This is a genomic window from Pseudoalteromonas luteoviolacea DSM 6061 (assembly GCF_001625655.1).
In the GTDB taxonomy this organism is placed as follows: Bacteria; Pseudomonadota; Gammaproteobacteria; order Enterobacterales; family Alteromonadaceae; genus Pseudoalteromonas; species Pseudoalteromonas luteoviolacea.
Window position 1 is genome coordinate 1 of record NZ_AUYB01000082.1, and the last position, 57671, is coordinate 57671.

A 57671-nucleotide genomic window follows, 5' to 3' on the forward strand; every position below is an offset into this window, starting at 1 on the left:
TTCGAAAAAAGTTAAGCTTTCCGTTTGGCTTTACCCTTCACTTTGGTTTGCGATTTTCGTTGCATCCCGCCGTGTCAGTGGGTGCGCATTATAGGGAGATCCAAAATAGGATCAAGTGTTTTTTACATAAAACTTAGAAAAAGAACCTTTTCGAATAAAATAACATCAAAACAGCTCAAAACTGCACGTTCTGTAATCATATTTTAATCAAAATGACATGTTTTTTCGAAAAGGACCTTAAGTATTGTACAAATCTGAGATCTTGCAAACATTTTCTCAGCACAATAGTCATTGTGCTGAGAGTTTATTCTGACTAATAGAGAAGGCTATATAATTTACGACGATATGTAGCGGCAGTACTATCACCTTCAGGCAGTGAAGCGATAATATCTAAGAACCCTTTCTTTGCCTCACCAAAAGACAGATCCTTACTCAGTACTTTAAAGAGAGAGGCCAATGCATCTTCTTTTTTTCCCGCATCTACTTGCGCTTGAGCAAGCTGGCAAACTAATTCTAGATTGTCAGGTGCTTCTTCCACTGCTTGAGTCAATCGTTTTATTTCAGGAGACTCTTGTGCATCTTTAGCTTGCGTTAGTTTTGTCTGCAAGTTGTTAAAGTAAGCATCCTTTTGATCTTCAGGGATCGTACCTAGCAACGCTTCTGCATCATCTAATTTTTGGATTTGGATACAAATATCAGCAAAAACTAAATTTACTCTGGGATTGCCCTTTGCTACATCATAAGCTTGTTTGGCATTGGAGTAAGCGCTATTGAGATCACCATTGGATAAAGCTTGCTTAGCCTGTTCTAATAAAATTAGCTCCGGTGATGGTAAATGCTCGGTCAGTACTTTAGTGAACTCTTCTTTAGTTTTTGGACCCGCTAATACGTCAACAGGTGAACCACCTTTTAAGACAACAACAGTTGGTAAAGCTTGAAGACCAACCTGCTGCGCTAACTGTCCAGCCAATGCTTGTTGTATATCACAATCCAAAGTGGCGATTGTAATACTGCTGCTGTATTGAGTTGCCAATTCATCCAAAATTGCTGCTTGTGCGACACAATCCGGGTGCTGAGCGCTATAAAAGCTCAACAGCACAAGATGATCAGCATTAGTTGGCGCAAGCACCTGCTGGATGTTTTCTGGTGTTAATGTGATTTTATTTTCCATAACCGTGCATTCTTTATTTCAATTCTATTAGCTATATAGTGTCAGGTTTCGAGTTTACAAGCCAATTGTTATCAACTCTTTGCTTTAGCCTTGTAAGAGGTGCTTTTTCGGCGCCCCTTTCCAGCTCTCTTTTTAAATGGTTTAGGTGCTTGCACACCTTTCAACGCATTTGTATTTACTGATTGAGATATATCAATTAAATCTGATAGCTCTGACTCTAGTGGCGTCATAAACTGAGAATATGAAGTATTTTTTTGGGCGATATTTGTAAGTTGGGATTCCCATAAAGCTGTTCTATCTGGCAAAGATAAATGTACTGGGATTGTATTAATCAATCCATTACCTAATTGAGTAGATTTAATAGACTTTCCTTCACGCTGTAGGAACCCTCTCTTAAAGAGCAATTCAATAATACCAGCTCTGGTTGCTTCGGTCCCCAGCCCATCAGTCTCTTTCAGTACTTTTTTAATTTCTTTGTCCTTTACATACCTTGCGATTCCCGTCATTGCACTTAAAAGAGTTGCTTCAGTAAAATAATGTGGAGGCTGCGTGCTTTTCTCATGAACAACCCCTTCATTGCAATGCAAAGGTTCTCCAACTTCTAGTATTGGTAACTGTACCTTACTCTCAGAGTCGGCTTTTTTACTCTTAAATAACACTTTAAAGCCCATGTTAATAATTGTGTCTGCTTTAGCAATAAATCTCCCTCCTGCAATGTTTAGATATGCCTTAGTTTGCGAATATTCATATGCAGGATAAAACTGCGCCAAATACTGTCTGCAAATAAGGCTATAAACTTGCAATTCTTGATGCCCTAATTGTGCTGTTTTTAAAGACTTTTTGGTCGGTATAATAGCGTGATGTGCTTCAACTTTTTTGTCGTTCCAACATTTGCTCTTCAACGTCGTATTTGCTTCTGCAACCAACTGCTCTTCGCACCCCTTGTTATTTACCATTGCTGCCAATACATCGCTGCGTTCATAATAGTGATCATTGGGTAAATAGCGATTATCCGATCTAGGGTAAGTGATTAATTTATGTTTCTCATATAGAGATTGGCAAATATCTAGCACTTGCTTCGCAGACATTGAAAACCGTTTGTTGGCATCTATCTGTAAAGCAGACAAATTATAAGGCAGGGGTGGATTTTGTTTCTTCGGTACCTTATCTAGTTTTGTTAGCTCAGCTGGCTGGTTGGTGATTCTTCTTGCTACATTTTCTGCTAAGCCTTTAACCAACACTCTATTTTCTTCATCCATATAAGGCGTACATGCCTCACTGGGTTGCCACTTAGCCTCAAATTGCTCACCATTTGCTTTTGATATTTTCGCTGTAACTTCATAGAAAGGCTTCGAAACAAAATTCGCTATCTCTTCATCACGACGAACCACCAACCCTAAAACTGGAGTTTGCACGCGACCAATAGACAGGACACCTTGCACACCTGCTTTTTGACCAGCAAGCGTAAAAGCTCTTGTTAAGTTCATGCCGTATAACCAATCTGCACGTGCTCTTGCCAATGCAGAAATGCTCAGTGCCATAAATTCTGAATTAGACTTGGACTTACTCAGTGCCTTTTTCACCGCATTAGGGTTTAGGTCACTAATGAGTACACGTTCAATGGCGGATTTCTTGGTTTTTGAGAGTTTTGCTTCTTGTATTACTTCATCAACAAGTAGCTGACCTTCTCTATCTGGATCTCCCGCATGTACAACCACACCAGCACTTTTAATTAATCGCTTTACTGTCGCAAGCTGTTTTTTGGTTTTTGGCTTTGCTTTAAACTTCCATTCAGATGGAACAATAGGTAGGTCTTGAAAAGCCCATTTTTTATAACGAGGGTCGTAGTCTTCAGGCTCTGCTTGCTCTAACAAATGACCTATACACCAAGTGACACAATCTCCATTGCCAACTTCAATGAACCCGTCTTGCTTTTTATGAGGTTTAGGCAGCACCTCTGCAATGGCCCTGCCTAAAGATGGTTTTTCTGCAATGTAAAGCTTCATATAACTGGTTAACTGTATATATTTACAGTTATTCTAACTAACCCTGAATTATAAAGCCAGTGTCAGTTTCCGAGCTTATCTCCCTAAACCACCTATTAAGTTTTTAGGAAATTAAGCTGTTGATGTTTTTGCTCCATAAGCTGAGTCATTGTACTCGCTGCTTGTTCAACTTCATCCGCATACCCTGCCAGCTCTTTTGCGGCGTCAGCAATGCCCGTCATGTTCATGTTTACTTCCTCTGTTACCATGCTTTGCTCTTCAGCTGAAGTGGCTATTTGCGTAACTTCGTGTGAAATGTTCGATAGTTCAGAGACCAAAGAACTCATTGAAGTAGCGGCTTTTTGACATAGTGTCGTTGCATTGTGCCCTTTGCCCACTGTTTTTTCGATAATCTCTTCTGAACCTTGGATCTCATTTTGTAAATTCTCTATCAAAGTACTGATATCGTCCGTTGAGGCTTGCGTTTTTGATGCAAGTGATCTGACTTCATCAGCAACCACTGCAAACCCACGCCCCTGCTCACCAGCTCTCGCGGCTTCAATTGCAGCGTTAAGAGCAAGCAAGTTAGTCTGTTCTGCAATCGATCGGATCACATCAAGTATTTTAGATATGTCCCCGCTTCTTTCTGCAACTCGGTGGAATGCATCTTGAGCAACTGCTACCTGATCCGCTATTTCGTCAACAGTTTGTGTGGTTTGCACAATATCTTGTTCACAGCTTTGAACTGTCTTAACTGCGCTGTCTGTTGTAGCAGCCGCTTGCTCTGAAGCTCTGGCCACTTCATTCGCTGTCGCGCTTAATTCATTGATAGCCGTCACCACATTGTCAATTTCAATATGTTGATTAGACACTTTATTCTTTATATTAATAGCCGCTTCAGTAGTAACATGTGATTGCTGATAAGACTGGTGAGCCAAGGCTTTAAGATCTTCTATCATTCCTCGTAGCTTATTAGTGAAACGATTAAAGCCAGCAGCTAAAGAAATCAGTTCAGCATGATGACTAACTTCTAATTGATGGGTAAGGTCACCTTCACTTGATGCCAAATTGTCAACTCGAGATTCGATATAAGAAAGTGGGCCTGTGATAGTATTGATTAAAAACAGACTAAAACCAATCGCCACTGCAACAACAATGAGGCCTAAAAATGTCATCCAGACTCCTAAGTCATTGGCAGACTTATAAAGTTGCTCACTTATAATATAAGCAGATGCCATAACTTTTTCTTTAGGCACTTGAATCACCAATGACCAGGTGACATTCGCCATATTTACATCCACTGGGACCGATATAACAATATCATCACCCACTTCTGTATAACCGCTTCCTTTATGTAAGGCTTGTAGATTTTGCGCTAGGCGTTTATTAACAATTTCTGAAAGAGGTCTACCTAAAGAATTTGCATGATGACTGGCACCAGCGATTAGCCCAATCTCACTAAGTAATGATACTTGCGCTTTGCCGTCGTACAGTGACCGAGATAACTCTTCAACCAGTTTTTGTAAGTCAGGTAAATTTACATCAACGCCAATTAACCCAATAAACTGATTGCCATTTTGAATTGGCACCGTCAATGAAGTCATAAGCATGCTATTCCCTGGAGAAATTTCATATACATATGGTTCCATCATACAGGGCGTATTTTTATCTCTAGCGCACAGATACCACTCAGATTCTCGGATCCCAAATTCATTTCGTGTATCTATATACTTTGCATCAGCAGATTCTATTTGATGCTGAACAACACCACTTTGCTCACGAGTAAAGTACAACTCGAGAGAGCCAGCGCCAGGAGCAGAGTGAGTCGCGCCATCTGTGAACTGGCCATCTTTATCGTCGTAAGCGTTTTGTTCAAAATGACTATAAATTGAAGACACGTTATCGTTGCTAGTAATCGCACCGCGTAGCAGTGCCTCTACTTCAGTTCTTTCTAGTGGGTTATTTAAGGTTGCTTCGATTGCACCTGCAAGCGAATTTGGTATTCGATATGCCTCATTAAGAAAACCTGAAATTTGCTGACTGTAAGATTGTCCTTTTGACACTAACCCTGATCTAATTTCTTTTAAAACTAAGGTCTGTACTTGTTCACTTTGTTTTTCATTTTCCTCTTGTAAGTGAAGCCAAGTCGTCATTACGAGGATCACAATAATAGCCACGACCAAAGCTGTTACAAATAACATCAGCTTTTTTTTAATAGACATCTGCTGCATATACGACCTTATACTAATTTGAGTTTCCTACTGTGCAATGAGTTTTATCATTGGGCTTATTGCTGATTTCCAACTTTATAAAATCAAAAAATATTATATTTTAAATATTTTAAATTTATGAATTTTTTAAACTTAATTCATGAAAAGGCAATGCGCAAGAACAAAATAAACAAGAGGCGTATTTGTTTCACTGGGTTGTAGAAACAAAAAAGCTCGACCTAATGTCGAGCTTTTTGAAGAGTGCTTTAATCTTCTTCTATATTTTCTTTTCCGGTAGTTTTCTGTGTCGAATCAATCCGGTGATGAATGGCTGATTTAATGAGCATATATCCACTAATTGGGGCTGTGATCAGTAAGAAAAGAGATATTAAGATCTCTTTTAAAGTAAACCCATCACCATATTGACTAAAGTAAGCCATGGCTGCAAAGAGTAAACATGCCATTCCCAACGTAGTCGCTTTAGTTGGTCCATGCAGACGCATAAAAAAGTCTGGCATTTTAACCAAGCCAATAGAGCCCACTAATACAAGCACACCGCCCATCAAAAGCAAAATTGAAATTACAATATCCATCATTTGCCCTTACTCGATAATATCGCCGCGAAGCAGGTATTTACATACAGCTACTGTGCTCACAAAGCCCAGTAGTGCAATCAATAGTGCTGCTTCAAAATACAATGAAGTTCCCATACTCATGCCGTATAAGATGATCAGTGCAATCGTATTGATATACATGGTATCCAACGCCAAAATTCTGTCAGGTACCGATGGGCCAACAACTAAACGCCACAAGTTCAGCAATAATGCTAAACCAATCATGGCAAATACAATTAAGATGATCGTTTCTAACATTCAAAGATCTCCTTTAATGGCGCTTCATAACGTGATTTGATAGTCGCGATCAGTGCTTCTTCGTCATCTAAGTCCAAAACATGGATTAACAAGAATTTCTGACATGCTTCTTTTTCATCTCCAAGTGTTTCAGGCCATGGATAAACTTCTGCACTAACAGTACCGGGAGTTAGAGAAACGGTACTTGCCAAAATAGTTATCGGCATTGCTTCTTGCAAATCCAAAGGTACTTTAACAAAACCTGGTTTTAATTTTTTTGTAGGACCAAGTATTTTTATTGCTACTTCAATGTTTGCGGTCAAAATATCGTATAACACCAACATTAGGTGTCTCAGAGCACGAAATGGTCTCACAACAAGGGGCTGTTTCGTCCTGAATGGATGCGTTATTAAAGGGATCACTACCGCCAAAATTAACCCAAGTATGATATGCCCAAGCGCCACTGTATTGTTGAGTAACAACCACACTAAAAATAGCAGGAGGCTCCTAAAAGGAGTTGGTAGCCATTTATATTTCGCTTCTAATCTCATTTACTTACCTCCTAATACATGCTGAATTAGGCCGTAAAAGTTATGTAGTTCTACTGCTGCAAATTGCGCATAGTCGGTTATTGGGCCAGCGAAAATGACCATTAAAGGCGAGGCTGCAACAAGTAGCAATACCGCCACTACCTGCACAGGGTGTGCTTTCTCTTCAGTATTGGCTTCACCTTTACCAGTATGATGCCAAAACACAGTACTACCAGCCTTCGATACTGATACCAGTACAGCCAAGCTTGCTATCAAGTAAATTGGCCAAAACCAGTGTCCATGCGCCGATTCAAATGTCGACTTCAAAATCCAAACCTTACCAACAAAACCTGATAAAGGAGGCATTCCTATCACAGTTACCGCCGCGAAAATAAACGCCCCACCCAAAAACAAAGGTTGAGCAACCGGACGTCCCGCTGTGATTCTGTCCGCAACCTTGCCTCTTTGCCTGCTGACCAGATCGGCTATTAAAAACAGTGCGGCAGAGACGAGAGTCGAATGAACTAGGTAGTATATGGCCGCAGCGCTACTATCAATGGTCTGAGCAGCGACCAAGGCAACCAATGTACCTACAGACACAACGACTAAGTTCGCAACCATTTTTCTTAAGTCTTGACTTGCTAATACACCAATGGCACCCATTACAATCGTTGCAATCGCTAACCACCAAAGCCAATGTTGTGCCATATGACTTAATTCACCTGCCTGCTCTCCAAAGATTAAGGTGTACACACGCATCATTGAGTACACACCCACCTTGGTCATAATTGCAAACAATGCAGCAACAACTGGCATTGCCGTAGAATACGTATTTGGCAACCATAAATGAAGTGGTAAGAGCGCTCCCTTTAATGCAAAAACAACAAGTAGTAGCAATCCACCAATTTTCGCTAGATAAACATCATCCCCTTGCAACTCCATCACTCGCGTGGCCATATCTGCCATGTTGAGAGTGCCCAAGGTGCCGTATAGAATGCCAAGCGCAATCAAAAATACCGACGAGCCAACAAGGTTTAGTATGACGTATTGTAATGCTGCACGAGTATTGCGTTTATCTCCACCATGCATAAGCAGTGAATAAGAAGCAATAAGGAGTACTTCAAAGAAAACAAATAGATTGAAAGCGTCGCCCGTTAAAAATGCACCGTTTACACCTAGAATTAGGAAGTGCAATAACGGGTGGAAAAAGCTCCCCTGCTCATCATCTCCTGCACAACTGTACAGAGCACACACTAGCCCCAAAAATGAAGTCAGTGAAACTAACAAGGTCGATAATGGATCCGCCACTAGAACAATACCAAATGGCGCTGACCAATCGCCAATCGCGTACACCTGTGTACCGTGAGTTTTAACGTATGCGAGCAAACTTACAGACGCAACAGTGCTAACCAGCCCCATTAAAACAGAAACATAGCGCCTTATTTTAAGGTTTTTCCCGCATGGCGGCATCAACATTAGAATCGCCGCCAACATTGGCAATAAGACTGGTAAAGATGTTAAATGTTGACTCATGCTTTACCTTGCTCCTTTGATTGTCGAGAAACCGCTTTTGGCTTATCAGGCACGGTGCCATTTACGTGATCGTTACCCAAATCTGCACGTCCACGAATCGCCAAAATCACAACAAATGCAGTCATCGCAAAGCCAATTACAATCGCTGTTAATACCAGTGCCTGTGGCAGCGGATCCGCATAACTTTCACTGTAACCCAACACGGCCGCTTGGTTCATTGACAGCCTGCCTGATGCAAACAAAAACAAGTTCACAGCATAAGAGAGCATCGTCAATCCAAGCACGACAGGAAAAGTCCTGGCGCGCAAAATCATAAATACACCGCAGGCTACAAGTAAGCCTACGCATGAAGAATACAAAAGCTCCATTAAATATTTACCTCTTCTTTCGATGTATTCGCTGTAACCTTACCTAAACTGGCCAAGATCATCAGGGTCGCACCAACGACAGTAATGTATACACCTAAATCAAATACTAAGGCACTGGCAAGTTCAATTTCACCAATCAAAGGAATATCAAAATAATCAAACCATGTTGTTAGGAACGGTCGACCAAACACCCAACTGCCAAGCCCTGACAACAGTGCAATCGCAATACCTGACGCAATGATTTTGCGGTAGTTCAAAGTGAAGCGTTCCGCTATCCAATTAGAACCATGTGCGATGTACTGCAATATAAACGCAATGGCTGTTACTAGACCTGCAATGAAGCCACCACCAGGTAAATTGTGTCCGCGCAAAAAGATGTAAAAGGACACCAACAAGGCTAGTGGAAGTAAGCTTTGCGAAATAGATGCTAACAGTAACGGATAACGCTCTTTAGCCCAAGGTCTACCTTCTGAGTCACTACCTGGCATAAACAGTGGTAAATGAATTATCAGCTTGTATATACCCAGAGCGGCAATACCTAACACAACAATTTCACCCAATGTGTCAAAACCTCGGAAATCCACCAGAATGACATTAACCACGTTGGTGCCACCCCCGCCTGTTTTAGCATTGGCCACGAAGAAATCTGAGATAGAAGTCAATGGACGAGTGATAAGCGCGTAACAAATACTACCCACAATAACACCAATGGCAGAAGCGATGCCTAAGTCTCTTAGGGTGCGAATCGAGCTCGATTCTTTTGGTGTTTTTTGTGGTAAGAAGAACAATGCCAGCATTAACAGAATAATGGTAACCACTTCTACAGTAAGCTGAGTAAGAGCAAGATCTGGTGCAGAAAAGCGTGTGAATGCTACGGAAACCATCAGACCGACTACCGAAATCATTAAGAGCGCGACCATTCGAGTTCGGTGCCAAATTACAGTACCAATAGCACCAATCATTAATAAGCCCGCACCAATCCCATTATGAATATCTACTGGAGTTAGCTGGTTCTGCCCAACGAGTTGGCTCATTTCAAACAAAGGCCAACCTGCACTGAGTAGCACAACTATGAGCATGAGCATGAGATAGCGTTGTAGAGAACCATTTTCAATGGCACTCACTTTATTTTGACTCCATGTCACCACTGAATGCATGGTTTTCTCAAACCCTTTTTTCGCATTGATTGGTGGTAAAGAAGCTTGAAACTGGAACAAGTACCTGCGTTGTGTATAAATAAGCAAACCGCCACACACCGCTATCGCGCTCATTAACAACGGTAAATTTAGGCCATGCCAAATCGCAATGTAAAACTCAGGTGGTTCTCCACCTAAAACCGCACCAGACGCGAGCCTTAAAATACCGTCAACGACAAAGTTAGGGAACATACCAACGATCAAACACAGTGCTACCAATATCTCAATTGGTACACGCATATAGCGTGGAGCTTCATGGGGCTCTTTTGGTAGGTCAATAGGATCACCATTAAAGAATACATCATGAATGAATCTGGCCGAGTAAGCCACTGAGAAAGCCGCTGCAATCGTCGCTAAAATAGGAATTAGCCATGACATAGAACCAAGTAACTGTTGGTGAAGTGTCTCAGCAAAGAACATTTCTTTTGATAGGAAACCATTTAATAAAGGTACGCCTGCCATTGACGCCGCAGCGACCATGGCCAAGGTCGCTGTATAGGGCATAAAGCGCCACATCCCGTTGAGCTTTCGCATGTCTCGAGTACCAGTCTCATGGTCGATAATACCCGTTGCCATAAATAGAGATGCTTTAAAGGTGGCGTGGTTAATGATGTGGAAGATAGCTGCCACCGTCGCCAACTCTGTATCCAATCCAAGCAATAAAGTAATTAAACCCAAATGACTAATCGTTGAAAAAGCCAAAAGCCCTTTTAAGTCATGTTTAAATAGTGCGATATATGCACCGACTAACAAGGTCACAAGACCTGTCAATCCGACTAGAATAAACCAAATCTCAGTGCCTGCTAATGCAGGGTAGAAACGCGCTAATAGGAAGATACCAGCTTTTACCATGGTTGCAGAGTGTAAATAGGCACTCACAGGTGTTGGAGCAGCCATCGCGTGAGGCAGCCAGAAATGGAATGGGAACTGAGCCGACTTTGTAAATGCACCAAGGAGTACAAGCACCAAAGCTACTTCATATAAGTCGTGAGATTGAATTAGTTCACGACTTGCTAGAATGATATCTAAATCATAGCTACCAACAATATTGCCAAGTAATAATAAGCCAGCAAGTAGTGCTAAACCACCGCCTCCGGTGATAGCTAATGCCATCTTCGCGCCTTTTCGCGCTTCTGACTTATGCCACCAATAGCTGATTAATAAAAATGAACTGATGCTTGTGAGCTCCCAGAACACCCATAATTGCAGTACATTATTTGACATTACAATGCCAAGCATTGCTGTCATAAATAACATCAAATATGAATATAGCTTGGGCATTGAGTCATTTTCACTCAGGTAATAGCGCGCATAAAAGATGACTAGTATGCCAATCCCTAAGATCATAAATACGAATAAAAGTGCCAGACCATCCAAACGGAAAGACACATCAAGATCGAGTATAGGCACCCAATCTAGCGTTGCACGAACAGCTTCCCCAGCAAACACTGCGGGAGCTAAATCAATGGCTAGTAAGAGAGCCACAGTAGGAGCAATCAAGGTGATTGCAGTAGACTGATTGCGAGATAGCTTACCTGTGAATGCAGAGAGTAAACTACCTAACAAGGATATCAATGGTATCCAAAGCAAAGTCATAAAGAAGCCTTATATCTTCGATGCCGTTCATCACTAATAAATGCACGTTATGATTAAGTTATGGCGATCGTGTTCTGTTTATTTTTTACGTGCATTTTTATCACACATAACGTCTACCAGTTATACTTTATTAGTGTTTGACTTGTCTAGGGTTTCACATACTGGCTGTTGAAATTCTAGACAATATTAACAAACAATTCAGACTCCATTCATAAATTGAGCGCTCATTTAACCAAAGCGGGACGAGCGTTGACAAGTTGATGATGATAAATCTGATAATCACTTGGTTCCAATAAACTCTGCTCCAATGCCTTTAACCATAAACCTAAATATTGGTTTGACAAGTTAATTGCATGATATTCCATCTTTGAATGCATATGACTAGGCTTATACGAGCGCAGCTTTCCAAGTCGACATGTTTTACTGGAGTGCCAACCTTTTGGAGGGACATTGCCTACATATAAATTAGGCGCTTTTAGCCCCGGTGATGCGCAAAGCCAGCTAGCCTTTTCTACAGGTACGGGATATTCATCCTCAAAGTGAGCAAAGTGCATCAATTCGTGTACAAACAACTCAAATCCGTGCAAATGGTTTAATACCATCATTCCATGTCTGACATTTGCAAGTCCAGGTTGGTCTGACATCATGACTACATGCCGTGCTGTGAATAACTGCTGGGCATGAACAACCTGTGCCAAATTACAACGAATAAACTCCCCTTTCTCTCCATCGCACGCTACGCTGTTTCCCACATACACAGGCTCGCTAAAACAATAGGGTAAGCGGCTGGCCAATTCACTCGCTTGGAATTGTGCTTTTATTTGCTGCAGTTTAATCACAGAGTCTAACGTGCCACCAAGTAACAGGATCATATGAGGGCAGCCATTTTGTACTTGCAAGGGAGTATCTAATGTATTAATTCCAAGCTCAGAAAGTACGCGGTGATTAATCATGCTGGGATCAATACCCTGAGCCAGTTGGCCAATTGTTTGATAGGGCTCAATTGCTACGAATTGTTTAAAAATCTTCGTGATGAAGGAGTAGCGCCTTTGTTGCGAAAGTAATTCAAGCACCCTAATCTTTATCGGTTCATCCACATCCGCCCAGTGGTGCTCAATCAATAACCAAGCTTGGGTGTGCTGTTGCCGTTTAATCAACCTTAACGCCCATTCAATCGCAAAGTGTGAATAGCCTACTTGGCGCAATGACAAAGTTTGCTCGTCAGATAAGTGGCTAGATAGTTCTACAAGTTTGAGGTAATGCGTAGAGTGAGGCTTATAATGGCGACTAGATTGTTCTATTAGCCGAGTAATCTCTTCATCTTTAGACTCTGCTAAATTGAGCATAAGATGGCTGAAAGCAAATACAGCCATACTTAATGCAAAAAAACACACAATCCACTTTCGATACATGGCTTAGCTTGTTGCTTTGCCTAATAACTCTTCCCTAATTAACCTAAGCTCCAAACGTGCATATTTGTGCTCAACAAACTCATAGACATTCGTTGCCAATGTCAATCTAAAGAATTCAGCGGCTTTGGCGTTATTACCATTCGCTCTATAACGTTTTGCGATATAAAAGTAAGCCTCACACAGGCGCTCTGCATACTCTTTTTGGGATTGGACACCTTTGGAAACTTGTGCCAAAAATTGGCTTTCATCTAACTCGTTTAAATACAACTGTACCAGCTGGGTTGACCAAGATGCTTCATTTAAAGATGCGCTGTTTTCCAACAGCGTTGCTTTCGCGGCTATTGGGTCAACAGCATGCTCTGCAATATATAGCCACATCACACGGTATGCATCATCAGGTGCGTTCGCCAGAAAGCGTTTGAAATCGTCTACAGCTAATTCTGGGCGGCTACCGTAGTACAAAGCAATGCCTCGATTTAAATACGCATAGTCGTAGCTATCATCCAGCTCTAATACTGAGTCAAAACGCTCATAAGCCTCACTAAACTCCTGTCTCAGGGTATGGTGAATACCTAAAAAATTGTAAACTTCAGCCATATCAGGCTGTAGTTTTAGTGCACGATTAAAGTCAATTTGTGCGAGTTGAGCCTGTCCCAAGCTATCGTAGAGTTTCCCACGTATGTGGTACAGCTCTGCACGTTGTGCGCGTGTTAGCTCTTGGCTATTTAGCAGTTCACTATATCTCGCAATTTCGATTTGCGTACGAGGATTCGCCTGAAGTGGCTCAGTGAAAGGAATTGGAAGTACAGATTCGGCTACCTGATGCTGTGTACTCTGACAACCCATTAAGCTTAGTCCTAGCAAAGGTATTAGTAAAAATCTCAAGATATTTCCCTCATTGGGCTAGAAAGTACGTGTCTAGGGCCATTAAAGCACAAAAAAAGGGGCCATTCAGCCCCTTTTAACGAAACATATTGTTTCTTTACAAATTATTACTCACCTTTAGGTGCTTGCTCTGCCGCTGGCTCAGAAGGCTCTAGCGCTTCTTTGATGCTCAGGCGAACACGACCTTGGCGGTCAACTTCAAGTACTTTAACTTTAACTTCTTGACCAACTTTAAGGTGGTCAGAAACATTGTTAACGCGCTCTTTGCTGATTTGAGAAATGTGAACAAGGCCATCTTTGCCTGGAAGTACGTTCACAAATGCACCAAAATCTACGATGCGAGCAACTTTACCGTTGTAGATTGTGCCCACTTCTAGTTCAGCTGTCAGTGCTTCGATGCGTGAAATCGCTTCTTTTGCACTGTTACCATTGGTTGCAGCAATCTTAACTGTACCGTCATCTTCGATTTCGATAGTTGTGTCAGTTTCTTCAGTTAGCTGACGGATTGTTGCACCACCTTTACCGATTACGTCTGCAATCTTCTTCGGTGGGATGTTCATAGTGTAAATACGTGGCGCGAATTCAGATAGCTCTTGTGAAGGCGCAGCAATTGCTTGGTCCATTACACTAAGAATGTGCATACGTGCAGCTTTAGCTTGGCGTAGTGCGATCTGCATGATTTCTTTAGTGATACCTTCAATCTTGATATCCATTTGAAGTGCAGTTACACCCGCGCTACTACCCGCTACTTTAAAGTCCATGTCACCTAAGTGATCTTCATCACCAAGAATGTCTGAAAGAACAACGAAGTCTTCGCCTTCTTTAACTAGACCCATCGCGATACCCGCAACAGATGCTTTAACAGGTACACCTGCATCCATTAGTGCCAATGAAGTACCACATACAGATGCCATTGAAGATGAACCGTTTGACTCAGTAATTTCAGATACAACACGTACTGAGTATGGGAATTCTTCTAGGCTTGGCATTACAGCTTGAACACCGCGCTTAGCTAGGTTACCGTGGCCGATTTCACGACGCTTTGGTGAACCGATGAAGCCTGTTTCACCCACACAGAACGGAGGGAAGTTGTAGTGAAGCATAAAGTGATGCTTGTGAGTACCCACTAAGTCATCCATCATTTGTGCGTCACGCTCAGTACCTAAAGTTGCAGTAACTAGAGCCTGAGTTTCACCACGAGTGAAGATTGCTGAACCGTGAGTACGCGGAAGTACACCTGTCATTACATCTAGTGCACGAACCATGTCTGGTTCACGACCATCGATACGCTTTTCGCCCGAGATGATGCGACCACGAACAATTTTCTTCTCTAGTGAGCTGAATAGTTTACCCACTTCTTGCTCATCTAATTCTTCGCCTTCAGCAAGCTCAGCTGTTAGCTTCTCTAAAACTTCTGCTTTAGCTTCAGAAAGAGAGTCTTTACGCGCTACTTTGTCAGTAATACGGTATGCATCGCCAACTTTTTGCTCTGCAATTGCTGCAACTTTGTCAGCTAATGCAACATTTTTCTCAGGAGCAGTCCACTCCCAATCAGGCTTGCCAGCTTCTGCTTTGAATTCTTCAATCGCTTTGATGATTGCTTGAGACTGGTCGTGACCATATACAACCGCGCCTAACATTTCTTCTTCAGTTAGGATTTCAGCTTCTGACTCAACCATTAGTACTGCATTTTCAGTACCTGCTACCACAAGGTCTAGCTTACTTTCAGCTAATTCCGTTACAGTCGGGTTTAGTACGTATTGACCATTGATGTAACCAACACGCGCTGCACCGATAGGACCATTGAATGGAACACCAGAAATTGCGAGTGCTGCAGAAGTACCGATCAACGCAACCATATCAGGCTGAATTTCAGGGTCTGATGAAACCACTGTCGCGATAACTTGAACTTCATTCACAAAACCGTCTGGGAATAGTGGACGAATTGGACGGTCAATTAGACGCGCTGTCAGTGTTTCTGAATCAGAAGGACGACCTTCACGCTTCAAGAAACCACCTGGGATACGACCCGCTGCGTACATTTTTTCTTGGTAGTTAACTGTAAGAGGGAAGAAGTCCTGACCAGGCGCTGCTTCACGCTTACCAACAACAGTCACTAGTACTGATGTGTCACCGATGCTTGCTAAAACCGCACCGTCAGCCTGACGAGCGATTGCACCTGTTTCCAGAGTCACTGTATGTTGACCAAGTTGGAACTCTTTAATTATTGCTTGCACAAAATATTCCTTAATAAATATATTAAAACGCCAACAACAACCAATTACAGTCTTAAATAGAACAACCAAAAACCTTGGTACTCATATAGATCTACTTAAGCACTACAATTGGCAGAAGTATCGGCGTTTGCCTAGCACAATGCTAGAACGAGGGTAAGTATACTGCTAGTACACGCACAAAAAAAGGGGCGAAGTCGCCCCTTTTTTATTGTCGGATAAAAATCCAACAATTCATCAAATTCTTAGCGACGTAGGCCAAGCTCTTTGATCAACGCAGCGTAACGCTCAACGTTCTTACCTTTAAGGTAGTCAAGAAGTTTACGGCGTTGGCTAACTTTACGTAGTAGACCGCGACGAGAGTGGAAATCGTGTTTGTGGTCAGCAAAGTGGCCTTGTAGTTTGTTGATATCAGCAGTTAATAGTGCTACTTGTACTTCAGGTGAACCAGTGTCGCCTTCTACACGTGCAAATTTAGCTACGATTTCTGCTTTTTCTTTGTTGCTTAGTGACATAATAAACTCCAAATTACATAAATTTAATGCTTCAGCCGATCACTAATTCAGCCAAAGCGACAAAGCGGCGGCATTGTATCAGTAATTAACGCCGCTGACAAAACTATTGTGCACTTGATAATGCACGTTTGGCTTTTAGGTGGCCATGTTTATTACGTTCACCTATGCCGATAAAGTGATCTTCAGCCATCACTTTAATAACACCTTCAGGTACTTCGCCGACAACAACTGTTTGGCCATGGCTAAAGGCAACACCTTGCTCTTTAGTCAAAGTAATCGTTGGTAAGTCAACTAGCGCGGTGTCCATCGGCAACAATAGCTCATCGATGTAAGTAGAAGGTTCGATCTCTTCTTCTTTAGCTTGCTGTAACTTCGCTTCCAACTCTTCAATCGTCACCATCTTACTAGATGGATAATGACCCACTTCACTGCGATGAAGCATAATCACATGTGCACCGCAGCCAAGCTTTTCGCCCAAATCGTCAACGATTGTCCGTATATATGTACCTTTTGACACATGGACCGTCATCTGAATTTGTTGTGATTCAGTATCATATTCATCAAGGGTAATACTGTATACATTGATTTTTCTGCATTTACGAGGCACTTCAATGCCTTCTCGAGCATACTTATACAATGGTTGACCTTGATATTTCAGAGCCGAATACATAGATGGGTATTGATCCGATTCGCCGTGGAAAGCATCTACGGCTTGTTCTAACTGAGATTGAGTAATCTCTACAGGACGAGTTTCCACAATCTCACCATCTGAATCAGAGGTGGTTGTCCTCTCGCCTAACTGAGCTCGAACAACATAGGTTTTATCGGTATCTAACAAAAATTGAGTAAATTTGGTCGCCTCACCAAAGCATATAGGTAACATACCTGTAGCCAGAGGATCTAATGCGCCCGTATGGCCAGCTTTCTGCGCGAAGTAAATACCTTTAGCTTGTTGCAAAGCCTTATTAGAGGATATGCCTTGAGGCTTATGTAATAGCACAATGCCATCCACTGGACGGCCTTTACTACGACGCGCCATTACTCGTCACCATCCTCTACTGAATTTGCATCATCACCGCGCTTTTCTTTATCAGTACGGATCACCTCATCAACTAAGTTTGAAATGCGCATACCTTCCATCAAAGAATTATCTAGCACAAATTTCAACTCAGGCATAATACGAGCACGAATTCGTTTACCGAGCAAAGAGCGTATATAGCCCGTTGCATCATTCAATATAGCTAGATTCTGTTTCGTATCATCTTCACTTTTACTGCTCAGGACAGTAACAAAAACTTTCGCATAAGATAAGTCACGCGACACTTCAACAGCCGATACCGTCACCATGCCCAATCTCGGGTCTTTTATCTCACGCTGTAAAATCACAGCAATTTCTTTTTGTATTTGCTGTGCAACTCTATCGGTACGAGAAAATTCTCTCATTGTCACCACTTTTAATAAGCTATTGATTTTTATGTTATAAAAATCTAAAAAACACAAACACAAATGGGGGCAATCGCCCCCATTTCAAGGTTTAAACCCTGTTAAATTTACAGTGAACGCTGTACTTCAACAGTTTCAAATACCTCTATCTGATCGCCAACTTTAACGTCATTGTAGTTCTTAACACCGATACCACATTCCATACCGTTACGAACTTCTTGAACGTCATCTTTAAAGCGACGAAGTGACTCAAGTTCACCTTCGTAGATTACAACGTTCTCGCGAAGTACACGGATTGGTGCGCTACGTTTAACGATACCTTCTGTAACCATACAACCAGCTACTGCACCAATCTTAGGTGACTTAAACACGTCACGAACTTCAGCAAGACCAATAATCTCTTGCTTGAATTCTGGCGCAAGCATACCTGCCATTGCTTGTTTAACTTCTTCAATCAAGTCATAGATTACGCTGTAGTAACGAAGATCTAAGTTTTCAGCTTCAATCACTTTACGTGCAGATGCATCAGCACGAACGTTGAAACCTACAATGATTGCGTTTGAAGCAGCTGCAAGTGTAGCGTCTGTTTCAGTGATACCACCAACACCACTACCTACGATCTTAACTTTAACTTCATCAGTAGATAGTTTAGTCAACGAGTCTGAAATCGCTTCAATTGAACCTTGTACGTCCGCTTTAAGAACAACATTAACTTCAGAGATATCACCTTCAGTCATGTTTGTGAACATGTTCTCAAGTTTCGCTTTTTGCTGACGCGCAAGCTTCACTTCACGGAATTTACCTTGACGGTATAACGCAACTTCACGTGCCTTACGCTCGTCTTTAACTACAGTTGCTTCATCACCAGCAGCAGGTACACCAGAAAGACCTAAGATCTCTACTGGAATAGATGGACCAGCTTCTGTGATTTCTTTACCATTTTCGTCTCTCATCGCACGTACACGGCCGTACTCAAGACCACAAAGTACAATGTTACCTTGCTCTAGCGTACCAGCTTGTACAAGTACTGTTGCAACTGGACCACGGCCTTTATCTAGACGTGATTCAATAACAACACCTTGCGCCATGCCTTTTTCTGGTGCAGTCAGCTCTAGTAGCTCAGCTTGCATCAGGATAGCTTCAAGCAGGTCATCAATACCTAGGCCTGTTTTCGCAGAAATATGAACAAACTGCGTATCACCGCCCCACTCTTCTGGAATAACATCCAGTTGAGCTAGCTCATTTTTAACGCGGTCTGGGTCAATACCCTCTTTATCCATTTTGTTTACTGCGATAATAAGCGGTACTTCTGCTGCTTTAGCGTGCTGTACAGCTTCTTTAGTCTGAGGCATTACACCATCGTCCGCTGCAACCACAAGTACTACGATATCTGTCGCTTTCGCACCACGAGCACGCATCGATGTAAATGCCGCGTGTCCAGGAGTATCAAGGAAAGTGATCATGTTGCCGTCAGTTTCAACGTGGTAAGCACCAATGTGCTGTGTAATACCACCGGCTTCACCATCTGCAACCTTCGCTTTACGGATATAGTCAAGTGTTGACGTCTTACCATGGTCAACGTGACCCATTACAGTAACAACTGGCGCACGTGGACCAACACTTTCAGTGTCACCACGATCACTTAGTACTTTTTCTTCAAGTTCATTTTCTTTAACAATGATAACCTTGTGACCCATTTCCTCTGCTACATATTGTGCAGTCTCTTGGTCAATAACTTGGTTGATAGTTACCATTTCGCCAAGCTTCATCAGTGTTTTAACAACTTCAGCACCTTTCACAGCCATGCGCGATGCAAGCTCTGATACAGTAATTGTTTCACTGATACGCACTTCTTGCTTAACCTCTGCTGCTGGCTTTTGGAAGCCATGCTGAAGTGAAGTTGGTGCTTTAAGCTTGCCTTTTTTACCACGTGGCTGCTGAGTATTCGCCTCTTTAGCCTGTGGCTTTTTCTTCTTCTTGCGACGTGCACTCTTTTCTTCACGTGCATCAGACTCGTCTTCAGCTTCACGTGCAAATGTAGACGTCGTCATGTGGTGGTCAGCTGAAGCTTCGCGACGTTTACGCTCTTCTTCTTCTGCTTTCCAACGTGCTTCATTTTCTTCTGCTAGACGGCGAGCTTCTTCAGCTTGACGATTTGCTTCTTCCTCAGCTTTCTTTAAGGCTGCTGCTTCTGCTTCTGTACGAAGACGTTCTGCTTCGATTTTCTCTTGCTCTTGTTGGGCGCTATCCACTTCTATACTCTGCTGTTCTTTCGCTTGACGTTCTGCTTCTGCTTTACGTTTGGCTTCTTCTTTAGCTTTGCGCTCAGCTTCCTCTTTGGCTTTTCGCTCTGCCTCCTGTTGGGCGTTGCGTTCAGCTTCTTCTTTCGCTTTTTGCTCAGCTTCTTGTTGAGCTTTCAATTCTGCTTCTTTGCGCGCAGCTTCCTCTGCAGCTAAGCGTTCTTGCTCTTTTTGCTGCTCGATTGCGCTCTTTTTAACGTAAGTGCGCTTTTTACGTACTTCTACCTGAACCGATTTAGCTTTACCAGTAGAACCAGTAACACTTAGGGTACTCTTGCTTTTACGCTGAAGAGTCATACGTTCAGGACCATCAGAACCTGTGCCACCATGTTGCTTGCTCAAATGATCAAGTAACTGGGCTTTTTCAGATTCACTGACCTGATCGCCTTTGGCTTTGGAGATCCCTGCATCTGTTAACTGCTGTAGTAATTTATCAACAGTTGTACCAATGTTCTCGGCTAGTTTCTCTATGCTCACGTCTGCCATATTATGCGTTACCTCCTGTTAATAAACTACTCTTCACTAAACCAGCAAATATTACGTGCAGCCATAATAAAGTCGCCCGCTTGCTGTTCAGATAATTCAGTGATCTCAACTAATTCGTCGATACCTTGCTCTGCTAAATCTTCTAAGGTAATTACGCCTCTGCTTGCCATAACAAACGCTAAATGACGGTCTAAGCCTTCTAGGTCTAGTAAGTCTTGTGCAGGTTCAGCACCTTCTAAAGTCTCTTCATCACGTAACGCTTTTGTCGTTAGTGCATCTTTGGCACGCTTACGCAGCTCTTCAACAGTCTCTTCATCAAGACCTTGAATTTCTAAGAATTCCGCCACTGGTACGTAAGCAACTTCTTCAAGCGTTGAGAAACCTTCATTGATCAGGAACTGAGCAAAGTCATCATCAATATCTAAGTTATCGGTGAATAAGCTAATTAGCTTGTCAGACTCTTCTGCGTTTTTACGCTCCATGTCTTCAACAGTCATCACGTTTAATTCCCAGCCAGTCAATTGACTCGCCAATCGAACATTTTGACCGTTACGACCGATAGCCTGAGCTAAGTTGTCAGCTTCTACCGCAATTTCCATTGTGCGTGAATCTTCATCCATCACAATTGATGCAACCTCTGCAGGTGCCATTGCATTGATAACGAATTGTGCAGGATTGTCGTCATATAATACTATATCAACGCGCTCTCCGCCTAATTCCGTAGAAACCGCCTGTACACGTGCACCACGCATACCAACACACGCACCTACTGGATCGATACGCTTGTCATTTGACTTAACCGCGATTTTTGCACGAGAACCCGGATCACGAGCTGCACCTCTTAGTTCAATCATCTCTTCGCCAATTTCAGGCACTTCGATTCTGAACAGTTCCATTAGCATCTCAGGCTTAGAACGTGTCACAAATAATTGTGCACCGCGCGCTTCAGGCTTAACTTCATACAATAAACCACGAACACGGTCACCAGGTCTGAAGCTTTCGCGTGGTAACATATCTTCGCGATAAATAACCGCTTCAGCATTATTACCTAAGTCAATAACTACCGTGTCACGTGAAGCTTTTTTCACTACACCAGTAACCAATTCACCTTTTTGGTCTTTATATGCATCAACAACTAGTGCTCTTTCAGCTTCACGTACCTTTTGTACGATTACTTGTTTTGCCATTTGTGTTGTAATGCGGTCAAATTGAATTGATTCAATTTGTTCTTCTACATAATCACCAAGCTGTAAATCTGGTTCTTCAACCTGTGCAGCTTCAATGGTAATTTCAGAATATGGGTTTTCAAGTGAACCATCTTCTAAAGGTTCAGCAACCTGCCAACGACGGAAAGTATCATATTCGCCTGTTTTTCTATCGATAGAAACACGAACTTCAATTTCGCCATCATGCTTTTTCTTTGTTGCAGTCGCCAGTGCGAACTCTAACGCTTCAAAAATTTTCTCTCTTGGGACTGCTTTTTCATTGGATACAGCTTCTGCAACCAACAAGATCTCTTTTGCCATAGGTTTTGCCTCGCTTGCCCTGGTCCTTCGCACTCAATCTTAAAATTTGGCGATGATGTTAGCTCTCTCAACATTGCTGAGCATAATGTGGTGCTCTAACCCGTCGACTGTTAGCGTGATCATATCGCCATTAACTGCTACTAGGTCACCTTTAAAATTGCGGCGACCATCTTGTGGAAGCTTAGTACGTAAACGTACTTCTTCACCTTGCGCTTCCTCATAATGAGCTTGTTTGAATAATGGTCTATCAACACCTGGTGAAGACACTTCTAAGTTATATTCATTTGTAATGGGATCTTCTACATCCAAAATAGCACTCACCTGACGGCTCACTTCCGCGCAATCATCAACATTAATGCCATTTTCGTGTTCAATATAAACCCTAAGTGTAGAATGACGTCCAGCTTGTACAAACTCTAGACCGCGCAGCTCATAACCACAGGCTTCAACAGCCGGCTCTAGCATAACGGTTAAATCTTGCTCGAGTTTTGACACAAATTACCTCCATACAAACAAAAAAAGGGCTTATAGCCCCATCAATTCAGCTGCTCGCTCTTGGGCCTAAATTGCTATTATCTAGCACCAGACACAACAACGCCCCGAACCAAGCGGGGCGTCACACCAAAAACAAACTGTGTGGCCAAAGGCCGAGCTTGGTTGCGGGCTGTACCAGCCTAAATTAAGCTTGCGCTTAAACGCAAAACGCGCATTACGAAGAATGCGCGACCTTAAGAAATTCAGCGATTTCTTACATTGGTTGCGGGAGCCGGATTTGAACCGACGACCTTCGGGTTATGAGCCCGACGAGCTACCAGGCTGCTCCATCCCGCGTCCATATGCAGTGCTACACTGCTCAATTGGCGAGTATTATAGAGATTGTTCCATTAATACGCAACCTCAAACTAGATAAAAACAAAACCTCAGTTTACCTAATGCAACATCCAAAAAGACTTTAACAATCATTAACATTGCGCCTTTGTACCCAATGCAGATCCATATATACTTCAGTTTTCTTACAATCAGGAGAAGTTTATATGAAAAAGAAGACAGTCCAGCTAACATTGGCTTCGGTTGCATCAGTTCTATTTAGTGGTGCGGCGCTTGCCAACACTTGCGCCAGTGCAGGACCCCAAACTCCCCGTGATATTGACAACCTTTACGGAGAAAATAAAAGAGTATTTAGTTTGGCACCACCATCTTCACAAATGAACTTGTGCAACATCCACTTCCACAAAAACGCTGAACACAAAGCTAAGGACTTCTCAGTATTTGCAGGAGACGGTAAATACGGCGGTTATCAATGCAATGCAACCGCTGATCTAACACCCGCTGAATTAAAAGCACCAAAAGGAAAAGTTTGTAAGAATGTGAAGCCTGGCGATACCATTGAAGTACATTGGGTCCATAGCTCCTGTGACGTAAAACCTGGTAAAGGACTCGGGTCGTGCTTAAATGCACAATGTGCAAACCCAGATTTACGTGTAGAAACACAGGTATTCCTAGTTGTTAATGACGAAGATGCACTGGATTTCAATGATTTATCATATGATGGAAACGTGGAAAACGGTTACCATCAACCGAAACACATTCCCAATACAACAGGCAAACCCGTCGAGTTTTTGGGCTCAACAACAGGCCCTAGCTACAACGATAAGCAGTGTTCACCATTGCAAGTTACATGGAGCGTTCGCCCCGCCTGTGCAAAAATTGACATCAATAGCCTTGCTAAATGGTGTGAGGACAACGTATTTGAAGAAGATCACGCGCATGGCGTAAGACAACTAGTAACTGACCCTAAGCTATTGTCTCCGATAAACTAATTCCCTCCAAATAAGAGCAGCGTCTATTAGACGCTGCAGTAAATGTTTATTGTTTGGTTTGCAATAGCAAAATATTCCAGCCTATACTCGAAACTCAGTCTCGGTTTTTCGATGTTATTAACGCAACCAGACAAAGACAATTTCCCAAGTTTTTTACGTTTTGTTAGTTGTACCACTGAGGATTATGACGAAACAGATTTGATTTAAACTTGAGCACGGATCCGCTCTAATCGTATTGGAGCGATTATGAGTATTTCACCTTATCAATATCAGCTGCTAAGTCAGTCATTTTCGACTATAAAGCCAAACTTTCACTGCTTTTGTGTGAGTTTAAACCACCGCTTGAATATGCATCCTATGTCAATGCAGATACCGTCTGAGGAACATCAAATTCTTGCTATTGAATATCAGCTCAGAGCATTCATTCAACAAAGCTTGATACGCATCGCCAACCAAAAAGAGTTATGCCAATACATTGTCGAAAATATATCATCGTTCAAGGCCCTTCGCCCCTCAGTGTGCGATATTAAAGTACTTTGTAACTGTTTTCTTGATACACTCAAAGTGCACTTAGGCAAGCAGTTTACTTTGGCTGTAAGAAACGCATGGAAACGCGCACTTCATATTGTCGCCAATGTTTTAAAGTCAGAGTTATTCGGTATGACGAACGTCGTTTATCTCGACCAGTTTAGACAAAAGCATCAATTGCATCGCTCCTAATCAAGGTGACAATCCAAAAAGGAAGCATTAGACTGGCCCTAAATTAGGTTATTTTAGGTGAGTTTATGAAACGTATCGCAATTATTATGGGTCTTAGCGCTGTATTAACGGCTGGATGTGATGTATTTGAAGACTCCAAGGCCCAAATTGAAGCACAATATTTGTCAGAAAACCAAGAGCTACAGGCAGTTATCGAACAAATTAGAGAGCAAGGTTTAGAAGCAATGAGCAAAAGTGCCGAAGCAGGGTCTTTAGCTGGGTGTGTTGTTGGCAAGTTAGATGGTGATCCAATGGGCGCACTCGTTGAGGTTGAAGGCGCACTTCAAGACAGTGCAAGCGTTGCTGATTTAGCGAACTCAATAGCTAGTTTAGGAGATCAGGAAATTAGTTTAGAGACAATTCCCGAGCTACTCAAAGCGGGGGCTGAGACCGTTACCTATCTAAAAACTATGCTTGAAACATATGATTTAGCGGAATTACAAAGCCAATTTAGTGTGTTACTAGAAGAAGGCCAGACCAAAACAGAGGATATCGGTACGCATCTACGTGGTTTGATTGAGCAATGTAACTAATTTTTTTGCCAAGATGCTCATGCCATAGTGCAGAGCATCTTATCGCGATAAATATCGCTAGAATAGTCTCCAGCGTCGTTTCTTTGCACGGACCTTGTGCACCCAGTTGACTTCAATTGTTGTTACCGCCAGCGTATCGCTCTGCGCTTTTGAAATAAGCTCATAACTTACACTTTCTGCAGAACCAAAGTTCAGTGTATAAACAAAGTTTGCAGTATTTGCCCAACACTGAATAATACGTTTAGACTCACTCTCTCTGAGGCAGTAATCGCCCGCTTGTGGTGCTGAAATCTCAAAAACCACATCAGCATAGCAGGTACGTCCTTGGTTTAGCGCAACACATTTACTAGGTGTCGCATTCAGTATTCCCTTACGTTGTTCTTTTGCTGATAAACCAAACGGTACCAACATCAAGAACATCAACATTACCTGAGTGAGTCTAAAATACATATTTCACTCCAGTAAAGATGACGCGTGCATAATTGGACTCTATAAGTGGGCTACTTTTGACCCCCCCAGATCCAACTAATACCGACGCGCCTGCGCTATAAACCCAATCCTGAGCAATGGGGTAGTTTAATTGCGTTTGCACAAAGGCTGTTGCGCCATCGCCTGCTGTAAATCCATATAAGTAATCGTTGACTTCTGACGGGTCTACACCATAAAAATAATCATTGAAGTTTTGGGAATAGTAGTTGGCACCAAAGTTTAACCACAAATCCCAGTTCCTTAGCTCAAAATTGCGAGTGGCTTCAACGTGAAAAACCCACCCGTCAGATTCACCAAACACATCGTATACAAGTTCTACAACAGTTAAGTACTCACCAATATTTTGGTAGTAAGCGAATCCAATAGATTGGTCGACTTTACGCTTTCTGATGCCTTCTAATTCTTTTACTTTATCATCATTGGAGTAATAACCATTTTCAGAGAAAGGAATTTGGTAATTTCCAAAAATGACATCAAGCCCCCAACCCTCACGTTGAATTAACTGGTAGCCCAGATCGGACCCACCAAAAAAATCCCCGGAGTGAGTGTTCAGGTAAAAGTTTTTATATTGCAGTTTTGCATCGATAAGCGGGGCTAAAGAAGAAAACTCATGTTTCGCTCCAATCAGCTTAGGCAGTTTTGTATTAACGTAAAATGCACCTAAGCTCAGTTGCCAATCAAAATCTTCTTCATCATACCAAGGCTCTGCTTGAGCTCTTCCCATGATGACTAAACACGCAGCAAAGATTAAATAGGATATTCTTTTCATTGTTTATTATCTTTATCGCAGCACTTGTGCCTATATTCAGTCCCAGATCATACCTGAGCACTTCTCATCCAACAAGAAAACATTTTGCAACTCAACAATTAACATTTTTTAAATCACTTTGTCACAAACAAACATTTAAATGCGTTTTCTCACAATCGAGTAAATATTCAAATCGAGGAAATGATGAAAAAACTCCTTTTTCTATCTGCACTAGTCGTAAGCGCTGGAAATGTGCATGCATTTAGCCAAGAAACGCATAAACGTATCGTCATTGATGCAGTTAATTATATGGCACAAAACCCAAATACAACAGAGTTTAATAAGTTACAAAATTTTGCACAGTCAAAAGGCATGACAGTGTCCCAACTTGGTGAATTAATGGGTCAAGCAGCCTACGATGTTGATGACTTTGAAGACACTTTCTTTTGCGGCGCCATTACAGGGGATTGCGTGCAAGCTCCTGTATGGGGTGTTGCTAAAAGCATAGTTAAATACACAAGCTACTGGCACTTTCAAAACCATACTCAAGGTGCTGATCAACATGGTAATGACTTCGGAGGTTACAATTACGATAAGCTAACTGTGTGGGGGACTGTCGACAGTATGGCTGCGACTTGGCTAAAGGGTGACTACTTGGATGATGGTCCTGGAGGCGAAACTGGATGGTTTAGTGCAGATGACAGCGAATATAATACCTACGGTATTACAGAGAAGAATTACCGAATTGATAGCCACTCAAACTACCGCATGTATGATGACTTTGAAGAAATGCCTTTTCAGCCAATCGACAACTTAGGGCAATACTGGTATCAAAGCTACTTACAAACGGGCAATCCTCAAGTATTGGGCTTTGTATTCCACACCACAGATCTGTTACAACCTCACCATACATGGACCACCTCAGACTTGAACCACGCAGATTGGGAATCATGGGTAAAAGACTATTACGACAGAGAAAACCTCAATGATATGAGCTTAGTATCTCAGGCGATGCAAAACTTCTCCCCTGTTCAACCAAATGAGACTGACATTCGCCCACTGCTAACACAAGGCGGTGCCTTTTCGTATTCTCAAGGTGGTATTGTGCTTAACTCTAAAGACCATCACGATAGACTAAATACAGCTAAACAAGTTATCCCTAATGCAATCGCTATGGTTGTGCACTTACTTAATCACGCAATGGTAGCTCGCTAATGCGGTGTATTATTTTATTCTTGGTAGGCTTTTTTAGCCTACCTTGTTTCGCCGCATTGAGCCACATTTCGAAATCAGAGCTAGAGTTGATGTACTCTCTTTACCAAGCACAAGATAGAGATATTTCTAAAAAAGAGCTCAAGAGTCGATTATTAGAAAACCAATTTTTGATATCTCAAGCACAGACTAGGTCGCTACCACTGCTTAATCGACATTCTAATGTAGGATTTAGCAATGAGTTTCATGTACGTAGGTACTTACTTGCAATGCTGAAACATAAGTTACCGACACTCGGTAAGCTACCAATCAAAAATGTCACGCTAGGATGGAACTCTAAAAAGCTCTCTTCAATGTTAGGACCTTATCCAGATTCAGGTAAATATAGTGACGAACAAATGCAACGTTGGTCTCAAGTCGAACTAGTGAAATCGCCAAAACTGACCCTGAGTGACGTTATTAACGACCAGTCAATGCAAGGACGATTTGCACTTCACAACGGTGATACTAAGCAACTGCAACTAGCCATTGATGAGTTTGTGCGTTTTCATGCTATTACTCAACACGCTAACAAAGCACTTAGTAAATCTAAACTCTCTTTGAAAAGGCTTAAACTTTTAGCTCTCGGTGAATTGCTGCGACCGCCTATGCAAGCATATTTAGGTATCAAGGATGAGCTGCATGGTGAGCGTAGCGACTATGTTGAAGCTATCAAAGACACATTGTCGACTAAAGAGATAACTCAGTTTTACTCAATGAATAAAAAGGACTTTAAATACCTCGATAGCCTCTTGGCAGCTGCACTAACCTTTACAGAACAACAACAAGCACAGGACATATTTGCAAAAGCAAAGCAAACCTCCATAACTTCAACAATGGAGAAAAGCGACTTATATAATCAGTTTTCTGGGCCCACTAAAGTACAAAAAATGGTGAGGATCACGCGCCAGCATACACAAAACTGGCTCGCGCAATTTGCTTTTAGTAACCAAATTGGTCATATTTCTCGGCCAATTCGTATGCCGAATGGCCAATGGGCGCTCGTTTACACAGAAAAGCCGACGTTCAAGTTTCACCCTCTGAATAGCGAAACAGTTCGCTATAGAGCTTCCTTGTCCTTAACACGCAAAAAAGCCATCTCCGCTTATGAAAGATTGTTTGCTGATTGGCAAAAAACACACGGCATAAACCTATGAACCAAATAAAGCTAGTGCTGTGTATTGTGTTAGGATGCTGTATTTTGTGGTCTGTATGGTGGTTGGCGAATGCCACCACCTACACGCCTAGCACCATAGTTTTACCGAATGAGGAGCTAAGTCAAGTAACACAACTTCCTTCTAAGCCATCGGTTACTGTAGCTGATGCTAGCCTCCAAGCCCCCTTTAATGCTGTGCAGACCAAACAACCTTTATTTGACCATCAGCAACCATCTAAACCACAGCCAGAAGAAACGCTTTATATACCACCAATTGCTGAAAAATCGAAAAAAACAGTACAGCCACAATATAGCGGTGATTTTGATGACTATGAAGAATATAACGACTTTTTATTAGAACAAGAGACATCGCTCAAAAGAGACTATGTCGCTGCTGTCGATAAAAAGGTTGAACGACTGTCCCATCTATTACAAAAGGGCATCAATGCTGGTCTCCCAGAGTCACAGCTGAATGAAGCAAAGGAGAAAATAGCTGCCTTAAGAAAAATGAAACAACACCTAGAGAAGGAATTAAATGCCCCATTTTGAAGCTGAAGTATGTGCGCTTCTCTGCAGCACATACCAGCCTCACTCTTGGGGCACAAAAAAATCACGAAGAATTGACAGGTATATACCCTCAATCGCATCAAGATCCGCAAGAGAGACATGCTCATTGACCTGATGTATTGAGTCGTTTTTAACACCGCATTCCACTACTTGTGTATCGGCATTAGCAAAAAATCGCCCATCCGAAGTTCCTCCTGCTGTACTTAACGCAGGAAAATGACCTAATTGCTTTGAAATTGCGTGTTCAACGAGTGATAAAAAGCACCTTTCAGCCTTTTTACCCGTGTAAAAAGACTCGCACGGCCGCTCCCACTGTAATTGGGCACAGAATTTATCTTGGCCAGTTACTGATTTCACTATCTCGCAGACTTCTTTACTTTTGTAAGCGTGGCTGTAGCGAATATTAAAAGTGATTTCACAGCTCGCAGGCACCAAATTATCTACAATATTTGGCACAGTGATGCCAGTTACCTGCAATGTAGTTTGAGAACCCGGCACATCTTTTTGCCAATTTAATTGGGCGAGCTGTGTAACAAGCTCTCCTGCAATATGAGCCGCATTTATTGTATTCTCTGGATAAGCAACATGGCCAGCTTTACCATTGATGGTGATACGGCCTGAAATAGCCCCTCTTCGACCATTTTTTATTGTATCACCAACTATTTTGCCAGAGGTTGGCTCCCCAACTAAGCATGCATCCAGTTTCACGCCTCGGTGCTGTAAGTACCGCGCAATTTCCAATGAGCCATATTCAGCCTCTCCTTCTTCATCGGAAGTAATAAGCCAATAGAAGGTCCCCAAATTAGGCTTGTTCTTTTCCATGGTGCAAAGGTGCCTAGTTGCACTTAGCATTGCTGCAATCGAACCTTTCATGTCTGCCGCACCACGGCCATACATTACGCCATCAATAACCTGACCTGAAAACGGGTCCACCCGCCATCCAGCAGGTTGTGCGGGCACAACATCAACATGACCTGAATAAGCGAGGGTCGGCCCCTCTCCAAAAGTACGACGAGCAATCAAGTTTTTTACACCATTACATATAAACTGCTCAACCGTAAAATCCAGCTCTTGTAATTGTGTAGCAAGAAAGTTCAAAGTGCCCGCATCGCTAGGCGTTATAGAACGTGCCTGAATCAAATATCGCAATACATCTACAGTAGATGAGTAGGCGGTTTTAGGAGTTTGCAGTAGGTGCGACATAACAATTTGCCAATCAACCAATTTTACTCCATTAAACGTTTTTAAAATGTCTGGTTTATGTCCAAGTCATTGCAATTTTATTACCTCAAGCACGTTGCAATGTCATTTTGCAATGTTTTTTACCCATATACTTCCTTGCAAAAAAGTAAAAACTTAATCCAAATCAAACTTTCAGAATTTTCTGAAAACTGACTATTTAAAGTTGATCTAGAACAGCTTTTCAAATTTTTATTCCCCTTACTATGTACACATCACAGAGATTTACCTCGTATAGGTTCAGGAGATGAATATGAATAAATTAACAGCTGCATTACTGTCAACTCTGCTAGTAACTGCGCCACTTGCACAAGCTCAATTTAGCGTAAATGTGGGTGCAATTCACGTAAACCCGATTGATTCTGCTTCTGCAATTAAAGAAAACACGGCACTGGGCCTATCAGCAGATTCAGATACACAACTGGGTATCACTTTTGATTACCAATACAATGACAACATCGTGTTTGAACTGATTGCAGCAACGCCATTTTCACACACTGTAGAGGGCCAAGGTGGCTTAGCTGGCAATGATATTGCCCAAGTAAAACACTTACCACCAACTTTACTTGCTCAATACCACTTCTTCGGTGCTGGTGATAAGTTCCGCCCATTTGTTGGCGTAGGCTTAAACTACACCGTATTTTTTGATGAAGAAGCCAGTGCTGCATTAAAACAAACATTAAAAACGGATGATGTGAAGGTTGACCTAGATAGCTCGTTCGGCGTAGCGCTTCAAATGGGCTTTAACTACGACATTAATGAGAAATGGGGTCTACATGTTATGGTATCTAAAATGGACATAGATACTGACGCAACAGTCTATGCAAATGGTGTTCAGGCACTGACTTCAGATGTTGAAATCGACCCATTCGTTGCAATGATTGGTGCGAAATACAAGTTCTAAGTACGGTAGTTGCCCTTATTGGGCAACCGATTTAGCAGGGATCGCAACCTCAATCCCCTTGGGCCACTTAAGTGGCCTTTTTATTATTTACTTTTTTTTGCTCAAGCATTTCTTTCCAGTGCACAATTTCATCAGGAAGTATTGGCGCATCTCCATCAAAATCAGCCAACGACAATAGATCACTCACACTCACAACACCCTTGCGACTTTTGAATACACCTCTCACATATGCAATTGCATGTAGTCCACTGGGCGAATGAAATTTTTGTTCAATGTAAAAATATTTGTGATCCCAGCCTACGACTTGCGTCGTCACCGAAAACTTCTGTAACGGCTTAATGTCTTTTATGTATGTGATCGCGGTAGCATTGACAATTGGGAACCATTTCTTCTTGAGAATTTTACCTAGCAAGCCAATGCGCTCTGTCATCCACGTGCGCGCAATGTCCATCATGGCCAAGTAACGTGAGTTGGTAAGGTGTAAATTGATATCGCAATCACTTGGCAGAGCCCTAAAATCAATTGTTGTTGGATCTAGCATCCCTTCGTGAGTTTTATTCTTCTTAATTTTCCAAAATAATAACAATAATCGAAAGTATAAATTCATGTTCCCAATGGTCTAACCAGTAATTTGTTCGGTCAGTGTATCATAGCTCTTAGTAGCAACAAGCTTGTTCAACAAGTTAATTCAATTTCTCTTAAATTTCGGCAACTTGCTTAATTTTAGAAACTGGATTAAGTTATTTGTAACTCTATTATCAGTGTGTATTTATGAATAATATATTCAAAATTGGATTTTTCCTTTCTTTTATTTTCTTTAGCTTTAATGCTGCGGCAGATTTTGATGTAAATGGACAAGGTGTGGTGACCTATCCAACGGGAGTCGAAAAAAGTTTTGATTTTGGATTTGGCTGGAAAGCTAACGATAAGAAGTTTCGCATTGGTAACAAATCTTACTCAATGTCACAATTACCTGAATCATATTCTATAGCCATGACCTTAAGTAAAGACGAGTCCAAAGTTTGGATCCAAGAATTTAACTCTGGCTACATAGAATCATTTGAATGGAAAATTGGCAGACACAAACTCAAGTTATCCAAAAAAGCGTTTAGTTCACGTGTTAGAGGTGATTATGTGTTGACGCTCAATAATGTGGACTACTTTCTATCCCGCAATAATGTGAGCATAGATGTACATTTCGAAGAGACAGGAATTAAATCTGTGAGATTGGAAGGGGTAACAAGAAGTATGGGGACGAAGAAGTAGCAAAGCTACCTCTTCGTTAATTTTACTTATACTTTAACCGTTTTACGATTAATACCGTACTCTCGCAGTTTGTTCGCTACAGCTGTGTGGCTCAAACCCAAGCGCTTTGCTAACTGTCTGGAACTAGGGTAAGCCGGATAGAGCTTTCTTAGTAACGTCGCTTCGAAGCGTTTTACCGCTTGCTCTAACGTTCCCTCAAAATCAGATTCAAGATAACCCAAGTCATGCGTAAATGTCGGCAACTGCATGTTTTCGATACGTAGCTCTTTATCATCTAGCAATGAAACAGCGCGATAAATTGCATTTTCTAATTGGCGTACATTACCTGGCCAAGGGTACTGTTCGAGAAACTCTAAACATTCAGGGTGTAGTGCCGGAACTGCCTGTCCATTTTGCTGCGCATATTTTTGGATAAAGTGCTCAGCAAGCGGCTTTACATCGGCTTTACGATCTCGCAACGGCGCTATCTCTAATGTCAGAACATTGATTCTGTAATACAAGTCCTCTCGAAATCCACCTTCTTGCACCATTGCAGGTAAGTCTTTTTGTGTAGCTGCAATAATACGTACGTTGACTTTGACTTCATTTTCATCGCCCACTTTACGAAACGTACCATCTTGTAAAAAACGTAGCAGTTTTGTCTGCAGCTGCTCCGACATTTCGCCTACTTCGTCTAGAAAAACCGTGCCGCCATCAGCCTGCTCAAGTACGCCTCTTTTAGATGGCACATTGTCATCAAAACTTGCGTATCCAAATAGCTCTGATTCGGCAACATCATCTGGCAACGATGCGCATGATAGGGCAATGAAAGGTTTCAAAGAACGATTGGAGGCATAGTGACAAGCTCTGGCCAACAATTCTTTACCGGTTCCAGTCTCACCCGTTATTAAAATTGGGGCTTCCAACTGAGCCATTTTACGAGCTTCCCTGACAACTCGTCGCATTGCCGTACTTTGATTATGAATTGTCGCAAAACTCTCTTGACCATAGCGCCTAAATGCACTGACTTGTTGACCTAGCCTGCTTTGAGATTTGATGTTGATAACCGCACCTGCCAGTACGTCCCCTTCAGCACCTTGTGGTACTGCTATCGGTAAGATATCAGCAATATAATCTTCGCCACCAACTTCAACACGCGTGGTTTGACCTAGTACTTCGGTCCCTTCCAACCAACGCGTAAAATTAAAGCCTTTTAAAAGGACATTGATACTGGTACCAATGACTTCATCTAATGATAAGTTTAAATCTCTGCATGCAGCATCATTACAATGCCTAACTCCGCCTTTTGCATCTATCGAAATCACACCATCTGGCAAAGCACTTAACAATGTATTTAACTCGTTGTGCTCTCGCTCTGAAGGTAGGAATGCTGTCGTGCGGACATCTTCAACGCCGTCAATCAATCGGATCTCAGGCATGATTTTTTGAAATTGCTCAAACTCAATCGGCGGGAAGCTGACATACATACGACAATTTACAGAATCAACCTCAATCCCCTTTAGGTCGACTCGATAATTTACCAATATATTGAGAATTTCTTGTGCAATCCCAATTCGATCGGCGCAATGGATCTCTAAACGCATCTGTTCCTCAAAACGGTTTTTTACCTCTGTGCGGATCATACTCTAAGAATAGTCATCAGCCTAGCAAATTGTAAACATTTTTGGACAGATATTTTGTTCATAAAAAATAATAGTATTGGACTACAATAAATATATGAAAAACTTGATATTTAACTAGGTAGAAAAGATTGCATGGGGAACCCAATGCACTTTATAATACTAAATAACTAAACAATGTTAAAATGAATGGTGAGAACAATGAAAATAGCAAAAAATATAGCCTTAGTTCTAACAGCCATTTTTACTAGTGCATGTTCTGTTGAAGACCCATATGAAACAGGTCCAACACAGAGCCAACAAGAGGAGCAATCTGAGCAAGACAAAGAAAACGCTCAGTCTGCCGCATTCGTCATCACAGTTAAAGATGAAACAAACAACATTGTTAAAAACGCAACTGTTAACTTGTCCGGAGTGACCTATACGACCGATGATTTAGGCCAAATTGCCATCCCAAGTTTAGCCCAAGGTAACTATACAATTGCCGTTGAAAAATCAGGCTTTAAAAGCTTTTTAACAACGTTACAGTTAGAAAGTGAAACACAAGACTTTAGTTTAAATATCGAAAGTAAATCTAATCGAGACGTTAGTCTCTTTTTTGCTGGTGACACAATGTTTGGTCGTCGCTATATGGATCCGTCATTAACAACTATGGGAAATTCGGTACCTGATGTCGAAGGGGCTTTAATTCGCGCCAGTTCAGCCGCCGCCAATGCCATTTCACTGACGCAATATGTGAAACCACTCGTAGAAGCTGCTGACTTTGCCTCTGTGAATTTAGAGACGCCTATCCTTGCGACCCCCACAAGCGTTCACCCTACAAAAGAGTTTGCTTTTTTCTCTTTGCCTGAAACTTTGCAAGGCCTTACAGAAATTGGCGTCGACTATGTTGCCCTTGGGAATAACCACGTCTACGACTATCTTCAAAATGGACTGCAAGACACCCTAAAGTATGTCAATGAAGCGGGCCTGTTACACAGTGGCGCGGGTAACAATGATACGGAAGCCTTTGCTCCATTAATTACCTCTGTTAATGGTCTGACTGTGGGTATTGTCTCTGCAACATCCATCACAGGTGAAGACAACCCAATCGATTATATTGCCCGTGAACAAAAAGGTGGGGCTGCAGATTTAACCGATACCACAAGTGTAAGAAGCGCGGTAGAAAGCGCCATTGCTCGAAGTGACTACGCCATTGCACAACTCCATGGTGGAGATGAGTATTCCTATGCCCCAACTCGCTATATCACTAATCGTTTTGAAGTCATCGGTAATGAAAACCCAGATTTACTTATTGCCCACCACCCTCACGTTGCGCAAGGGTTTGGCCTGTTTAATGGTACCCCCGCTCTATTGGGATTAGGTAATTTTGTATTTGAACAAAACCGCATAGAAACTTTGTTAGGCGTTGCCGTTGTTTTAGAAGTAAACCCAACTTTGGAGCCAAAAACCAGAAGTGCTCGTGCCTATCCAATATACCTTGAAGACTATCAGCCCAAATTGGTAACTGGTTTTTTAAGTGACTATTTGATGCGAAGACTTGGAGAGTTTTCCGACCCGAACGTGTCTGTGATCCCTAGACAAGGATACGCAGATATATCATTCACCCAAACTGTGGCGCCAACTACACTCGCGCCAGTTCAAGTTACCTTGCCTGCGGGGCAACATATCGTAGATTTAAGAGAATATGCCCCAAGCAACGCCTTTTTAACCGGGATAAACACGTCTCAATCGGTGAGTATCCGCATGGGGCGTGATTTAATGCTTTTTGGTGACTTCGAGGATTGGGATAATGACGAAATATTTGGTGAAGTATCTCGCTGGGAAAACGACAGTGACAACATAACACCTTGCCTCACCGGTGCACATCGAGGCCGCCAAGGAATGTGCTTAGTCCGCACACAATTTGACAATCGCCCCTTAAGAATGCCTTTTAAACATACCATTCGAACTATGCCCATCACACCGGGTGAGTCTACCCTTTTGGCTTACCATGATATGAGTTTATATGGCTATAGCAAAGGCCAAAATGCAGGAGAGCTTAGTGCGGAAATGTCTATACTTACCTCTGAAGATAACCTCGTTTTTTCAGAGCAGACATTACAAATAAAATCAGCGGGTGATTACAATTGGCAGTCATTTTCACACACATTCAGTTTGCCCGATGACACCAGTGTCCTTGGGCCTGAAAACTTGCCAGCAAGAGCTGTTAAGATTACCTTTTTACACAGCCCTCCAGCAGAAGGGGAAGCAACGCTCATACTTGATGATATTGCGCTTATATCATGGCAAAGAGATATAACCTTAAATATTGATGTGAATGATACTTGGCAGGAAAATACCATACATGGTTTGGACTTTTTACAAGTAAACAGTCAGAAGGACGTCACACTCAGCTTAACTTTTTCGTCCTTCCAATAAAGGGTTAATTGGTAGTGTCGATAAAACAGCAGTTTTTCATCATAAAAAGACAAAAGACCTTTTGGTCTACGATGTTGTTATGTCTGGTGATCTTACTTGTTACAATAAGTGGTACTCTACATCGACTTAACGCATTTATTTATCTTGAGTTTAGCCAACAACTTAACAGGCAAGACACACAAGTGGTGGTGGTCGAGTCAGAAAATTTGTTAACACAGCAAAATCAGATTATCACCCACCTGAGAGAGCAAGAAGCTAAAGCTATCGTCATATTCAGCCATGTTTCGGGCGATCAACAGCGTTCATTTGACAATGTTTACTTTCCTTATGCAGACCCTAGGTATTGCCTCCCCACTCTTGAAGCATGGCTAGGCTATGAAATAGTTTTAAAACAAACACCCTCAGGGTGTAAAAGTGTTTGGCATTCCATTTTAGGGGAGCAAGGCGAGTCGCAGAATAAATTGCTCGACTTTTCGTTGTCTCCAGCCGCATTAACGAAGTTTACCGCCTCGAGACTGCTTGATGGTGATATATTCGACGCGCAAATCAAAGATAAGTTAGTACTTATTTCACAAAAGCAGTTGGACTTCGCACCACAAATACGTGCCCCTAAAATCAATATTTTCAACGATCCTGTATATTTGCACGCTTACATAGCTGACAACTTGATTGAACAAAATTTAGTTACACAAATGCCACTCATTCAATCTAGTTTACTACAACTACTCATTCTGGCTTTGCTACTCATTACATATCAAAGATGTAGTTTTAACATCGCTCTAATGATCGCAAGCATTGTCGTCATCGTTAGTTTGCTCGTTGCGTACCTTAGTGTGCTCTGGCTAAATTACTTTTTACCCATTGGACAGATTATTTTTACCACGCTAGTGACGCTGCTATGGGTATTTTTTGCTAGAAAGTGGGTTGAGGAGATCGAACTCAATGACATTATAACCAATGTTCAGCAAAGAATGATGGGACGCTACCTTCCCCAAGCTTTCAGCGCACAAACAAGCCCCTGGGATGCCATTATAACGCTGGTTAACCAGCAATTGGCGTTAAAGCGCTCGATATTTTTGGCTCGCACTGAAGGCGACCATCGTCTTCACGAAATTCGCGCTATCAATTGCAGTTTGTCTGATATTCACGAAATGCGCCGAGATTATGAGCGCCCACCTTATTCTGACGCTATTAAGGCATTTGGCGCAATACATATCACTCGTCCATTTTTTAATGACCTATCTGAATCTGAAGCACAGTACGTTGTTCCGCTTATGTACGCAGGTGACATTAGAGGGTTTTGGGCGATGACTGTAGAGCCCAATGAATATTTTGACGAAGAACGCTTTGTGCAAAATGTGAATCGCTTCGCTAACCAAATTGGTGAGCTCTTGTTCCATTTCAGAATCTATGAAAATCAGCAAAAAGCCAACACCAGTGCACTTACTAGAGTGTTGACGCTGGCACTGCAAAAGCCGTTAAGTCAGCAAGTAAAATCATCTATCGGTGACATGGAACAGAAGCTCTCCACCTTAGAGCATGTTTTCAATCAAATTCACACGGCTGCGATTATGTTTAATTTATTTGGTCAAGTGGTGCAGACAAACCAAAAAATTGAAGAAATTGCCAAGCACAATGAAATGTCACTATTTGAAATGACCGCGTTAGATTTGCTTGAACGCGTTACACATTTGGATAATGAAAAAGCCAAAGGTAAATTGCGCTACATAACGCTGCAGCAGGGAGAGCTTTATATGCCAGCTCAGCTGGGCCAAGCAACATTCATTTTAAGTATTCGCTCACTGAGAGCATCGCGTACCACCAGCAGTATTGGCGAACCATTTGAGGTAGGTGGCATTTTATTTGAATTTATTGACATTTCTTATTTAGTTCAACAACTAGACGATCCAACAAAATTATTAAGACAACTTCAGATGCAACAAATCGAACAAGAGGAGTCCTCTGAAATTAAGGCGCAAAGTTAATGGATTGGGCCTTACAACTCTTTCCCACAGGCAGCGGCTTAGGCCAGTCAGTAATCACCACTGTGTGGGTGGGCATTGCTGTCGTGTGTATGCTCAATTTGAGGTTTGGTTTTCCTCTAACAGGCTTAGTTGTACCAGGCTATCTAGTCCCTTTGTTTATCGTTACGCCAGTTTCGGCTGTTGTCATTCTAATCGAAGCCATTGTTGTGTATGTCGTTATGCTCTGCTCCGCCAAAATATTGATGGAGCGCTTTGGCTTTAGTGAAATGTTTGGCAGAGATCGCTTTTTTGCCATAATACTCATTAGCATTCTTGTCCGGGTTGTCATGGACACCCTTTTGTGGCCACTTGTAGCGCTGTATCTAGCTCAGTGGGACATTACATTTGATTACTCTAGCCAGCTCTATAGTTTGGGATTAGTAATAATCGCCCTCACTGCTAATGTAATGTGGAACGGTGGATTCAAGTACGGTATGCGGGTCACTTTGATCCAGCTATTCCTCACTTATTTATTGGTTCGTTATGGCCTAATGCCATTTACGAATTTCAGTATTGCCAACTTGGCTATCATGTATGAAGCTGTTGCAGCCTCTATTATCGCAGCGCCTAAAGCGTATATTATTTTGGTGATAACGGCTTTCATCGCTTCACGAGCAAATATTAAATATGGGTGGGAATTCAACGGCATAATGTTGCCCGCTTTGCTTGCCTTGCAAATCATGCAACCAACCAAACTCCTGACTTCATTTGCTGAAACGGCAGTTATACTCATTATTGGTGGGTCGATCCTCACCTTTACAAAGCTGCGCCATGCTAACTTCGAGGGCGCCAGATTATTGCTGTTTTTCTTTAATATTGGCTTTGCCTATAAAATTGCACTCAACTATCTGGTTGTAAATTACTACCCCACTTTAAAGGTGACAGATACATTTGCATTCGGTTACATGCTATCAACGCTGCTAGCATTGAAGATATATCAGAAGAGTGCATTAGGGCTGGTTATTAGAGCCACCTTTCAAACCTCAATTGTCGGGGGGTTAATCGCCATCACGATTGGCTTTTTGATCATGTTTATACCCGCCATATTTAGTTATAAACCCACAGATCTAAATGTTGTAAATAACACCGAAATTGAACTAAGTCAGCAAATTAGTGCATACAAAAGCTTTTTATATACCGAACAAACTGACCATGTGTCCATTAGTCAGTATCAGCAGGCACAAACCCTACAAAACTTTATGAGTGCAATTCGAGTACTAAACCGAGGTAGACAAGATCCTGACAACATTAGATTGGCTCGCAGATTGCTGGCTCAATCCCAATTTACGCTACAGCAAGACGAGAAATACCTATATATCAAAGACGCAATGAGCAATACGTTGCGTGGCTTTTTTGTGCTAGCAAAGGCGCCCAGTCGACACCATGTTATTAGTGTACCGCACCCCTCCAGTGAGCGTGTTGCGAGTGACGCTGCTGGGTTATTATTCCAACTGCTTGATAGCAATGCCTTGGTGCTTGGCACGCAATTTACACCTTCAATTGCTACGCAGCAAGTCTCACAACAAAGTGCTTTTTACCGCGCCTTCTTCTCTGTTTTAGAAGACCCTGAAGTACTTCAAATTCGATCTATTAATCAATACACCCGTATTGATTTAAAGCTCAGCCCTTTCGGATTACAGAATCAATTTTGGATTTATAACCAACTACCTGCTTCACTGTCTCAACGTGAACTCACCAATTTGATGGGCTTTGAGCGAGGACAATTTGGACTACTACATCGTAACAGTTTGCCGACACCAGATTTCACAGGAAAAATGGTCGAAGCATTTATTGATGGTCAAAGCTACTCAAACTTGCTGTCAGAAGTCGTTTTAAATACTAGTACAGCTTCAAGTGCCAAGGTCACTTTTACAGATGCATCATTGAGTGAACTTATTGACGAGTTCTCTATGCATATCAGTGCAAAAGGTAGTAATCACTATCAAGAGCTCACTAATAATGAAGCCGCACTTTGGGAATTCGAAATCTTAGGACCACTGTATGCATTAGTCTATGAGCAGACTGATAGGGACTTTAGCCAAGACGAACTGAATCGTTTAGAGCGTATCAACCACATCGCTAATATGATGGGGTATCAACTACAGATTTTGGACAACGATCTGGAGCAGTACATTGTTATTGCGCCAATTAATTCTGCAGAGCATTACCAGCAAGGACAAGGCTTTTATGTCATTAATATGCACCCTGAGGCGATGTTAAATATTCAGGTTCCTAGGCCGTTATTTGAAAGTAATACATTGAAGTTTTCGGGTAAATTATTTGCTCGTTCAAAAGCCAAAGCGCTCTTAATTGCAGGTGCACACCCTTATGCCAATGAACAGGCAAATGTTATGGCGCCAGCCAATGTTCGCAGCCTTTTCAACGTTGTACACCAAAGTACACTCAGGCACTTTGCACAGACTCCCATTTTAAGTTTACAGGTACGAAGTCACAGTGCGCCATCTTACATTCGTCCCAGCGCGATTGCGTTTCAATTCACACAGCCAAACGCACAGCACTCAACCATGCTAACCCAGCTGCAAAGAACCCTATTGGACTTAGGGGTTTCCTCTCAGGTAGTGACTGGGCAAGCCCAAACGAGAGGACTGGAAATTGGTACCTCACCCCAGTCAGGATATCGACTATTTAGCCCTCGCAGTGAGCTCGCTACGCTTTGGCTTGCGTCTGATTTTAAACAGCATTTTGCTATTTCAGAACAAGCTTTATTACAGCGTTTGATCGCGGTTTCGCATATACCTCAAGTTAAAACACTGCGCACGTCGGTATTAGGTCCAACTGACTGGCAACATATAGATGCAGGAGTATCAATTAGTGAAATCATCTCTTTGACTGAACAATACGCACAAGATCAACATTTACCACTATTGACCGAGTTTTGTAAAGCACTGAACCAATGTCGCTTACAAGCCGTACGACTAGAGCGAAACCAGCAACTGGCGCTGACGATTAAGGTAGATGATAAGCTAATTGCTATATACGCACCCACCAGCAATAAAGTACTCACATTAAATGACTTCAACTATGCATCAGGAGGAGCTCAACATGTATTGGATTAAAAAAGTACTCCACATGTTACTGTTGAGTTCATTGTTGTTAGTGGTGCTCTGGGCTAGCTACAATGGTTACGTATGGCTGTCTTCCGCTGAACGACTCGAAGAGCGCAGCGAAGAGGAGACTCGCTCTGTCGTACACTGGCTACCTACAGATAAATTTGTTTCATTTAATTTTTCAAGCTCTAGGACACTGGCAATTCGCCTGCTTTCAAATGCGATTTTCGATGGTCAACAAGCATTCGATGAACCAGTCAACTATGCAATTGAATATCAACTACTCAATCAACAAGATCAGATTTTAGTTGAACATGTTTACCATCATGCCTCCAAACTTGTGCTTGCAGCTCAAGAGCAACAAGTTAAGCAGATCATAGAAGACCGTAAAGCGCTATCGGTAGCTTCAGGACAGTCTTTCTATGTGGATACTTCAGCTTACCCAAGCGCCAGTAAAATACGTTTAAAACTCCTACCCGAAGAAGATGCGCTTCGTGGTGTGGTTGTTCGACTGCATGCGAAAACCCCAGCAGATAATGATGGTAGTCAGCAAATCTGGTTAAAATTGCCCCTTGAGTGGCGAGATAGAATGCTCAACTATCACACTTTAGGCGGAAATGCGCTTACGCAATGGGAGCTGAGCAACGCCGTGAGTTTTGATTGGCAAAAATTAGCACCTCAAGGGATCCCTAATATCGACTTCGTCAGCGACATTTTATACGAAACGCTGCCTTATAATGTCATCACTTATGATTTTTCAGCGCAGCAGTTAGATTTAGATAGCTTTTATACTTCCAAAGAACTAACTGCAACATTTAGGGTTTCGAACAATCAAGCCTTAACCTTTAGCAGTACAACTCCACTGAGCACACTGCGAATTACTTGGCATGATTTGAACCAGCTCATGGCACCTAAAGAGCTAGTTGCCAAACCACTTGCAAATGATGTGTATCAAATTGATGATGTACACCCTGGGTTAATAACAGTTCAATCCAGCTTGCCAGCTCTGACTCAATGGCGTCAGGCTGAGCAGCCAATCGTGCCACTGCATAGCTACTACTACATAATGAGCCCGTCCACTCCTGCGATATATTCTGTCGCAGGAAACAGCGACATTGTATTTGACTTCAGAGACTTAGATACGCTTGCCTCAGTGGCGAATATCACTATTCTAAATAAGTCTGAGCAACCTATTGAGCGTTATAAGCTCGAGTTAGAGCCACTTACATCTCAATTCGATAGGCTTATAACACCTGAAACCCAGCGACAGACGATAAACGAAAGTCAGAAATTTTTTCTTAGACTCGCAAGTGAAGCTGCAAAGGTTGTAATAGATACTCCAGATAGTGTTGCCGTAAAATTGCAAAGTAGAAGCCCAGCTTTTCATTATCAAAATGTATTATGTGACAAACTTTGTGAAAACCCGCTGCCAGACTTCATAGAAATTGGTGCTTGGTTTGCTCAAAAAGCTGTCAATGAATTTTCCTTTACTGAATTGCAGCAGATCCTCAAAGTTCGATTATTTGAGGCGCCTCCTTTGCCAATCGTAAAAGACACAAGTTATGTATCAGAGTCTTTATTTGACAAGCACCCGATTTCCAACACAGCGCTTGTGCACAGCCCGAGTAGCTATTTTGAGCCGCCAGAGGAACCTTCACCTGCACATTATCGAAAAGTAGGCGAACTAGAAAAACTGACAATTCCGACAACAAATGACCTTAAGTCACCTAAACTCATCGCCATTAGTGAGCAGGTGCCCAAGTATACGGAAGCCGATTTAACAGCCAGCGCCGTCTCAAAAGTGCACTCCTTAAATAAGCGCTCTCCAAGGGTATACACCAATACAGGCAAGACTCGTGATTATATCAAGACTCGGCTTTTTAAGATTAGCCAAGGTGAAACGCTATCTTTGCAATACAACAACAGAGCAAAACCTGTTTCGATTGTCGTTAAACCCTTTTTATATCCTGTTACTACGAAAACCGATCAAGCAATCATGATCAATACCAACCTTTATGGACAATATAGAAAAGGAATAAATAGCGAGTACACCATCGCCGAAAAAAGGTATGCATTACTACCTGCAAATCGAGAAGCCTTTATGCTTCACCCACAATCAACTCAGATCCTCAGCTATCCACCTATTACAATAAAAATAGGAACTGATATTCAATCACTTGAAAAATTTGCCATTACGGCTGAACATGAAATGTGGATAACAATTTTAGAAGAACATAATGCTCAACCTTTAACTCCTGTATGGTGGCAAAATGAAAATATATAGCTTTACCATTGCCATAACTTTGCTGCTTACAAGTTTTTACTCTGTCGCATCAACTCAGCAGCTTGCATGGCAAGACATAGACAAGTGGTTATCGCAACCAGCTAGTATTGGCCCGTGGAAATATCAGAAAACGAGCAAAAACAACACGGTATTACACTCACTTGTCAACACGTCAAATACCTTTGGCGGTGGTGTATTATTGTATAGGGAAACTAATAAGCCATGCTTTATTTCTATACCGCACCAATTCCACGACAAATATACTCTGACAATAGGCCGTGCACTATTTGATGCCCACTGCAATATGTTGGTTCACAACACGCACCACCGCCATAGCGAAAGCCCAGATTCTCACCCCATGGATTACTCTAAACGTGCGTCTGGGATACATGTTGCGGCCGTTCAAGCATTTCATAATAAATACCCCAATGGGTTGATCTTTCAACTGCACGGCTTTAACCAAAAGAAGCGAAAAACGCCTCAAGCCAAAAAAGCAGATTTTATTTTAAGTCAGGGTCGTAGCTACAACGCAAAACTCGCCAAGCTTCAATCATGCCTTATGACTTTGAGTCAAAATACCTACATTTATCAAAAAGATGTTTTTGAATTGGGCGGAACGAAGAATGTGCTCCATAAAGTGGGGCTCGCTCCCCATAGATTTATTCATATTGAAATAAGTAAACCAATGAGAAAAAGATTAAAATCACACCCTGTCAGTATGGAGCAATTTAATTTATGCCTCTCATACTCTGCATAGTCATTTTATTAAGTGCGGTTTTCACGCCAGCAGTTGCTCAAAATGCCTATTTACAAGCAGATGTAAGTTGGTATGACAAACAAACTCGGCAATTGGTGCGTAGTGCTGCAGATATAACGCTTGAAATGAACCAGGATAAGTACCTATTCTTACCTGCAGGACAATGGTTGTCTGTAAAGCCAAATACACTCAAAAGTATTCAGTTTTGGCAAGGTCAGACATTTCATGCGCTATCCCAAATAAACAAAAGCCAGTGGCTGTGCCGCAAACAAAGCTGCCAATTACCTGCTACGACACGAGCGCGTATCATAAAGCTCTATAACCCTGAAGAGACCTTACAAACTCATGTTTGGCGTGGATATCAGCACACACACAGAGATCCATTTCGTCGTGCTATTCGCTTACCCTTACCTGGTAAAACAATCCAACTGGCACAAGAGCGCGAGGTACTCTACCCCTTAAATAACGCTCAAAGTGTTAAGATATACTTTAAACATGCAAAGAAGATAAAGCTTACTGTTCACAGAGATCTCTATGATCTAAGTGAAGGTGGCAAAGTAATCGCGTTGGTAAATGACCAACCAGTCAGTTTTGTTAACGTTTCAAGTGCACAGGCACAGGAATACACCCAACACAAAATTGGTGTCGAGAATATCGACTATTTAGCGGTCCCATCTAATAGCTATTTAACTTTGAAAAGCCATACAAAGACATGGGTAAAACTAGAGCAAATGCATCGTGGAATTTACGATGTGGACGCAGGAATAAAACATCAAGAACAATTGTTAAATCCTTATTGGGTTAACAATATTGACGAGTACTTAGCACCTATTTATCTTGATCATGATATATCTAGCTTGGCAGAGTTCCGCCCAGAACAAGCAACTCCTCTAGATCTTAGACGATATCAAGACCTAATAAGTACAGTTTCTACTGGCAGCTACTTAACCCCGATTAGCCCAAATGATCAATCTATGGCTATACACAGGCGACTAGTTCCCATTTACCAGACTTTACGCCCTGCTAAACAGCAGTTATTTCAAAGCGAGATAAAAAATGCGCTGCAGTATGCACAACTTAAAAAATCACTACAATTCAATCTAGCAGAAGAGCAACGGGTGACACCACAGGCCTTGCTCTATATTAGAAGCAACCGCGATACCGAACTGGTTTTAGATGTTGATGGGGAACGGACAAAGCTGCATATTGAAGCGAGACAAGGGTTTGTCCCATTGCTTGTTGACGTTGATATGGATGCAAAGCGGTTAACACTGTTTTCAGCCAGCAAGGCAAAAATCGATGCTGCGGTCCAAATCAGAACCCTGTTGCCACTGCCGAACAATGAACTCCTTTACGCACAGCCCAAAAGTTTGAGCGAAAAAAGCCAAGTAACAACCTCTTTGCTTGCACAAATTCAGCAAACTAAAGCCAACAGCTATCTAAACAGCTTATCTTTATTTAAAATTCAACCAGAAAGGCAACTTAGTGCGCCTATTCGAACCTCGAAAAGCAATAATGCCCCCATCGCTCATTGGCTATATCAATTGGGTGAAGTAGAGTATTTGGCTAAGCAATCCCCTACACAAGCTCTGCCAAAACTGCGAGCTATGGTCAAAAGCCCCTACTCAGACATTCGCTTAAGAGCATGGCAATTAAGACTTGAGATATTAAACCAGCTTGACCAACAAAATGCGGTGTTACGTTATTTATCAGCGTTGTTACAGCAGCCAGATGAAAAGCTCAGCGACTTTGCTGCACATGCACTGCTAAAGCGCTACCAGCAAAGTAATCAAGTATTCAATATTCAAGGTCTTTGTGCTTTAAAAGATAAACTAAAGGGGTGCCCACAGCTCGTTAGAAGCACACTCTTTGCACAGGGGAAATTTCTTGAAACTTTATGGCTTGATCACGATTCAAAATTATTCTCTTCGCAAAGCCAAAAGTTATATCAAGGTTTGGGCTTCACCAGCTTTGGACAGTTCGCAGAACGCGTTCAATCGAATTATGACATTCACTACCGCAAGCAAGTGCAACTGGTTGGAGATACCGCGACTTACAAAGCATTTAAAATTGATGACACACCGCTCAATATTATCGCACATTCCCCCATCAATATAAAAATCAACGCACGAGTTGAGGGGCAAATAAACAATGAAAATGCGATTAAGTGGCTACATGTAGATACACAGGCAAACAACTACTTTATGCCACTGTTTAGCGATGTACTTTCTACTACTTCAGTCGTCACACAAAGTGATACATCTCCCCTTTCTATCGCATCGAGTAGTATGATTTCTTTGAGCGCCGGTGAAACTCTTACACTCAGCAGCAAAACCGTGGCGTATCTTCAAATACAAGTTTTTGAAGATACTCACTTTGATCCCTACTCAACTCAACAGTTAAGTCTTTTTGAATTGGGCACTTCTTTTGTACAACTGTTGCACAATCAATCTGGTACTAATCTAGACTCTCTAACTCGCCTACTTAACAATGCACTTTACCGACTTGAAAACAACACCTTAAAAGACTACGAATTCACTGCATTGTTCTCCAAACTCAGCACACTGCAAATTCCGCCTCAGCTCGATAAACTGCATGCACGAGTGCAGAGTTATGGCCACTGGGTACCCGTTGAACAATACCTCAATTATGCAGGCACACAGTTAATCGATCTATCTGCACTAGAAGCACGCAGTATCGCCGAGCAAATCAGTCGTCATACGTCCCAATTTGATAAGGCTAAGGGACTAACAATTCGTCCTTATCATACTCTTTCTCTCGACTTTAGTGCATTACAGCAGCTCCAAACACGTTTGGTGTTCCATTTCTCTGATGCAGAGTTGATCACCAATGCTGCTGCGTTAGTCACGGTCGATACCAAAGATGGGCAAACGGTTTGGCCAATTACCGATAGTGTCAGCACCTTTGGGCTGCAACAGGCTGAGCTGGGCAGTGGGATAGTAAAAATTCGCTGGCTAAACCCTTATTTATCTCAAGTTTTGCAGGTGGAAGTACAAGTATTGAGCCGCGATGGTTGGAAAAATATCGAATTGGACCAGAGGCAGCTGTTTTATTACGCGAGCAATACGCAGCCCGTATCGGCAGCATTAACAAAAGACGCGCTCGTAAAAATTGAGTATATCAAAAACAACTTACGACAAGAGTCCATTGATTTCTACCCTGCGGGCACGATTACCGTACCAAGTAGCTATTCCACATTAGCTCGACTATTTTCTTGGCAGTTAAATTTAAATCGTCAAAAGATAGCTGTTGCGCCTCCGGTTATGCCAATTCCTTTGAAAAGACCAAAGCTTCACTTTGAAAGGTTAGCAAAGCACTTTAATACCCCATTAATCAACGCCAATGGCAATAAAACTCATGTAGAAGGCTTTATCCGATATGATCGTGACGGCATTTTTCAAACAAATGACCCGATAGAAACCGCTCATAGACTTGATGTAGGCATGAGACTGCGTAATCGCTACAAACAAAATTGGTACTTACTTGAGGGTGCATACAGAGTTAACAATTTAAGGTACGAATCCATCGCGCTTAATGGTGTTTATAATTGGTTAGACGATGACACCCCATGGTATACCGAAATTGGCTTGTATAATCGATGGCAAGAAACGCGTCTGAATAATGAAACGCATCTGTCTAGCCACATTGATGCCACTGTTGGACAAATATGGCGAGATGACACGTCTGTTAGGCACCAATGGTGGTGGCAGCCTTATTACTATTACACCAGTATAGATAAGCAAGAGTATCTTGATGATGCGCTGATCAGCCAAGACATGTATAACTTTTATCGTGCCCAACATATGCATGGCTGGCAAGCTGGCTATCGTATTCGTTATCAACCATGGGTAGACAGCCAATTTAATGCTCAAGTTTCTGGTGTATCGAACGAAGACTGGACCAGTTTAGATACGGTTACGTTTAGCGGCAGCTGGCAGCAATACTATCAAGGCCATATTTTTAATGTTGGATTAAGCAGCAGTTATGTGTTTGCAGACGATCACCGCCCTAATGCAACTTGGCAATATTTGACTTCTATTGGCTGGCAAACTTTGTTTGATTTCAGTGAGCATACAGCAGGCTGGATAAGCCTAAACTGGACACAAGACTGGTTTAGAAACAACCATAACGTGCGCCTAGAGGTGACACTTGGTAACTTACAAAATACTGGGTTTGCCCCATTCGCACATGATGAAATTATATTTGAATCTCTACAGTTAACGCATTTCTTGGAGCAAGACATTAATGGCAGATAAGACCCTTAGGGATCAACTCCAAGAGCTACTCTTTGCAGATACCGAAAAATTCTGGCTAAACCTATATCAGCATAAGTATCAGCAGCTCGTTGACGAACTGAGTGAATGGGAATTAGTTAAAAACAAGCCAGATCATGAGCAAACATCTTACTGGCAATTGCTTCAGACTATCGCCTTTTTACGTCATAAAATTGAACACTATTATGGTCAGTTGCAAGCAATTGATGCTGACTATAAAAACTTTATTGAAAGATTGAATAAAGCTGAGTTGAAGGCTGAGAAAGAGCTCCATATTCTTAAATATGCAGAGCAACTCGGTGCGACTAGATTGCAACTACAACAGGACAAAATTGCGTTTTCACGATGGTTTGATGAAGGTGCAGTCATATCCCGCTACCAAAGCAAAGTGGCTGAATTGGAGCAAAACTTAAAGTTTTTGATTTCTAAACTTGGCGCGCTAACCAATCGCTATTTAAGGTTAAGTAAAGATGACCTCACTAGCGCCTGGCAAAAGCTCGATTTACAGCCATTCTTTCTACATTTATTGGCAAATAGTAATAGCATTCATATACGCCATGGCATGATCCGCGCATTAGTCAACCAGGTATCTTTGATCCATGAGTTCAGTGCAGATCCAGAGCTAGATGCCGATTTAGTGGCTCAGCTAATAGAGTTAATTGAAGCTGACAATACTCCCTACCTTGCTATAACGGATATATTGGAAATTCTCATCCACCAACGGCCTACTTTTATTCGCAGCTTTATGTGGGCAAAAGTCGCTGAATCAGTGAATGATTACGCCGATAAACCCAAAAATAACGACCAGTTATTCATTCTAGTTGCGTTGCCTCGCGTACTTGTACAGCAAAGACTACTGACTGACTCAGACATAAAATTACTGTTGCAATTAAGCGCCCACCCCTACCCCAGAGTGCGCCAAGCGGCGATTGAATATACGCCCTATTACGAAGATGAATTTGCCATACAACTGCTTGAAAATAGGTTTAAAGCAGAGACCGCCGACGCCATCCGGTTTACGCTCGTAAAACAGCTTACCGCAGCAAGATTTAGCACAGAACGATTCGCGGTTAAACACTGGCAATCATGTATCACCGGAGATGAAAGCTTTGAAATAAAACGCATTGCTTTAGAGCAAAGTGCGCGCTTGATGCTCAACATGCAACTAGAAACTGACAAACCTGACTCTGTTTTTGAGGAGTTTATTCAAATCTTAAATACCCAGTTAGAGGTTGAGCCAAACCTGGCTGTTAAACGCTTCATTACTCGAACCAGAGAGCAACTCAATAGTTTTTACTTGCAATCCTTAGTGGTAGATATTGAAGATCAGATGAGTTTGGGGAAAACAGTCGAATTAGAATCAAAGCACAATATTGATGACATTGGCAGAGCACTTAGTTTTATTGCACAATCTGAAGAGGGTTTTAACGGCTTCCATAAAAATGGAAAATGGCAGATTCAACTTGGTACTCCCACAGGCCGTCGTTTTTGGCGCATTTGGCATGAGTTTTTTACACCAAGTACAGACAAACGCCAAAGTTACAGCCATACCCAAGCCAAAAAGCCTTCTGCACAACTTTATGTGCCTAGTTGTACCACAGCAGAGATCAGTGAAACCAATGTTCCCGGTGAAGCACTTTATAACCTTAAAGAACATTCCTCGCGTCCTTATTTGCCACTGCCTGACTACTTGCTGTCGATATTAAGTCAGGACAATTTGTCACCTCAAGCAAAAAGCTATACGCCAGATGGTATTTTAACCATTGTTCGCCCACGAACATTACTAAAAAGATTGCGCGCATACTGGCATATATCGCTGCGCTTTTCAGCACTTGATCAAATGCGCAAGGGCGGAGAAATAGAACAACAAAACTACCTTGAAGCGATTAGAGCACTTGACTTCCAGATAGCGTTTGACCCCTATGGAACGACTCTGAAAGCTGACTTTCCCATAGAACAAAATATCCAGAAGCTGTTTGGTAGAGCCTCTATCACGACAGCGCTAGTAAACATCGGATTAGGCTTCAAAGAATATCTATACTCTATTTATCAAAATAGTATTGGCCAGCTGGTCTTTTTTGTCTGCGCCTTTATGGCTTACTTTTGGTCAAGACACATCAAAGTAAGCCAACAAATTCGAAGCAACCGAAAACATATTCCAATCTCAATTGGCGGCTGGGGTACGCGAGGTAAGTCGGGCACAGAACGCCTCAAAGCTGCACTTTTTAGCAGTATCGCATTAAAAGTCATCACCAAAACAACGGGATGTGAAGCGATGATGATTTACGCTACTAGCGATGGTGAGCAACACGAGCTGCCACTATTCAGGCCATTTGACAAAGCCAGTATTTGGGAACAAAGCGATGTATTGGCTTTTGCTAAATCAGTTAAAGCAGACGTATTTTTGTGGGAATGTATGGGCCTGACTCCACGATATGTAAGAATACTCAGGCGCTGGATGAACGATAACTTTGCCACAATTACCAATGCTTACCCAGATCACGAAGACATACTTGGCCCTACTGGCCTTGATGTTGCCCGTGAAATGTCTTCTTTTATAGGAAGCAACACTCAGGTCTTTACAGCTGAGCAAACCATGTACCCTGTGCTTAATAAATCAGCTGAGCAAAAAAACTCTACGCTCATTCAAGTACATTGGGGCGATGGTTTCCAGATCACTGACGATATTCGTGCACTCTACCCTTATGAGGAGCATCCTGACAATATTGCGTTGGTCAGTAAAATGGCACAATACATAGGTATACAAAAAGACTATGTTTACAAAGAAACTGCCGAACGAATCGTACCTGATATTGGTGTTTTACAGCATTTTGAGCAAGCACCTATCGGTGAACTCACCCAATCTTTCGTTAACAGTATGTCGGCCAATGAGCGTCTCGCGACGATAGAAAACTGGCGTCGTCTTAACTTGTTTGGTCTTAGCCAACAACCTAAAGTACAAACGATTGCTTTGATCAATAACCGAAATGACCGTATCGCACGTACCAAAGTGTTCGCACAAATTTTGGTAGAGGATTTAACGTTTGATCATATTGTTGTGATTGGTACTAACGTAGATGGATTTTTGGCGTATTTTAATCAAGCATTACAAGCTCGCGTTACTCGAATAGTCGCAAATAATGATAGGGAAGATCTGGTAAAGCTACTGGAGCAATTTAAATGCTTGATTTCAGACCAAATGCTGTGTGACAAATTCGCTGCTTTGCTACCTGAAACACAATTAGACAGCAAGGACTTTCATGAGCTAGACCGAATCAACTCAATACTAGATCAGCAAGTGAGTTGCCCACGTCAACAAGCCTTGTTTAAGCAAATAGCCGCTGATTGGCATATGGCGCACCACTTAGTGGAAATAGAAGACCTAAAAGCTAATATAAAAACATTGTCGGAGCGGCTTAGCGCTCTTTTAAAGAGTCGTACACACTTAGTTGAAAACCCATATATCAGTGCCGACGAACTTACTCAAAAGCTAGCGAACCTTGGAATTGATGGCCAACACCAATTGATTGTTGGTATGCAAAATATCAAAGGAGCGGGACTAAACTACGTATACGCTTGGCAGAAGTGGCACCAGCTACATCAAACCTGCGATCAATTATTAAGTACACATATCAGCCAAGCGCAATTTAGAGCTGGGCTTCTCAAGCTCTCACAAATTTCACGCATTGGGGTTATAGAACACGATTATTTTCACGCCTTTTTGGCAAAGCTCAGTAAGCTTCCCTTAGCTCAAAACGAATTCAGCCAAGCAGAAATATCACACCTGAAGGAGCGCTTACAGAGCGATGACGATAGTCAGCAAGCTGATACTCAGGATATAAAACAAAACCGAGTGATGCGATTTGTATTACAAGTTGTGGAATCTTTTTTAGATGCTGGCGCTGCTGTTAAGCGTAAAAAAACCGCGCAACAAGTGTATAAAGACATTGCCATGCAGCGTATCACCATGGAAAAAGCAATCGTAGTGTTGGCTGCACTGAATCGAAGTCAAAAACCCGGATGGTTGGCCCTTCAACAGAAACGGAAAAGGCTGAGTTTATTTAAAAAGTAATACTTTTTAACTAATTTTAACTGCACTTTAAATTGACGAATAATAAATTCCAGTCATTTTTTGTATTTTAATTGACCTGAGACCTTTTAACTAGGAAAATAAGATTAGAAGCAATCATTATATATTAACATTTTACTAACAACGGATGTTGAGTAATAGTTGGGAGTAGCGTATGAAGTTATCAAAGTCATCTGTTTTATTTATCACCGCATTAGCAACAAGCCAATCAGCCTTGGCTGAAGACAATCTAGTTAGCAATGGATCTTTCGAGCAATCGGGTAATATTACAGGGACTTGGAAACTTTTTAATGACCTACCAGGCTGGCAAAGAAATGGCGCTCGATTTGAAATCCAAACTGATCGCCTAGGTCTGATTCAACCTCAGGACGGCAGCCAATATTTAGAACTGGACTCAACTAGCAACTATAGTGCATACCAAACAATCTCTACAGATGCAGGTAAGCGCTATACCATTAGCTTTTACTATTCACCACGCGTGGCAAACAATGGCCATACAAACCAAGCAACCGTTAGTTGGGATGGTCAAGTTGTCGCTAACTTAAACGGTACTTCTCGTGGTTGGCAACATGTTACCGTTACCGTAACTGCTAACTCGTCACAAAGCACGCTGACTTTTAGCGGTAGCGGCACATCTGACTCTTATGGCGCATTAATAGACAATGTTTCTGTAACCGCAGATTGTGTAACCGGCCTATTTGGTATCAATAACTTTGGCGATGCTGGAAATGGTTACATTTTCAACTTTGACGTAGAAAATGGCACTTACAGCAAAGTAGCTGGTGTCTCTCACACAGCATCTAACATCGCATCGAAAGACGGTGTACTGTATTTCATGGAGCAAAATGACAAAGCGACTAAAGCATCTACACTGTGGTCTTTAGATTTAGACGGTAATGTAGAAACAGCTGTCACAAATGCAACGTCTTGGCCTATTTACCGCTCTGCAATTAGCGACGATGGTATGTCTCTACGTGCTACAAGCAAAACGTACATGTATGACTATGATCTAAGCACTGGTGCTAAAACTGTACTAGGCAAATTAAAGTACGAAGGCGACGACTTTAGCCATGGTGATATCGCATACTCTGCTGACAATAATGTGCTATACGTGCTAACAGGCAAAGCACTTTACACCCTAGACACTGCTGATATGACGCTAACCGAAATTGGCAAGCACGGTGTAAACTGGGCATCTGGTCTGGCGATTTCACAAGACGGTACGATCTATGTTTCAGGTCGCCAAAGTGGCCAAAATGCTAAGATCTACACTTTAAATCCAAATACAGCAGTTGCGACGTTCGTAATGGACGGTCCTGAGCACATTAATGATTTAACCTTTGTTGACAACTACTGTCGATAAAACACAACTTGTTGATACAAAAAGCCAGCGCTGAGCTGGTTTTTTTATATCTAAATGCGTCTAATCCTAGCTGGTAAGGCTTCCCCAAAGTCTACCTGCTGGGTATACTGACTCGCTTTTCATGCATAGTTAGTCAGAAATAATTATCTATGGAAGCAATTTGGGAACTGGCCACCCGTTCAAAGTGTGCGCTAATTTAGCTTCATAAAGCTGTATTAACTCACCAATAATATTAAGGCCATAGAACACACATGAGTTAAATCTGGAAATAATAAATATGAATTCAACTACAGCACAGTCAGCAACCATAATGGGGCATCCCAAAGGGTTGTGGATGTTGTTCTCAGCAGAGTTTTGGGAACGATTTTGCTACTATGGCATGCGAGCAGTTCTTGCCCCATACGTAGCTATTGCATTTTTTGATCATCTCACAGCAGAAGAAGCTGCAAAGCAAGCTAGCTTAACCTATGGTGGCTACACCTCTATGGTGTATATGACCGCAATAATGGGTGGCTACGTCGCGGATAGACTTATAGGCTATCAACGCTCCATTATCCTCGGGGGTATAATGATGGCGGTTGGTATGTTTATGCTAATGGCACCTGATTTGAAAACCTTCCTATTTGGTCTTGCGTTTATCGTGATGGGTAACGGTTTATTTAAGCCAAATATTTCCACCATTGTGGGTAAACTTTATGAGCCTGGTGACCCTCGTCGTGACTCCGGCTTTACTATCTTTTATATGGGGATAAACTTGGGAGGCGCTTTAGCTCCCATTATTTGCGCAACAATTATTGGTGCAATTTGGGGATACCAATGGGGCTTCCTAGCCGCCGGAATCGGTATGATTTTTGGTGTTATGGTATTTCAATTACAAAAATCCTGGCTCGAAGGTGTGGGCAAAGCAGAAAATGAGCAAGCTAGTTGGTCTCGATTAGCGATGGTTGCTGCAGGCGCAGTATTACTAGTTATACCTGCATTTTACCTACTAAGTAATAGTGAAGCGTTAGGCCGTTTACTTGGCGTAATGATGTTCGGTTTAATTGCATATTTCTTATACAGCGGCTTTCAATCTGGTGATAAAAAACAACTGCACAGATATATCGCAATGTTATTACTGTTTGTCGCAAATACTGTTTTTTGGGCGCTGTTTGAACAGGCAGGCTCGTCTCTAAATTTCTTCGCTAAAGATCACGTTAATTTAGATATAGGTATAGCGACGATACACTTTACCCTTTTCCAATCAGCCAACTCCGTGTTCATCATTTTATTTGCTCCAGTATTAGCAGCTCTTTGGTTAAAACTAGACAAGCAAGAAGCTAACCCTTCTATCCCTAGAAAGTTTGCACTTGGCCTGTTAGGTGCTGCTCTCGGCTTTTATATTCTTGTGTTTGCAATTCAGTTTATGCAAGATGCGAACGGTAAAATTCCTGCTTATATGCTAGCACTATGCTATTTAATCCACACCCTTGGTGAACTTTGCTTATCACCAATTGGCCTTTCAATGGTTACAAAGCTGGCAAAACCAAAAGAAGTTGGTTTAGCTATGGGTGGATGGTTCCTGTCTATTGCAATGGCGCAGTATCTAGCTGGTGTAATCGCATCCGTTGCAACAAGTGGAGGTAGTGAATCTGGCCATGCGGTAGGCTCTATTGCACAATACTCCGATGTATTTATGCAATTGGTGTGGTTAGGTTTAGGCGGGGCTTTAATCTATTTCCTGGCGGCTCCAGCCATTACACGCTTAATGCATGGCGTAAAATAAGCGGCGAACGACAATAAACCGTAATTAAAATTTACTTGAAAACCGCGTTCTTTAACGCGGTTTTTTTGTCTTTACGTAATATTTTGTACAATTTTATTTACAGTACACTGTGATTCAGGTGATGTCTGTACAAGGTGCTCCATAAATGGGGGATTATAAAGCCAACTATGCAACAAATTAAAAGTCATTTATTATTAGAAACTTACAATAAAAACATGGCTATCAGTTAATTTATTTTTGTACTATTTTTCAGTTTAATTACACATTTTCAATCTAAAAAAATTGTCTGTTTTCGTTTTGTGTCTAAACGCCTGTAAATGTGCAGTCAAATTTACAAAATGCCACTTAACCAATTGGGCGCCAAACCTTCCACTTTAGACAAATTTGATTAATCATCCACTGCATAAATTACAACAAGCAATCCAGTGCTTAATGCAGGAGAATGACAATGAGTGAAGTAAAGAATCCTCTTGGCCTTGTAGGTATCGAATTTACTGAATACGCAACCCCAGACGCAGATTACATGGACAAAATCTTTGCTGATTTTGGTTTTTCTAAACTTAAAAAGTTTAAAGGTAAAGACATCGTTCATTATAACCAGAACGACATCCACTTCTTACTAAACAACGAACGTGATGGTTTCTCTGCTGAGTTTGCTAAATCTCACGGTCCAGCTATTTGTTCTATGGGCTGGCGTGTAGAAGATGCAGCAAAAGCATTTGAAGTAGCCGTAGAGCGTGGCGCAAAACCAGCTACTGATTCTGCGAACAAAGACTTACCATATCCTGCTATTTACGGTATTGGTGACAGCCTAATTTACTTTATCGATGTATTCGGTGATAAAGGCTCTATCTTCGAAAATGATTTTGAAGACTTAGCTGAGCAAAACATTGTTGAAGACAAAGGCTTCCTTCGCATTGACCACCTAACAAACAATGTTTACAAAGGTACAATGGAAACATGGGCTAACTTCTACAAAGGCGTATTTGGTTTTGAAGAAGTTCGTTACTTT

Annotated in this window: 41 protein-coding genes and 1 tRNA gene (1 of these 42 running past the window's edge); 18 read left to right on the top strand and 24 right to left on the bottom strand. The window is 41.9% G+C overall.

Annotated elements, in window-relative coordinates:
- Positions 1–313: 313 nt before the first annotated feature.
- From N475_RS04595 to N475_RS04685, 19 genes are all read right to left on the bottom strand, one after another.
- Positions 314–1171 (bottom strand): tetratricopeptide repeat protein, encoded by an 858-nt coding sequence (locus N475_RS04595; protein WP_063355447.1) that lies wholly within the window; start codon positions 1169–1171, stop codon positions 314–316.
- Positions 1172–1242: 71 nt separating this feature from the next.
- Entirely contained in the window at positions 1243–3177 is a 1935-nt protein-coding gene (locus N475_RS04600) for a DNA topoisomerase III (RefSeq protein ID WP_063355446.1), read from the bottom strand.
- Positions 3178–3272: 95 nt separating this feature from the next.
- Positions 3273–5387, bottom strand: a complete 2115-nt coding sequence (locus N475_RS04605; protein WP_063364756.1) for a methyl-accepting chemotaxis protein — start codon at positions 5385–5387, stop codon at positions 3273–3275.
- A gap of 245 nt (positions 5388–5632) precedes the next feature.
- Positions 5633–5962, bottom strand: coding sequence for a Na+/H+ antiporter subunit G (locus tag N475_RS04610; RefSeq protein WP_063355444.1), 330 nt, complete (start codon positions 5960–5962; stop codon positions 5633–5635).
- 6 nt (positions 5963–5968) lie between these two features.
- On the bottom strand, positions 5969–6238 hold the full coding sequence (locus N475_RS04615; protein WP_063355443.1) for a K+/H+ antiporter subunit F: 270 nt from the start codon (positions 6236–6238) through the stop codon (positions 5969–5971).
- Positions 6232–6768 (bottom strand): Na+/H+ antiporter subunit E, encoded by a 537-nt coding sequence (locus tag N475_RS04620; protein ID WP_063355442.1) that lies wholly within the window; start codon positions 6766–6768, stop codon positions 6232–6234. The genes N475_RS04615 and N475_RS04620 overlap by 7 nt, the downstream gene beginning before the upstream one ends.
- Positions 6769–8280 (bottom strand): monovalent cation/H+ antiporter subunit D, encoded by a 1512-nt coding sequence (locus N475_RS04625; protein WP_063355441.1) that lies wholly within the window; start codon positions 8278–8280, stop codon positions 6769–6771. It lies immediately after the preceding gene.
- Positions 8277–8648 carry a Na+/H+ antiporter subunit C gene (locus N475_RS04630; protein ID WP_063355440.1) on the bottom strand — a complete coding sequence of 124 codons (372 nt, stop codon included), beginning with the start codon at positions 8646–8648 and terminating at the stop codon, positions 8277–8279. The genes N475_RS04625 and N475_RS04630 overlap by 4 nt, the downstream gene beginning before the upstream one ends.
- Positions 8648–11440, bottom strand: a complete 2793-nt coding sequence (locus N475_RS04635) for a monovalent cation/H+ antiporter subunit A (RefSeq protein WP_063355439.1) — start codon at positions 11438–11440, stop codon at positions 8648–8650. Before N475_RS04635 ends, N475_RS04630 begins: the two co-directional genes overlap by 1 nt.
- A gap of 224 nt (positions 11441–11664) precedes the next feature.
- The gene (locus N475_RS04640) at positions 11665–12813 is read right to left on the bottom strand and encodes a hypothetical protein (protein ID WP_155730817.1); all 1149 of its coding nucleotides are present in this window, start codon (positions 12811–12813) and stop codon (positions 11665–11667) included.
- Between the two features lie 42 nt (positions 12814–12855).
- On the bottom strand, positions 12856–13737 hold the full coding sequence (nlpI, locus tag N475_RS04645; protein WP_081215816.1) for a lipoprotein NlpI: 882 nt from the start codon (positions 13735–13737) through the stop codon (positions 12856–12858).
- A gap of 107 nt (positions 13738–13844) precedes the next feature.
- Entirely contained in the window at positions 13845–15974 is a 2130-nt protein-coding gene (gene pnp, locus N475_RS04650) for a polyribonucleotide nucleotidyltransferase (protein WP_063355436.1), read from the bottom strand.
- 242 nt (positions 15975–16216) lie between these two features.
- Positions 16217–16486 (bottom strand): 30S ribosomal protein S15, encoded by a 270-nt coding sequence (gene rpsO, locus N475_RS04655; protein ID WP_063355435.1) that lies wholly within the window; start codon positions 16484–16486, stop codon positions 16217–16219.
- A gap of 103 nt (positions 16487–16589) precedes the next feature.
- The gene (gene truB / locus N475_RS04660; protein WP_063355434.1) at positions 16590–17525 is read right to left on the bottom strand and encodes a tRNA pseudouridine(55) synthase TruB; all 936 of its coding nucleotides are present in this window, start codon (positions 17523–17525) and stop codon (positions 16590–16592) included.
- Positions 17525–17929 carry a 30S ribosome-binding factor RbfA gene (gene rbfA, locus N475_RS04665; protein WP_063355433.1) on the bottom strand — a complete coding sequence of 135 codons (405 nt, stop codon included), beginning with the start codon at positions 17927–17929 and terminating at the stop codon, positions 17525–17527. Before rbfA ends, truB begins: the two co-directional genes overlap by 1 nt.
- 107 nt (positions 17930–18036) lie before the next feature.
- Complete coding sequence (gene infB, locus N475_RS04670) at positions 18037–20715, bottom strand: translation initiation factor IF-2 (RefSeq protein WP_063364757.1); 2679 nt, start codon at positions 20713–20715, stop codon at positions 18037–18039.
- Positions 20716–20741: 26 nt separating this feature from the next.
- Positions 20742–22241 (bottom strand): transcription termination factor NusA, encoded by a 1500-nt coding sequence (gene nusA, locus N475_RS04675; protein ID WP_063355431.1) that lies wholly within the window; start codon positions 22239–22241, stop codon positions 20742–20744.
- A 39-nt stretch (positions 22242–22280) separates the two neighbouring features.
- The gene (gene rimP / locus N475_RS04680) at positions 22281–22736 is read right to left on the bottom strand and encodes a ribosome maturation factor RimP (RefSeq protein WP_063355430.1); all 456 of its coding nucleotides are present in this window, start codon (positions 22734–22736) and stop codon (positions 22281–22283) included.
- 259 nt (positions 22737–22995) lie between these two features.
- Positions 22996–23072 (bottom strand) — tRNA-Met (locus N475_RS04685).
- 203 nt (positions 23073–23275) lie between these two features.
- Between N475_RS04685 and N475_RS04690 the strand changes: the two genes are divergently transcribed.
- The 3 genes from N475_RS04690 (at position 23276) to N475_RS04700 (ending at position 25353) form a co-directional block, all read left to right on the top strand.
- Entirely contained in the window at positions 23276–24061 is a 786-nt protein-coding gene (locus N475_RS04690) for a delta-class carbonic anhydrase (RefSeq protein WP_063355429.1), read from the top strand.
- Positions 24062–24307: 246 nt separating this feature from the next.
- Entirely contained in the window at positions 24308–24781 is a 474-nt protein-coding gene (locus tag N475_RS04695; protein WP_063364758.1) for a globin family protein, read from the top strand.
- Positions 24782–24846: 65 nt separating this feature from the next.
- On the top strand, positions 24847–25353 hold the full coding sequence (locus N475_RS04700) for a hypothetical protein (RefSeq protein WP_063355427.1): 507 nt from the start codon (positions 24847–24849) through the stop codon (positions 25351–25353).
- A 57-nt stretch (positions 25354–25410) separates the two neighbouring features.
- Here N475_RS04700 and N475_RS04705 read toward each other — a convergent pair whose 3' ends face one another.
- Positions 25411–25803, bottom strand: a complete 393-nt coding sequence (locus N475_RS04705) for a DUF3019 domain-containing protein (RefSeq protein ID WP_063355426.1) — start codon at positions 25801–25803, stop codon at positions 25411–25413.
- Positions 25793–26611 carry a MipA/OmpV family protein gene (locus tag N475_RS04710; RefSeq protein WP_063355425.1) on the bottom strand — a complete coding sequence of 273 codons (819 nt, stop codon included), beginning with the start codon at positions 26609–26611 and terminating at the stop codon, positions 25793–25795. The genes N475_RS04705 and N475_RS04710 overlap by 11 nt, the downstream gene beginning before the upstream one ends.
- A gap of 183 nt (positions 26612–26794) precedes the next feature.
- Between N475_RS04710 and N475_RS04715 the strand changes: the two genes are divergently transcribed.
- The 3 genes from N475_RS04715 to N475_RS04725 are packed head-to-tail and all read left to right on the top strand — an operon-like array spanning position 26795 to position 29546.
- Complete coding sequence (locus tag N475_RS04715) at positions 26795–27805, top strand: phospholipase C/P1 nuclease family protein (protein ID WP_063355424.1); 1011 nt, start codon at positions 26795–26797, stop codon at positions 27803–27805.
- Positions 27805–28998, top strand: a complete 1194-nt coding sequence (locus tag N475_RS04720) for a peptidyl-prolyl cis-trans isomerase (protein ID WP_063355423.1) — start codon at positions 27805–27807, stop codon at positions 28996–28998. The genes N475_RS04715 and N475_RS04720 overlap by 1 nt, the downstream gene beginning before the upstream one ends.
- Positions 28995–29546: a hypothetical protein gene (locus tag N475_RS04725; RefSeq protein ID WP_063364759.1), complete on the top strand. Its 552-nt coding sequence runs from the start codon at positions 28995–28997 to the stop codon at positions 29544–29546. Before N475_RS04720 ends, N475_RS04725 begins: the two co-directional genes overlap by 4 nt.
- A 39-nt stretch (positions 29547–29585) precedes the next feature.
- Here N475_RS04725 and dapE read toward each other — a convergent pair whose 3' ends face one another.
- A complete protein-coding gene (gene dapE, locus N475_RS04730; RefSeq protein WP_063355459.1) occupies positions 29586–30767 on the bottom strand; it encodes a succinyl-diaminopimelate desuccinylase in 1182 nt (393 codons plus the stop codon).
- A gap of 289 nt (positions 30768–31056) precedes the next feature.
- Here dapE and N475_RS04735 point away from each other — a divergent pair, with 289 nt between their 5' ends.
- Positions 31057–31707: an OmpW/AlkL family protein gene (locus N475_RS04735; protein ID WP_063355421.1), complete on the top strand. Its 651-nt coding sequence runs from the start codon at positions 31057–31059 to the stop codon at positions 31705–31707.
- Between the two features lie 67 nt (positions 31708–31774).
- Here the strand turns inward: N475_RS04735 and N475_RS04740 are convergent, their stop codons facing one another.
- Positions 31775–32314 carry a thioesterase family protein gene (locus tag N475_RS04740; RefSeq protein WP_063355420.1) on the bottom strand — a complete coding sequence of 180 codons (540 nt, stop codon included), beginning with the start codon at positions 32312–32314 and terminating at the stop codon, positions 31775–31777.
- Positions 32315–32478: 164 nt separating this feature from the next.
- Between N475_RS04740 and N475_RS04745 the strand changes: the two genes are divergently transcribed.
- A complete protein-coding gene (locus tag N475_RS04745) occupies positions 32479–32973 on the top strand; it encodes a hypothetical protein (RefSeq protein WP_063355419.1) in 495 nt (164 codons plus the stop codon).
- A gap of 26 nt (positions 32974–32999) precedes the next feature.
- Here N475_RS04745 and tyrR read toward each other — a convergent pair whose 3' ends face one another.
- Entirely contained in the window at positions 33000–34556 is a 1557-nt protein-coding gene (gene tyrR / locus N475_RS04750; RefSeq protein WP_063355458.1) for a transcriptional regulator TyrR, read from the bottom strand.
- A 237-nt stretch (positions 34557–34793) separates the two neighbouring features.
- Here tyrR and N475_RS04755 point away from each other — a divergent pair, with 237 nt between their 5' ends.
- The 10 genes from N475_RS04755 to hppD all read left to right on the top strand — a co-directional run.
- The gene (locus N475_RS04755; RefSeq protein ID WP_155732539.1) at positions 34794–37013 is read left to right on the top strand and encodes a CapA family protein; all 2220 of its coding nucleotides are present in this window, start codon (positions 34794–34796) and stop codon (positions 37011–37013) included.
- Between the two features lie 14 nt (positions 37014–37027).
- Positions 37028–38998: a CHASE2 domain-containing protein gene (locus tag N475_RS04760; RefSeq protein WP_227008389.1), complete on the top strand. Its 1971-nt coding sequence runs from the start codon at positions 37028–37030 to the stop codon at positions 38996–38998.
- Entirely contained in the window at positions 38998–42114 is a 3117-nt protein-coding gene (locus N475_RS04765) for a poly-gamma-glutamate biosynthesis protein PgsC/CapC (protein ID WP_063355418.1), read from the top strand. Before N475_RS04760 ends, N475_RS04765 begins: the two co-directional genes overlap by 1 nt.
- Positions 42101–44389 (top strand): hypothetical protein, encoded by a 2289-nt coding sequence (locus tag N475_RS04770; protein WP_063355417.1) that lies wholly within the window; start codon positions 42101–42103, stop codon positions 44387–44389. Before N475_RS04765 ends, N475_RS04770 begins: the two co-directional genes overlap by 14 nt.
- The gene (locus N475_RS04775) at positions 44376–45146 is read left to right on the top strand and encodes a hypothetical protein (RefSeq protein WP_063355416.1); all 771 of its coding nucleotides are present in this window, start codon (positions 44376–44378) and stop codon (positions 45144–45146) included. The genes N475_RS04770 and N475_RS04775 overlap by 14 nt, the downstream gene beginning before the upstream one ends.
- On the top strand, positions 45125–49423 hold the full coding sequence (locus N475_RS04780) for a HEAT repeat domain-containing protein (RefSeq protein ID WP_063364760.1): 4299 nt from the start codon (positions 45125–45127) through the stop codon (positions 49421–49423). The genes N475_RS04775 and N475_RS04780 overlap by 22 nt, the downstream gene beginning before the upstream one ends.
- Positions 49413–53513, top strand: a complete 4101-nt coding sequence (locus N475_RS04785; protein ID WP_063355414.1) for a hypothetical protein — start codon at positions 49413–49415, stop codon at positions 53511–53513. The genes N475_RS04780 and N475_RS04785 overlap by 11 nt, the downstream gene beginning before the upstream one ends.
- Before the next feature lie 172 nt (positions 53514–53685).
- Positions 53686–54894 (top strand): DUF642 domain-containing protein, encoded by a 1209-nt coding sequence (locus N475_RS04790; RefSeq protein WP_063355413.1) that lies wholly within the window; start codon positions 53686–53688, stop codon positions 54892–54894.
- A gap of 277 nt (positions 54895–55171) precedes the next feature.
- Positions 55172–56659 (top strand): peptide MFS transporter, encoded by a 1488-nt coding sequence (locus N475_RS04795; RefSeq protein ID WP_063355412.1) that lies wholly within the window; start codon positions 55172–55174, stop codon positions 56657–56659.
- A 448-nt stretch (positions 56660–57107) separates the two neighbouring features.
- Positions 57108–57671: the 5' portion of a 4-hydroxyphenylpyruvate dioxygenase gene (hppD, locus tag N475_RS04800; RefSeq protein ID WP_063355411.1), read on the top strand. It continues 483 nt past the right edge of the window; only the first 564 of its 1047 coding nucleotides appear in the window; its start codon is at positions 57108–57110; its stop codon lies off the right edge, out of view.

What these genes read in the sequence shown, in the direction of transcription:
- N475_RS04595 (WP_063355447.1), bottom strand. Translation starts at nt 1,171, where the DNA reads ATGGAAAATAAAATCACATTAACACCAGAAAACATCCAGCAGGTGCTT.
- N475_RS04600 (WP_063355446.1), bottom strand. Translation starts at nt 3,177, where the DNA reads ATGAAGCTTTACATTGCAGAAAAACCATCTTTAGGCAGGGCCATTGCA.
- N475_RS04605 (WP_063364756.1), bottom strand. Translation starts at nt 5,387, where the DNA reads ATGCAGCAGATGTCTATTAAAAAAAAGCTGATGTTATTTGTAACAGCT.
- N475_RS04610 (WP_063355444.1), bottom strand. Translation starts at nt 5,962, where the DNA reads ATGATGGATATTGTAATTTCAATTTTGCTTTTGATGGGCGGTGTGCTT.
- N475_RS04615 (WP_063355443.1), bottom strand. Translation starts at nt 6,238, where the DNA reads ATGTTAGAAACGATCATCTTAATTGTATTTGCCATGATTGGTTTAGCA.
- N475_RS04620 (WP_063355442.1), bottom strand. Translation starts at nt 6,768, where the DNA reads ATGAGATTAGAAGCGAAATATAAATGGCTACCAACTCCTTTTAGGAGC.
- N475_RS04625 (WP_063355441.1), bottom strand. Translation starts at nt 8,280, where the DNA reads ATGAGTCAACATTTAACATCTTTACCAGTCTTATTGCCAATGTTGGCG.
- N475_RS04630 (WP_063355440.1), bottom strand. Translation starts at nt 8,648, where the DNA reads ATGGAGCTTTTGTATTCTTCATGCGTAGGCTTACTTGTAGCCTGCGGT.
- N475_RS04635 (WP_063355439.1), bottom strand. Translation starts at nt 11,440, where the DNA reads ATGACTTTGCTTTGGATACCATTGATATCCTTGTTAGGTAGTTTACTC.
- N475_RS04640 (WP_155730817.1), bottom strand. Translation starts at nt 12,813, where the DNA reads ATGGCTGTATTTGCTTTCAGCCATCTTATGCTCAATTTAGCAGAGTCT.
- rpsO (WP_063355435.1), bottom strand. Translation starts at nt 16,486, where the DNA reads ATGTCACTAAGCAACAAAGAAAAAGCAGAAATCGTAGCTAAATTTGCA.
- truB (WP_063355434.1), bottom strand. Translation starts at nt 17,525, where the DNA reads ATGGCGCGTCGTAGTAAAGGCCGTCCAGTGGATGGCATTGTGCTATTA.
- rbfA (WP_063355433.1), bottom strand. Translation starts at nt 17,929, where the DNA reads ATGAGAGAATTTTCTCGTACCGATAGAGTTGCACAGCAAATACAAAAA.
- infB (WP_063364757.1), bottom strand. Translation starts at nt 20,715, where the DNA reads ATGGCAGACGTGAGCATAGAGAAACTAGCCGAGAACATTGGTACAACT.
- nusA (WP_063355431.1), bottom strand. Translation starts at nt 22,241, where the DNA reads ATGGCAAAAGAGATCTTGTTGGTTGCAGAAGCTGTATCCAATGAAAAA.
- N475_RS04690 (WP_063355429.1), top strand. Translation starts at nt 23,276, where the DNA reads ATGAAAAAGAAGACAGTCCAGCTAACATTGGCTTCGGTTGCATCAGTT.
- N475_RS04695 (WP_063364758.1), top strand. Translation starts at nt 24,308, where the DNA reads ATGAGTATTTCACCTTATCAATATCAGCTGCTAAGTCAGTCATTTTCG.
- N475_RS04700 (WP_063355427.1), top strand. Translation starts at nt 24,847, where the DNA reads ATGAAACGTATCGCAATTATTATGGGTCTTAGCGCTGTATTAACGGCT.
- N475_RS04705 (WP_063355426.1), bottom strand. Translation starts at nt 25,803, where the DNA reads ATGTATTTTAGACTCACTCAGGTAATGTTGATGTTCTTGATGTTGGTA.
- N475_RS04710 (WP_063355425.1), bottom strand. Translation starts at nt 26,611, where the DNA reads ATGAAAAGAATATCCTATTTAATCTTTGCTGCGTGTTTAGTCATCATG.
- N475_RS04715 (WP_063355424.1), top strand. Translation starts at nt 26,795, where the DNA reads ATGAAAAAACTCCTTTTTCTATCTGCACTAGTCGTAAGCGCTGGAAAT.
- N475_RS04720 (WP_063355423.1), top strand. Translation starts at nt 27,805, where the DNA reads ATGCGGTGTATTATTTTATTCTTGGTAGGCTTTTTTAGCCTACCTTGT.
- N475_RS04725 (WP_063364759.1), top strand. Translation starts at nt 28,995, where the DNA reads ATGAACCAAATAAAGCTAGTGCTGTGTATTGTGTTAGGATGCTGTATT.
- dapE (WP_063355459.1), bottom strand. Translation starts at nt 30,767, where the DNA reads ATGTCGCACCTACTGCAAACTCCTAAAACCGCCTACTCATCTACTGTA.
- N475_RS04735 (WP_063355421.1), top strand. Translation starts at nt 31,057, where the DNA reads ATGAATAAATTAACAGCTGCATTACTGTCAACTCTGCTAGTAACTGCG.
- N475_RS04740 (WP_063355420.1), bottom strand. Translation starts at nt 32,314, where the DNA reads ATGAATTTATACTTTCGATTATTGTTATTATTTTGGAAAATTAAGAAG.
- N475_RS04745 (WP_063355419.1), top strand. Translation starts at nt 32,479, where the DNA reads ATGAATAATATATTCAAAATTGGATTTTTCCTTTCTTTTATTTTCTTT.
- tyrR (WP_063355458.1), bottom strand. Translation starts at nt 34,556, where the DNA reads ATGCGTTTAGAGATCCATTGCGCCGATCGAATTGGGATTGCACAAGAA.
- N475_RS04755 (WP_155732539.1), top strand. Translation starts at nt 34,794, where the DNA reads ATGAAAATAGCAAAAAATATAGCCTTAGTTCTAACAGCCATTTTTACT.
- N475_RS04765 (WP_063355418.1), top strand. Translation starts at nt 38,998, where the DNA reads ATGGATTGGGCCTTACAACTCTTTCCCACAGGCAGCGGCTTAGGCCAG.
- N475_RS04770 (WP_063355417.1), top strand. Translation starts at nt 42,101, where the DNA reads ATGTATTGGATTAAAAAAGTACTCCACATGTTACTGTTGAGTTCATTG.
- N475_RS04775 (WP_063355416.1), top strand. Translation starts at nt 44,376, where the DNA reads ATGAAAATATATAGCTTTACCATTGCCATAACTTTGCTGCTTACAAGT.
- N475_RS04780 (WP_063364760.1), top strand. Translation starts at nt 45,125, where the DNA reads ATGCCTCTCATACTCTGCATAGTCATTTTATTAAGTGCGGTTTTCACG.
- N475_RS04785 (WP_063355414.1), top strand. Translation starts at nt 49,413, where the DNA reads ATGGCAGATAAGACCCTTAGGGATCAACTCCAAGAGCTACTCTTTGCA.
- N475_RS04790 (WP_063355413.1), top strand. Translation starts at nt 53,686, where the DNA reads ATGAAGTTATCAAAGTCATCTGTTTTATTTATCACCGCATTAGCAACA.
- N475_RS04795 (WP_063355412.1), top strand. Translation starts at nt 55,172, where the DNA reads ATGAATTCAACTACAGCACAGTCAGCAACCATAATGGGGCATCCCAAA.